Annotated in this window: 44 protein-coding genes and 1 tRNA gene (1 of these 45 running past the window's edge); 26 read left to right on the top strand and 19 right to left on the bottom strand. The window is 58.1% G+C overall.

Features of this window, described 5'->3' with window-relative positions; translation table 11 throughout:
- Positions 1 to 1,026 carry the 3' portion of a bifunctional phosphopantothenoylcysteine decarboxylase/phosphopantothenate--cysteine ligase CoaBC gene (coaBC, locus tag WMO44_RS07775; RefSeq protein ID WP_349152240.1) on the top strand. 171 nt of this gene lie to the left of the window's left edge, so the window shows 1,026 of its 1,197 coding nt (coding positions 172-1,197); the start codon falls outside the window, past its left edge; it ends in the stop codon at positions 1,024 to 1,026.
- Positions 1,027 to 1,207: 181 nt separating this feature from the next.
- Positions 1,208 to 2,593, top strand: a complete 1,386-nt coding sequence (gene murC / locus WMO44_RS07770; protein ID WP_349152239.1) for a UDP-N-acetylmuramate--L-alanine ligase — start codon at positions 1,208 to 1,210, stop codon at positions 2,591 to 2,593.
- Positions 2,594 to 2,664: 71 nt separating this feature from the next.
- Here the strand turns inward: murC and WMO44_RS07765 are convergent, their stop codons facing one another.
- From WMO44_RS07765 to WMO44_RS07750, 4 genes are all read right to left on the bottom strand, one after another.
- A complete protein-coding gene (locus tag WMO44_RS07765) occupies positions 2,665 to 2,928 on the bottom strand; it encodes a Txe/YoeB family addiction module toxin (RefSeq protein WP_097778442.1) in 264 nt (87 codons plus the stop codon).
- Positions 2,928 to 3,185: a type II toxin-antitoxin system RelB/DinJ family antitoxin gene (locus WMO44_RS07760; protein WP_112090901.1), complete on the bottom strand. Its 258-nt coding sequence runs from the start codon at positions 3,183 to 3,185 to the stop codon at positions 2,928 to 2,930. The genes WMO44_RS07765 and WMO44_RS07760 overlap by 1 nt, the downstream gene beginning before the upstream one ends.
- A 185-nt stretch (positions 3,186 to 3,370) precedes the next feature.
- Complete coding sequence (locus WMO44_RS07755; protein ID WP_349152238.1) at positions 3,371 to 5,281, bottom strand: hypothetical protein; 1,911 nt, start codon at positions 5,279 to 5,281, stop codon at positions 3,371 to 3,373.
- Positions 5,282 to 5,287: 6 nt separating this feature from the next.
- Positions 5,288 to 7,387, bottom strand: coding sequence for an efflux RND transporter permease subunit (locus WMO44_RS07750; protein ID WP_349152237.1), 2,100 nt, complete (start codon positions 7,385 to 7,387; stop codon positions 5,288 to 5,290).
- Positions 7,388 to 7,650: 263 nt separating this feature from the next.
- Here WMO44_RS07750 and WMO44_RS07745 point away from each other — a divergent pair, with 263 nt between their 5' ends.
- The 4 genes from WMO44_RS07745 to WMO44_RS07730 all read left to right on the top strand — a co-directional run bounded on the left by WMO44_RS07745 (position 7,651) and on the right by WMO44_RS07730 (position 10,418).
- A complete protein-coding gene (locus WMO44_RS07745) occupies positions 7,651 to 8,253 on the top strand; it encodes a TetR/AcrR family transcriptional regulator (RefSeq protein WP_117528137.1) in 603 nt (200 codons plus the stop codon).
- A 78-nt stretch (positions 8,254 to 8,331) separates the two neighbouring features.
- A tRNA-Val gene (locus WMO44_RS07740) sits at positions 8,332 to 8,407 on the top strand.
- A 90-nt stretch (positions 8,408 to 8,497) separates the two neighbouring features.
- On the top strand, positions 8,498 to 9,112 hold the full coding sequence (locus WMO44_RS07735) for a DUF1919 domain-containing protein (protein ID WP_207653502.1): 615 nt from the start codon (positions 8,498 to 8,500) through the stop codon (positions 9,110 to 9,112).
- 226 nt (positions 9,113 to 9,338) lie between these two features.
- Complete coding sequence (locus WMO44_RS07730; RefSeq protein WP_349152236.1) at positions 9,339 to 10,418, top strand: HipA protein; 1,080 nt, start codon at positions 9,339 to 9,341, stop codon at positions 10,416 to 10,418.
- 82 nt (positions 10,419 to 10,500) lie between these two features.
- Here the strand turns inward: WMO44_RS07730 and glpK are convergent, their stop codons facing one another.
- Positions 10,501 to 12,003, bottom strand: coding sequence for a glycerol kinase GlpK (gene glpK / locus WMO44_RS07725; RefSeq protein WP_118657909.1), 1,503 nt, complete (start codon positions 12,001 to 12,003; stop codon positions 10,501 to 10,503).
- Between the two features lie 332 nt (positions 12,004 to 12,335).
- Between glpK and WMO44_RS07720 the strand changes: the two genes are divergently transcribed.
- Together WMO44_RS07720 and WMO44_RS07715 are read left to right on the top strand one after the other, a co-directional pair.
- On the top strand, positions 12,336 to 13,070 hold the full coding sequence (locus WMO44_RS07720) for a LytR/AlgR family response regulator transcription factor (RefSeq protein WP_349152235.1): 735 nt from the start codon (positions 12,336 to 12,338) through the stop codon (positions 13,068 to 13,070).
- Entirely contained in the window at positions 13,067 to 14,347 is a 1,281-nt protein-coding gene (locus WMO44_RS07715) for a sensor histidine kinase (protein ID WP_349152234.1), read from the top strand. Before WMO44_RS07720 ends, WMO44_RS07715 begins: the two co-directional genes overlap by 4 nt.
- Positions 14,348 to 14,523: 176 nt before the next feature.
- On the opposite strand, the gene WMO44_RS07710 is transcribed toward WMO44_RS07715, so the two are convergent.
- Positions 14,524 to 15,840, bottom strand: a complete 1,317-nt coding sequence (locus WMO44_RS07710; RefSeq protein WP_349152233.1) for an NAD(P)-dependent oxidoreductase — start codon at positions 15,838 to 15,840, stop codon at positions 14,524 to 14,526.
- A 140-nt stretch (positions 15,841 to 15,980) separates the two neighbouring features.
- A complete protein-coding gene (locus tag WMO44_RS07705; RefSeq protein WP_349152232.1) occupies positions 15,981 to 17,183 on the bottom strand; it encodes a nucleotidyltransferase family protein in 1,203 nt (400 codons plus the stop codon).
- A gap of 244 nt (positions 17,184 to 17,427) precedes the next feature.
- Here WMO44_RS07705 and WMO44_RS07700 point away from each other — a divergent pair, with 244 nt between their 5' ends.
- Both WMO44_RS07700 and WMO44_RS07695 read left to right on the top strand, forming a co-directional pair.
- The gene (locus tag WMO44_RS07700; protein ID WP_349152231.1) at positions 17,428 to 18,624 is read left to right on the top strand and encodes an acetate/propionate family kinase; all 1,197 of its coding nucleotides are present in this window, start codon (positions 17,428 to 17,430) and stop codon (positions 18,622 to 18,624) included.
- Between the two features lie 513 nt (positions 18,625 to 19,137).
- Positions 19,138 to 19,425, top strand: coding sequence for a zinc-ribbon domain containing protein (locus tag WMO44_RS07695; RefSeq protein ID WP_005921120.1), 288 nt, complete (start codon positions 19,138 to 19,140; stop codon positions 19,423 to 19,425).
- Between the two features lie 75 nt (positions 19,426 to 19,500).
- On the opposite strand, the gene WMO44_RS07690 is transcribed toward WMO44_RS07695, so the two are convergent.
- The 11 genes from WMO44_RS07690 to WMO44_RS07640 form a co-directional block, all read right to left on the bottom strand.
- Positions 19,501 to 20,520 carry a glycosyltransferase family 2 protein gene (locus WMO44_RS07690; RefSeq protein WP_349152230.1) on the bottom strand — a complete coding sequence of 340 codons (1,020 nt, stop codon included), beginning with the start codon at positions 20,518 to 20,520 and terminating at the stop codon, positions 19,501 to 19,503.
- 18 nt (positions 20,521 to 20,538) lie between these two features.
- Entirely contained in the window at positions 20,539 to 21,918 is a 1,380-nt protein-coding gene (locus tag WMO44_RS07685; protein ID WP_349152229.1) for an O-antigen ligase family protein, read from the bottom strand.
- Between the two features lie 43 nt (positions 21,919 to 21,961).
- Positions 21,962 to 23,074 carry a glycosyltransferase family 1 protein gene (locus WMO44_RS07680; protein WP_349152228.1) on the bottom strand — a complete coding sequence of 371 codons (1,113 nt, stop codon included), beginning with the start codon at positions 23,072 to 23,074 and terminating at the stop codon, positions 21,962 to 21,964.
- Positions 23,075 to 23,105: 31 nt separating this feature from the next.
- Positions 23,106 to 24,200 (bottom strand): glycosyltransferase family 2 protein, encoded by a 1,095-nt coding sequence (locus WMO44_RS07675; protein ID WP_349152227.1) that lies wholly within the window; start codon positions 24,198 to 24,200, stop codon positions 23,106 to 23,108.
- 18 nt (positions 24,201 to 24,218) lie between these two features.
- A complete protein-coding gene (locus WMO44_RS07670; RefSeq protein ID WP_349152226.1) occupies positions 24,219 to 26,048 on the bottom strand; it encodes a diguanylate cyclase domain-containing protein in 1,830 nt (609 codons plus the stop codon).
- Positions 26,045 to 27,343, bottom strand: coding sequence for a hypothetical protein (locus WMO44_RS07665; protein WP_349152225.1), 1,299 nt, complete (start codon positions 27,341 to 27,343; stop codon positions 26,045 to 26,047). The genes WMO44_RS07670 and WMO44_RS07665 overlap by 4 nt, the downstream gene beginning before the upstream one ends.
- Positions 27,344 to 27,389: 46 nt before the next feature.
- Positions 27,390 to 28,217 (bottom strand): metallophosphoesterase, encoded by an 828-nt coding sequence (locus WMO44_RS07660; RefSeq protein WP_349152224.1) that lies wholly within the window; start codon positions 28,215 to 28,217, stop codon positions 27,390 to 27,392.
- A gap of 330 nt (positions 28,218 to 28,547) precedes the next feature.
- Positions 28,548 to 30,359: a translation elongation factor 4 gene (lepA, locus tag WMO44_RS07655; RefSeq protein ID WP_349152223.1), complete on the bottom strand. Its 1,812-nt coding sequence runs from the start codon at positions 30,357 to 30,359 to the stop codon at positions 28,548 to 28,550.
- A 19-nt stretch (positions 30,360 to 30,378) separates the two neighbouring features.
- A complete protein-coding gene (alr, locus tag WMO44_RS07650) occupies positions 30,379 to 31,581 on the bottom strand; it encodes an alanine racemase (protein WP_097783053.1) in 1,203 nt (400 codons plus the stop codon).
- Positions 31,562 to 32,362: a tRNA 2-thiocytidine biosynthesis TtcA family protein gene (locus WMO44_RS07645; RefSeq protein ID WP_005921098.1), complete on the bottom strand. Its 801-nt coding sequence runs from the start codon at positions 32,360 to 32,362 to the stop codon at positions 31,562 to 31,564. The genes alr and WMO44_RS07645 overlap by 20 nt, the downstream gene beginning before the upstream one ends.
- Positions 32,359 to 32,928: a hypothetical protein gene (locus WMO44_RS07640; RefSeq protein WP_349152222.1), complete on the bottom strand. Its 570-nt coding sequence runs from the start codon at positions 32,926 to 32,928 to the stop codon at positions 32,359 to 32,361. Before WMO44_RS07640 ends, WMO44_RS07645 begins: the two co-directional genes overlap by 4 nt.
- A 311-nt stretch (positions 32,929 to 33,239) precedes the next feature.
- Between WMO44_RS07640 and rplM the strand changes: the two genes are divergently transcribed.
- From rplM to WMO44_RS07605, 7 genes are all read left to right on the top strand, one after another.
- Positions 33,240 to 33,668, top strand: a complete 429-nt coding sequence (gene rplM / locus WMO44_RS07635; RefSeq protein ID WP_055185524.1) for a 50S ribosomal protein L13 — start codon at positions 33,240 to 33,242, stop codon at positions 33,666 to 33,668.
- Between the two features lie 17 nt (positions 33,669 to 33,685).
- Positions 33,686 to 34,084 (top strand): 30S ribosomal protein S9, encoded by a 399-nt coding sequence (gene rpsI / locus WMO44_RS07630; RefSeq protein WP_005929995.1) that lies wholly within the window; start codon positions 33,686 to 33,688, stop codon positions 34,082 to 34,084.
- Positions 34,085 to 34,732: 648 nt separating this feature from the next.
- On the top strand, positions 34,733 to 36,025 hold the full coding sequence (locus WMO44_RS07625; protein ID WP_349152221.1) for an adenylosuccinate synthase: 1,293 nt from the start codon (positions 34,733 to 34,735) through the stop codon (positions 36,023 to 36,025).
- 48 nt (positions 36,026 to 36,073) lie between these two features.
- The gene (locus tag WMO44_RS07620; RefSeq protein ID WP_249240750.1) at positions 36,074 to 36,976 is read left to right on the top strand and encodes a DegV family protein; all 903 of its coding nucleotides are present in this window, start codon (positions 36,074 to 36,076) and stop codon (positions 36,974 to 36,976) included.
- A gap of 348 nt (positions 36,977 to 37,324) precedes the next feature.
- A complete protein-coding gene (locus WMO44_RS07615; RefSeq protein ID WP_349152220.1) occupies positions 37,325 to 39,430 on the top strand; it encodes a diguanylate cyclase in 2,106 nt (701 codons plus the stop codon).
- Between the two features lie 17 nt (positions 39,431 to 39,447).
- Positions 39,448 to 40,275: a substrate-binding periplasmic protein gene (locus WMO44_RS07610; protein ID WP_349152219.1), complete on the top strand. Its 828-nt coding sequence runs from the start codon at positions 39,448 to 39,450 to the stop codon at positions 40,273 to 40,275.
- The gene (locus tag WMO44_RS07605; RefSeq protein ID WP_349152218.1) at positions 40,265 to 42,844 is read left to right on the top strand and encodes a hybrid sensor histidine kinase/response regulator; all 2,580 of its coding nucleotides are present in this window, start codon (positions 40,265 to 40,267) and stop codon (positions 42,842 to 42,844) included. The genes WMO44_RS07610 and WMO44_RS07605 overlap by 11 nt, the downstream gene beginning before the upstream one ends.
- Positions 42,845 to 43,557: 713 nt before the next feature.
- Here the strand turns inward: WMO44_RS07605 and eno are convergent.
- A complete protein-coding gene (gene eno, locus WMO44_RS07600) occupies positions 43,558 to 44,844 on the bottom strand; it encodes a phosphopyruvate hydratase (protein WP_349152217.1) in 1,287 nt (428 codons plus the stop codon).
- 364 nt (positions 44,845 to 45,208) lie between these two features.
- Between eno and WMO44_RS07595 the strand changes: the two genes are divergently transcribed.
- The 9 genes from WMO44_RS07595 (at position 45,209) to WMO44_RS07555 (ending at position 57,453) form a co-directional block, all read left to right on the top strand.
- Positions 45,209 to 46,630: an MATE family efflux transporter gene (locus WMO44_RS07595; RefSeq protein ID WP_349152216.1), complete on the top strand. Its 1,422-nt coding sequence runs from the start codon at positions 45,209 to 45,211 to the stop codon at positions 46,628 to 46,630.
- A 273-nt stretch (positions 46,631 to 46,903) separates the two neighbouring features.
- On the top strand, positions 46,904 to 48,127 hold the full coding sequence (locus WMO44_RS07590) for an ABC transporter substrate-binding protein (protein ID WP_349152215.1): 1,224 nt from the start codon (positions 46,904 to 46,906) through the stop codon (positions 48,125 to 48,127).
- Between the two features lie 154 nt (positions 48,128 to 48,281).
- Positions 48,282 to 49,160, top strand: coding sequence for a branched-chain amino acid ABC transporter permease (locus WMO44_RS07585; RefSeq protein ID WP_349152214.1), 879 nt, complete (start codon positions 48,282 to 48,284; stop codon positions 49,158 to 49,160).
- A gap of 12 nt (positions 49,161 to 49,172) precedes the next feature.
- A complete protein-coding gene (locus tag WMO44_RS07580) occupies positions 49,173 to 50,201 on the top strand; it encodes a branched-chain amino acid ABC transporter permease (protein ID WP_349152213.1) in 1,029 nt (342 codons plus the stop codon).
- Positions 50,194 to 51,033 (top strand): ABC transporter ATP-binding protein, encoded by an 840-nt coding sequence (locus WMO44_RS07575; RefSeq protein ID WP_118657882.1) that lies wholly within the window; start codon positions 50,194 to 50,196, stop codon positions 51,031 to 51,033. The genes WMO44_RS07580 and WMO44_RS07575 overlap by 8 nt, the downstream gene beginning before the upstream one ends.
- A 3-nt stretch (positions 51,034 to 51,036) precedes the next feature.
- On the top strand, positions 51,037 to 51,750 hold the full coding sequence (locus WMO44_RS07570; protein WP_055185514.1) for an ABC transporter ATP-binding protein: 714 nt from the start codon (positions 51,037 to 51,039) through the stop codon (positions 51,748 to 51,750).
- A 185-nt stretch (positions 51,751 to 51,935) separates the two neighbouring features.
- A complete protein-coding gene (asnA, locus tag WMO44_RS07565; protein WP_118657881.1) occupies positions 51,936 to 52,949 on the top strand; it encodes an aspartate--ammonia ligase in 1,014 nt (337 codons plus the stop codon).
- Positions 52,950 to 53,316: 367 nt separating this feature from the next.
- Positions 53,317 to 55,929 carry an ATP-dependent chaperone ClpB gene (gene clpB, locus WMO44_RS07560; protein WP_055185512.1) on the top strand — a complete coding sequence of 871 codons (2,613 nt, stop codon included), beginning with the start codon at positions 53,317 to 53,319 and terminating at the stop codon, positions 55,927 to 55,929.
- A 219-nt stretch (positions 55,930 to 56,148) separates the two neighbouring features.
- Positions 56,149 to 57,453 (top strand): HlyC/CorC family transporter, encoded by a 1,305-nt coding sequence (locus WMO44_RS07555; RefSeq protein ID WP_349152257.1) that lies wholly within the window; start codon positions 56,149 to 56,151, stop codon positions 57,451 to 57,453.
- Positions 57,454 to 57,671 lie beyond the last annotated feature (218 nt).

Below are 57,671 nucleotides of genomic sequence, written 5' to 3'. Positions count from 1 at the left end.
CACAAGTGCATGGTGGACACCTTTGACCGGGATTTCAAGTTTGAGGTCACCCACATCTCGCTGGCAAAAAAGGCGGATGTGATCCTTGTAGCCCCCGCCACCGCCAACGTCATTGCCAAAATGGCGCACGGCATTGCGGACGATATGCTTACCACCGTGGTGCTGGCCGCCAAATGCCCCAAGCTGGTAGCCCCCGCCATGAACACCGGGATGCTGGAAAACCCCATCACGCAGGATAACCTTGCCACGCTGGAGCGGTACGGCTTTACCGTCATCCCCTCCGAAAGCGGCGTGCTGGCCTGCAAGGATGTGGGCAGCGGACGCCTGCCCAAGGAAGAAGTGCTGCTGGAGCACATCCTGCACACCATCGCCCGCCCGAAGGATCTGGCAGGGCTGCGCATCGCGGTGACTGCCGGCCCTACGCAGGAGGCGCTGGACCCGGTGCGCTACCTGACCAACCACTCCACCGGCAAGATGGGCTACGCCCTTGCCCGCGCCGCCGCCATGCGGGGCGCCGAAGTGACCCTGATCCACGGGCAGACCGCGCTGCCGCCGGTCAAGTTCACCACCGATGTGCCGGTGACCACCGCCCGGCAGATGTACGAGGCGGTGACTGACCGCTTTGACACCACTGATGTGCTCATCATGGCCGCTGCCGTGGCAGACTACCGCCCCGCCACTGTGGCAGATGACAAGATCAAAAAGAAGGAAGGCGACCTTTCCATCCCCGTGGAGCGCACCGAGGATATCCTTGGCACCATCGGCCCCCGCAAGACCCACCAGTTCCTGTGCGGCTTTTCCATGGAGACCCGGGATCTTGTGGAAAACTCCTCCGCGAAGCTTGCCAAGAAAAATCTGGACATGGTGGTGGCAAACAACCTCAAGGTGGCCGGTGCAGGCTTTGGGGTGGACACCAACGTGGTCACCTTCATCACCCCGGACGGCACCCGGGAGCTGCCTTTGATGAGCAAGGCAGACGTGGCCGATGCCATTCTGGACGAGATCCTGCGGCGGCGGGCAAAGTAATACTGCTGGGATTTTGTTGTACACATATCACAAAATTCACAAAAAAATTATGGTTCTTTCCGAAAATTCGGCCTTACCTGTTTATTTTATGCTGCAAAAATTATATAATAAGAGTGTGTCCCCATATTTGGAAGGAATCGGTCTGCGCTGCAGCCGTTAATATTTGGAGGAGAGCCTTACTATGTTCATGTACTCGGATTATAGCCAGCATCTGCTGGACCATGTAAAGAAGATCCATTTTATCGGCTGCGGCGGCAGCGGAATGTACCCGCTGATCCAGATCTTGGCCGCCAAGGGCTACGAGCTGTCCGGCAGCGATGTGCTGGACGGCAGCATCATCCGCTACGAGCGGGAGATGGGCGTGAAGGTCAGCCTTGGCCACAATGCGGATAACGTTGTTGGTGCGGACATGGTGGTGTACTCTGCCGCCATCTCCAAGGATAACGTGGAGCTGAATGCAGCTGCCTCCTATGGCATCCCCACCGTGGAGCGCAGCGTGCTGCTGGGCTATGTGAGCCGCCTGTACAAGCAGAGCATCTGCGTGTCCGGCACCCACGGCAAGACCACCACCACCTCCATGATTACCACTGCGCTGGAACTGGCAGGGCGCGACCCCTCTGCCGTCATCGGCGGCAAGCTGCCCCTCATCAACGGCTACGGCAAGGCCGGCAAGGGCGATGATATCGTTATTGAGGCCTGCGAGTTTGCCGAGACCTTCCTGAAGCTGACCCCTTACCTGTCCGTGGTGCTGAACATCGACAACGACCATCTGGATTACTACGGCAGCATGGGCGAGCTGAAGTTCGCCTTCAAGCGCTTTGCCCTGATGACCCAGTTTATGATCTTTGCCAACGCCGATGATAAGAACACCATGGACGTGATGTACACGCTGGACCGCCGGGTGCGCACCTTTGCCATCGACAACCACGCCGACTACCGCGCTATCAACATCAACGAGTATAAGCCCGGCTTCTTCGAGTTCAACCTGAAGGAGTGGAATACGACCGACACCACCCGCATCCGCCTGTCTGTGCCCGGCCGCCACAATATTTATAATGCACTGGCCATGTGCGCCGTGTGCCGCTTTGTGGGCCTGAGCGCAGAGCAGTGCGCCGAGGCTGCCCTGAACTTCAAGGGCGCAGGCCGCCGCTTTGAGGTGTACGGCGAGTGCAACGGTGCGCTGGTCATCGACGACTACGCCCACCACCCCACCGAACTGCGCGCCACCCTGAACACCGCCAAGGAGATGGGCTACAAGCGCCTGATCGCCGTCCACCAGCCGTTTACATACAGCCGCACCAAGATGCTGTTCAACGACTTTGTGGATGTGCTCAAGATCCCGGACATCACGGTGCTGACCCCCATCATGGGCAGCCGCGAGCCCAACGACCCTACCATTACCAGCGCAAAGCTGGCAGCACAGATCCCCGGCTCCGTGCTGGTGAACAGCCTGCAGGAAGCCGCCGACTGGGTCAAGCAGAACGCCCAGCCCGGCGATCTGGTCATCACCCTCGGCTGCGGCGATATCTATAAAGCCAGCAAGATGATGGTGGAAAAGGATCAGTAATTTTATCTAAAAAAGGACACCGGACAGCCCGCAGGCTATCCGGTGTCCTTTTTTAGATACAGCAGCTGCTGTCAGGTGTCATCGTAATGTCCGCGGCAGGAAACGATAAACACAATGCCGTTTTCTTCGTAGTAAACGATGCGGTTCACATCGTCGATACGGCGGCTCCACCAGCCGCTGAGCGTACCGCGCAGCGGTTCCGGCTTGCCGATGCCGTCAAAGGCGTTGCGGGCGATATCCTTGATCAGCGCGTTGATGCGTTTCAGCGTCTTTTTGTCCTGCATCTGCCAATAAAGGTAATCTTCCCATGCGCGATCCTCCCACAGCAGCCGCATCAGGCTTCCTCAATGAGATCATGCGGGGCAAAATGCGCCTTGCCGCTGCGCACATCCCGCATGATGCCTTCCAGATAACGCTGATTGGCAGAGGAATAAAAGGGGTCTGCGGTCAGCTCGAACGGAATGCGCTTTTCCCGGGCGCAGGCCTTGAGAAAGATCGTGATAGCCGTGTTCATGCTCAGACCGATTTCGTCAAAGGTCTGTTCCGCTTCATGCTTCACGGCATCATCCACGCGTACACTGATCTGTGCCATATCCAGCACCTCCTTCTTTCTTTGATTTTATCACAAGAGAAAGCAAAATGCAATCAAAATGCTTTCTTTTTATTGTATGCTTTTCACCCTGAAATATTCCCGCAGACGCAGAAGCGCCCCGCAGTCATTCGGCTGCGGGGCGCTCCTGTGTATCTATATACGATTCTGGAAGGATGTTGGCATTATCAGAACTTGAACAGGTCCACGATGCGCTGCCACAGGCGGGTAAAGATGTTACCCTCCTTCACCGTCTCGGTCTCAGCCACAGCATTGTTGGCAGCGGCCACGGTCTCGGCGGTCTTGTAGATAAATTTCACACTGCTCTCGGCGTCCTCGGGTGCACCGGCAAAGCTGGTGTAGTTTTCCAGCCGGTCGGTCATCTCGTCCAGCACGGTTTTGAGGCCGTGCAGCTGATCCTGATCCAGTGCACCGGTCAGCTTGGAGATGCCCTCCTCGTTGAACTGGTTCAAACCGTCGTTCAGCTGGTGGGTGCCGTCATTCAGCTGGCTTGCGCCATCGTTCAGGGTGTTCACGCTATCGTACAGGGTCTTGGTACCGGCGGCAAGCTGTGCGCTGCCGTCCTTGGCAGAGTGGGCGCCGTCTGCGGCGGTCTGTACACCGGCAGTGTACTGGCCCACGCTGGAAACGAAGTACTGGATCTGGGCAAGGCTGTCCTTCAGGGCACGCACATCGGCGATATCCTGACTGTTCTCTACCTGATACTTCAGTTCAGCCTTGGCGGTGTCCTTGGCTTCCTGCGTGGTCAGCAGCTGCACCAGACCGCACAGCATGGAGGGGTCGTAGTTCTGCATCAGGTGCAGAGCGGCCTCCAGATCATGGTTCGTCTTGGTAGCGGAAAGGTACAGTGCCAGATTCAGCTGGCTGTCCTTGAAGCTGGGAGCCTGCTCCCAGACGGTGCGCACGATCTTGCGGCGGCCGGCAGCCAGCGTCTTGTCGTTCATGGTCAGAATGTTGTCGATGACCGCGGCGTAGTTGTCCCAGGTCATATCGGTGTCGATCAGGCCGCCCTCTTTCAGGGTCTTGTTGGCAGAAGCCAGCACGCCGTCCGCCACCTGCTGTGCGCCGCTGTTCAGGGCGCTGTTGTTGGAGCTCAGGGTGTCCAGACCGGTGGTCAGCTGCCCCAGACCCTCGTCCAGTGCGGCTGCACCATTGTTCAGGGTGTTGGCGCCGTCCAGCAGTGCCAGCACACCGCTGGCCAGCTGACTGGTGCCGTCCTCCAGCTGAGAAGCGCCGTCCAGCAGCTGGCTCATGGCATCGTTCAGCTGGTTGATGCCGTCGGTCAGGTCGTTGAGGCTGCTCAGGTCAAACACATTGTCAGTGCCCAGAGCCGCAGCGCTGGTGGCGCAGGCCATCATCACCTGCGGGCAGGTCAGCCCGGTGACATCTGCTTCCACCGTGATGGTGTCCTGCAGATAGTCCTCAATGGTGTCCAGCTCGTCCGGCAGCAGACCGGACAGGGAATCCTTCACGCCCGGCAGGGTGACAAAGGCAGCCACATTGCTCTTGGCGGCGCTTTCCACCAGACCGTGGGCAGCCACCACGTTGGTGGCATCCTGCCCAAAGATCACGCCCACGGCGGTGACCAGCGGGGTGACGATGGTGCGGTCGGTGCCGTTCACGTTCACGGTGCCGGTCTCGTTATTCTTCAGGGCGATGGTCATAGTCAGATGACCGCTCTTGCCGATCAGATCCTCCAGTGCGGCTTCCTGACCGTCCAGCGCGTAGGTAACGGTAGCCTGAATGGGCAGGGCGCGGTCGGTGTCACCTTTATAATACACATCGGTATCGTCGGTGTTCCACACCAGCTTTTCGCCGTCCTGTGTGAACTCGGCGCTGCTCTCGGTGTTCTGGATGTTGGTCAGGGTGCTCTGGTCGGTTACTTTGGACAGACCGGAGGCGCTGTAAACATGCTCGCTGACGGTGGTGCTCTGGATGGAGCCATCGGCGTTCATCACAGCGTACACGGTCTCAGACTTGGTAAAGCTGCTGCCGCCTGCGGCAAAAGCCGGGGCTGCACAGCTGGCGGCAAGGGCAACTGCCAGCGCCGCACTGGCGAAACGAAGCGATTTTTTCATAACGCATTACTCCTTTTCAGACTTCTTGGCGTTGGCAGATTCAGGGACCATCCATTTCAGGGTGGTGTGGCGGATGAGCCAGTCGCACAGCATCAGGGCGGCGGGCAGCATCACCAGAATGACCAGCATACTGATCAGAGCGCCGCGGGAGATCAGCAGGCAGATGCTCCGCAGCAGCTCCATCTTACTGATGGCAGCCACGCCGACCGTAGCGGCAAAGAAGGTCAGGCCGCTGGTCAGGATGGACTGGCTGCAGTGCTCCAGCGACTGCTGAGCAGCTTCCTTGGGGGTGCGGCCAAAGGCGCGCTCCTCGTGATAACGGGTGGTCATCAGGATGGAGTAGTCCACGGTAGCGCCCAGCTGGATGGTGCCGATAACGATGCTGGCGATGAAGGGCAGCTGCGTACCGGTAAAGTACGGGATGCCCATATTGATGGCAATTGCGGCTTCGATGCTGGCGACCAGCAGCACCGGGATGGAGATGCTCTTGAAGGAGATGGCGATGATGACCAGAACGGCCATGATCGACCAGACGTTGACGTTCTTGAAGTCCACGTCTGCCACCTCGATCAGGTCTTTGGTCATGGCACCTTCACCGGTGATGACGCCCTCGGGATCTACATTTTTGATCAGGCCGATCATCTCGTCCAGCTGACTGTTGATGGCATCCGTGCCGGTCTTGTAGGAGCTGTTGGCCAAAATCAGCTTGTAGCCGCCGGACTGTAGGATCTCCATCACGTTGTCGGGCAGCAGCTCGGTGTCAAAGCCGGGGCCGGTGATGGAATCCAGACTTACCACCTGCGTGATACCATCCACATCCTTCAGCTCATCGCACAGGTCGGACACCTGCGTAGCGGTCAGATCGTCATGCACCAGAATGAAGTGGCTGGTGGTCATGCCGAAGTCCTCGCCCAGCTTGTTGGTGCCCACGATGCCGGTCAGGTCCTGGGGCAGGGAGTCGAACAGGGTGTAGTACACGCTGGTCTTGTTCTGCGCAATGGCAAAGGGGATAAGGATGAGGATAAAGACGACCACGATGGGCACGGAATGCTTGGAAACAAAGTAGCTCAGCTTGGTCAGCCGGGGGATAACGGTGCGGTGCTTGTATTTTTCCACCCACTTATCAAAGGTAAGAATCAAAGAGGGCAGGATGACCACGGTGCAGATGACGCCCAGAGCCACGCCCTTTGCCATGACAAGGCCGATATCACGGCCCAGCGTCAGACGCATGGCGCACAGTGCAAGGAAGCCTGCAATGGTGGTCAGGCTGGAAGCGGAGATGGAGGTCATGGTCTTGCAGATGGCGCTGACCATGGCTTCTTCATTGGTGGAGCGCAGCTCCTTCTCTTCCTCATAGCGGTGCAGCAGGAAGATGGAGAAGTCCATCGTAACGCCCAGCTGCAGCACAGTGGCAAGCGCCTCGGTGATGTAGCTGATCTGCCCCAGAAAGATGTTGGTGCCGAAGTTGTACGCGATGGGGAACAGCAGACCCAGCATGAACAGCAGCGGGGTGAGGGTGCTTTCCAGCGAGAGGAACAGCACCAGCAGGCTGGCGCCCACGGCGATCAGGATGTACAGGGGCATTTCCTGATTGACCAGCGCCTTGGTGTCCTGCAGAATGACGCTCATGCCGCCGAAGAAGCAGTCCTTGCGCAGCAGCTTTTCGATCTGCGCAACGGCTTCCATGGTTTCGTCGCTGGCGCTGGGGGCGTCAAAGCGGACGATCAGCATGGTGGAATCGTTTTTGCCGAACATGAACTGCTGCACATCGGCAGGCAGCATGGCGGTGGGGATGCTGGGGTCGATCACATCGCTGAGCCAGAAGGTCTGGGTGACGCCGGGCACGGCTTCTATCTCCTTTTTCATAGCGATGAGTTCATTGGTTGGCAGGCCCTCTACCGTGATCATACCGGTGGAGGCCAGATGGAAATCGTCCTCAAGGGCTACCTCGCCGATCATGGAGTCCAGATCCTGCGGCAGGTAGGTGAGGATGTCATAATTGATGCGGGTGGCAATGGCGCCGATTGCGGAAGGGATCAACAGCAGCACGGCCACTGTTAAGATCAGCTTGCGCAGACGCACGATGCCTTGTGCGATCTTTTTCATGAGAACCCTCCAGAATAAAGTTGATTGGGAAAGCCCGCGAAACTGACCGCCGGTCATCTTCCGGGCAAACACTATTATATCCACCCCGGGCAGAGTGTCAAGCAGGAAAAGTGACCGAAAGTCAGTTTTTTTATCACCTGCAAAAAATTGTATAGCAAACCGGGCTTGCACAAACGGCAAAGGACTGCTAAACTAAGGTACGCAGACCGGACGCAGCACATACCTGCGTCTGAATTCAGAGAAAAGAGGAATCTACCCAGAGCATGAGCACCGTGGAAGGTAAGAAACAGGAAAAGCGCCGCGCCCTGCTGGATGCAGCCTATGAGCTGTTTCTGGAGCGGGGCACCGCCAAGACCAGCGTGGAGGATATCACCAGCCGGGCAAAGGTGGGCAAAGGCACGTTTTATCTGTATTTTCAGGATAAGGGCGCGGTGATGCAGGCGCTGCTGGGGCGGGTGAGCTACCAGCTGCTGAGCGATGCCTGCCTTGCGGTCGAGCAGCACCCCGAGCTGCCCGACTTTACCGCGCAGGTAGTGTTCGTCATCGACCATATCATCGAGGCTTTGCGGCAGGATGCGCTGGTGCTGCGGTTTCTGGAGCGCAACTTCGTCTGGCCCGGGCTGGACCAGATCGAAGCCAGCAGGGAAGCCGAGCCCCTGATGCGCAAGCTGCTGGCCATTGTGCTTTCCAGCCCGGAGATGGCCGGACGTAGTGAGCGGGAGGTCTACCAGCGCATCACCGCCCTTGGCAGTATGTGTATGTCGGTGTGCTATTCCAGCATTCTGGAGGGCAAGCCGGACAACATCGACGCCATGAAGCCGGTGCTGTACGATATCATCCGCCGGGCACTTTCGCCGGAAAAGTAAAAAAGAACGCATAAAAAAGCACAAAAGGTCTTGCTTTTTGTAAAAAGCTGTGGTAAACTATCCAAGTCGATATGACATGGACGGTTAGCTCAGCTGGTAGAGCATCTGCTTGACGTGCAGGAGGTCACAGGTTCGAGTCCTGTACCGTCCACCATACAGTTCGTACTCGAACCCGATTCTTTATGGAAAAGGGTTCGGGTATTTTTTTTTGCAATATTGGGACTCAATTGTTTTGGAGGATTCTGTGCTTGTCAAATTAAAGACTCTTTTTCGAACAGCTTATAATTTTTTCAATCGAATCCGACTGAAAAACACGGATGTTACTTTGATTGCCAGTAACTGCAATGGCTGTTGCATTCTGCATGATCTCGGTTTGAAATTTAATTCACCCTTTGTGAATCTATGGGTCGAGCCTTCTGACTTTATAAAACTCTGCGAAAATCTGAAAGATTATCTCCAATACGACCTTGTATTTATTACACCCGCCGAAAAAGAAATCACTTACCCTGTTGCATTGCTGAAGGACATTAAGTTATACTTTCAGCATTATTCTTCCGAAGAGGAAGCCTCTCTCGCTTGGAATCGTCGAAAAGGTCGAATAAATTTTGATAATCTTTATTTTCTTTTTACAGACCGTGATGGATGCACCAAGCAAAATCTGTTGGACTTTGATCAATTGAATTTGAAACACAAGGCTGTACTTTGCCATAAACCGTATCCCGATATTGAATCCGCCGTTTACATCAAAGGATTTGAAAGCGAATCGTGCGTCGGAATGTGTATGCGTTATCGAAGTCGCTTTTCTATCAGAAAATACTACGACGATTTTGACTATGTTGCATGGTTCAATCAAACTTAAACAGAAATCTCTCTCCAGCAAAGAGCTATGTATCACTAGGGAAGGCGACATCCTATCCTACTCGTTCCCAGCAGGGCTTGGGGCAGGGACGCCCCGGCAAGAGTTTCCGAGGTGAAGTTCCCACCATCTGCAAAAACCTTTCCGCGCCAAAAACTACCTTGGCAAGAAGGATATCCATGCTATAATAAGGATACAGCAATATTTTTTGACCGAAAGGAGCTTTAGGATGCACTATCTTCTGCTGAACAAGGATACCGTCTGGCTTGCATTTCATTGCGAGCAGAACGAATACATGGAAACCGCTGCACAGGAAGATCTTTGGTACACCGCGCAGCGGCCTTTCGGCTATACGAACCTGACGGATTTTCTGGAGCGCCGCAAAGCGCCCAAGCACCGGGCGCACATTGCAGCGCTGCTGAAGGAATACGGCTGCGATACGCTGGAGGGCTATTTGAATGTGACCCATGCGCTGTCACTGAACGATACCTTCTGGGTCAGGGCAGCAGATGCCGACCTGCAATGGCGGGACGTTTCTCTTTATCAGAACCCTTTCAACGAGATGATCTCGCAGGCTGCTTTTGACGGTTCTGTGTCCAGCACAAGCTTCTCGTCCACCTCCCCGGAGTTCAGTACAGACGGGCAGTACGCCAAATGCTGGGTGCGGGAGAAGGACACCATTCAGCTGTATAAGACCGGCAGCGTATTCGGCATGGAACCGGTGTCGGAGTATCTGGCTTCTCAGCTGGCAGTCCAGCTTTGCCCGGGAGCGGCAGTCTATGACCTCGGTTTCCACCACGGGGAGCTGATTTCCAAGTGCGCCCTTTTCACCAGCGAACGTTACGGCCTTGCCAAGGCCTCTGTCCTGACAAAAGACCGGACGATTGCCGGATTTCTGCGCTATTTTGAAAGCATCGGAAGCGGTGATGCCTTCCGGCGGATGTGCATTCTGGATGCGCTTATTCTGAACACCGACCGGCACAGCGGAAACTTTGGTGTCCTGTTCGAGAACGACACGCTGCAAGTCCAAAAAATGGCACCCGTTTTTGATAACAACCGCAGCTTGCTGTTTGATTTGGACAACGACCAGCTGAAAAATACGGAATGGTGCATCCGGCACTGTTCTCCGCGGCTTGGCACTGATTTTATTGCAACCGCACGCGGGCTTCTGACTGACAGCATCCGCGCCGATCTGGAAAAGCTGCGGGCATTCCGCTTCACCGACCACCCCGTGCTCTCCATCGACCCGGAACGGCTGGAGCGGCTGGACAGCATCCTGCAATTCCAGTTGGACAAAATACTGGCATAACGAACCCCCGGCGGACGATCACCATTGCGGTGACAGTCTGTCGGGGGTATTATAATGTTATTCTGTCAAACGTTTTTCTACCTTATACCTCGTGCTCGGCCCAGTCCTGGCTGCGGCCCACGGCCTTGTGCCAGCCCTTGACCAACTTTTCTCGCTGGGCAGCGTCCATTTTGGGCTCAAACAGCTGGTTGCAGCTCCACAGGTGGCTGATCTCCTCCCGGCTCTTCCACACGCCGGTGGCAAGGCCGGCCAGATACGCCGCACCAAGGGCGGTGGTCTCCCGGATGGCCGGGCGCAGCACCTCCTTGTTCAGGATGTCGGACTGGAACTGCATCAGGAAGTGGTCGCGGCTGGCACCGCCGTCCACCTTCAGGGTGCTGATGGTAATGTCGGTGTCCTTCTCCATGGCCCACATCAGGTCGGCGCTCTGGTAGGCGATGGATTCCTCTGCTGCGCGGATGATATGGTTCTGGGTGGTGCCGCGGGTGATGCCCAGAATAGCACCCCGGGCGTACATATCCCAATAAGGTGCGCCCAGACCGGTAAAGGCAGGCACGATGTACACGCCGCCGTTGTCCGGCACCTTCTGGGCGTAATACTCGGAATCGCAGCTGTCCTGGATCAGGTGCATCCCGTCCCGGATCCACTGGATGACTGCGCCGCCCACAAAGACAGAGCCTTCCAGCGCATACTCCACCTCGCCGTCAAGGCTGATGGCAATGGTGGTGACCAGACCGTTCTTGCTCTGGTAGATCTTGTTGCCGGTGTTCATCAACAGGAAGCAGCCGGTGCCGTAGGTGTTTTTCACGTCGCCGGGCTTAAAGCAGCCCTGCCCGAACAGCGCAGCCTGCTGGTCGCCCGCAATACCCGCCACCGGCACATCCACGCCCTGAATGTTGGTGTAGCCGTACACCTCGCTGGAGTCCTTCACGCTGGGCAGGATGCTGCGGGGGATGTCCAGCGCCTTGAGCAGGGTGTCGTCCCAGTCCAGTGTGCGGATGTTGTACAGCATGGTGCGGCTGGCGTTGGTGCGGTCGGTGACGTGCACCTTGCCGCCGGTCAGCTTCCAGACCAGCCATGTGTCCACCGTGCCGAACAAAAGCTCCCCCGCCTCGGCCTTTTCCCGCGCACCGGGGACGTTGTCCAAGATCCACTTGATCTTGGTGGCGGAGAAATAGGCGTCCGGCACAAGGCCGGTGTTTTCCCGGATGTAGTCCGCCATGCCGGGGGTCTTGAGCAGTTCGTCCACAAGGGGCGCGGTGCGGCGGCACTGCCAGACGATGGCGTTATACACCGGGCGGCCGGTGTTCTTATCCCACAGGATGGTGGTCTCGCGCTGGTTGGTGATGCCGATGCCCGCAATGTCTCTGGGGTCCACGCCGCTCTGGGCGATGACCTCGTTCATTACGCCGTACTGGCTGGACCAGATCTCCATAGGGTTGTGCTCCACCCAGCCCTGATGGGGGTAGATCTGCTCAAATTCCCGCTGGTGGACGCAGACGATGTTCTGCTCGTTGTCAAACAGGATCGCCCGGCTGCTGGTAGTGCCCTGATCTAATGAGAGGATGTATTTGGTCTGGCTCATGATCGTCTCTCCTTGCTCTCAAGCTTGAGCGCAAAACAAAAAAGAGCGCACCAAACAAAGCTATCTGCTCTGTCTGTCGCTCTCCTGCTCTGCGCAAACATATTCTGTGCTTATTGTACACGCTCCGCAGGTGAAATACAAGCTTCAGCGCGATTTTTGGACGTTCTGCACAAAGGAGCCGCCCCGCCGTTGAACACTCTGCCGAACGGGGATGCAATGCAGCTGCCGGGGATGTAAAAAGCTTGCAAATTTGCGAAAAAGACGTGACGAAACGGCGCGGATGTGGTATCGTTAAGGGGTAGACTTTTTTGTTCGGAAAGGATTTCTTTGCTATGACCCGGATCGCTTTCTGTGATGACGATGCTGCCCTGCTGCACCAGATGCAGGATTTTCTGGAGCAGTACCGCACCCTGCGGGGAGTGCAGCTGGAGCTGTTCCCTTATACAAAGCCTATGGAGCTTCTGGCAGATATCGAGGCCGGGGTGCGCTTTGACGTGCTGTTTCTGGATGTGCTTATGCCCGGCATCAACGGCATCAACGCCGCGCGGGAGATCCGCCGGTACGACACGGCGGTGCAGATCATCTTTGTGACCTCTTCTTCGGAATTTGCCGTACAGTCCTATGTGGTAGGTGCATACTACTACCAGCTCAAGCCCATCTGGAAGGACAGCTTTTTCCGCCTTACCGATGCCGTTTTGGCCGAGTGCCGCAAACGCACCCAGCACAGCCTGATCCTGCGCTGCAAAAGCGACGTGACCCGCATTACGCTGGACAGTCTGGAATACTGCGAGGTGCAGGGGCGCACGTTGGTGTTCCACCTACTGGACGGCACCGTCATCGAGAGCAGCGGCAGCATGGACGAGTTGGCGCGGCAGCTGGCAGATTACCCGGGCTTTCTGCGCCCACACCGCTCCTATCTGGTAAACATGGAGTACATCCAGAACATCACCGCCAAGAGCATCACCATGGAAAGCCTTGCCGAGGTGCCGCTGCCCCATGGGCGATTTACCGCCGTGCGGGATCAGTATCTGGAATACTCCTTTGCGGGAAAGAAGGTCGTCCTGTGACCGCCCCGGGCATTCTGCCGGAAGTGCTGGACGGCGCAGCAGTAGGCATTTTCGGCATCCTGCTCAGTGCGGCGTTCTGCCCCATCCGCTGGACGGGCAAAAAGCGCTGGGCGCTGGCGGGATGCACCGCCGGGCTGCTGGCGCTGCAGGGGATGTTCTACTTTGGTGCCAGCCCCACGGCTGCCAAGTATCTTTACCCGCTTATCACCCATCTGCCGCTGTATGTCGTGCTGGTGCTGCTCAGCGGGCAGAAGGTCTGGCCGCTGGTGGCAGTGCTCACGGCTTATTTGTGCTGTCAGGTGCGGCGCTGGGCGGCGTTGGCGGTAGCGCTGTTCTTCCCGCAGCATCCGCTGGTGCAGCCGGTGGCAGAACTGCTGTTCACCCTGCCGCTGCTGCTGTTGTTCATCCGGTTCCTTGCGCCCCCCATGCGGCAGCTTTCCCGCTACCCGGCCTCGGTGCAGTGCCAGTTTGGCATCGTACCGTTGGTGAGCTATCTTTTTGATTACATCACCCACGTCTACACCAGCCTTTTATCCGAGGCGAACCCGGCGGCGGTGGAGTTCATGTTCTTTGTGTGCTGCGCGGCCTTTCTATGCTCCATTTTGCGCGCCTCCCGGGTGGAGCGGCAGCGCATCCAGATGGAGCAGTTACAAACCAGCCTGAACTTACAGGTCACGCAGGCCATGCGCGAGATCGAGGTGCTGCGTCTTTCCCAGCAGCGCGCCAGTACCTACCGCCACGACCTGCGCCACCACATGCAGTTTCTGGCGGGCTGCATCGAGAACGGCCGCACCGAGCAGGTGCTGGGCTACATCCGCAGCGTGTGCAGCGAGATCGAAGCCGGCAAGGTGACCGCCTACTGCGAGAACGAAGCGGCGAACCTGATCTTTTCTGCCTTTGCCGACCGCGCCGCCAAGGCCGGGGTACAGTTCACGGTGCAGGCGGGCATCTCACAGGCGCTGCCGGTCTCGGAGAGCGACCTGTGCGTACTGCTTTCCAATGCGCTGGAAAACGCCTTGCACGCCGCCGTGCGCTGCCGCGAAGCAGGGCAAGGGGCTTTTATTGAGACCACCGGGCACGAAAAAGGGAAAAAGCTGTTTTTGCAGATCACCAACAGCTGTCTGCCGGACGTGCAGTTCCGGGAGGGCGTCCCGGTCACCGACCGCACCGGCCACGGGCTTGGAGTGCGCAGCATCTGCGCCATCTCGGAGCGGTACGGCGGCCTGACCAGCTTTGCCGCCAAGGATGGGCAGTTTACCCTGCGGGTAATGTTATAACGAAAAGGGTACCGGAAACGCCGCAGCGGTTCCGATACCCTTTTTTACAACATGAATTTTTCTCTGTGAAAATGGAATACCGGAGCGTCCGCAGACGCTCCGGTGTCCCGAAATTAAAAATATTCTTTCCGCTGAACATGGCTAAAGCAAAGCGGAGGCCATGCAAAATCGTCTTATTACAGCTGCTGTTTTGCCAGCACGTCAGAGGTAGGGGTCTGGAACACCGGGATGTCGGCATAGGGGTCGGCAGCGGTGTCGGCGGGCAGGCTCTTCATATACTCGTCCATGGCGACGGCCACCTTCTTGGCAACAGCCACAGCCTCTACCACGGTGCGTGCGCCCATGACGGCGTCGCCGCCGGCAAACACGCCCTCGCGGGTGGTACGGCCGTCCTCGCTGACACTCAACAGGCCCTTCTGGTTGGTCTCGATGCCGGTCGTGGTCTTGACGAGGTTGCTCTCAGAGCCCTGACTGACCGACACGATGACGCCGGTGTGGGGGTACAAAGTCTCGCTGCCCTCCACCTGCGTAAACTTGCCGTCCTCGCCCTTGACGGTGTCGCGGCAGATCAGGCCGTTTTCCCGGATCTCCACCGGTGCCTTGCAGAAACGGAAGCCCACGCCCTCCAGCTTGGCGTAGCTCACCTCGTACTCAGAGGCACTGATGCAGCTTTCGTCCCGGCGGGCGTAGCAGGTAACATGGCGGGCACCGTTGCGGATGGCGGTGCGGGCGCAGTCCATAGCGGAGTTGCCCACACCGATAACAGCCACATCATCGCCGAGACGGAAGGCCTTGGAGTTTGCCAGATAGTCGATGCCAAAGGCTACGTTGCCAAGGCTTTCGCCCTTGATGTGCATGGCGTTGGCCTTCCACAGACCGGCGCCGATGAACACGCTCTTGTAGCCGTCGCGGAACAAATCGTCGATGGTGATGGTCTTGCCGATGGTAGTATTAGGGCGCACCTTGATGCCCTTCAGCTCCAGATGACGGTACTGGAAATCGTCCAGCACACTGTCCGGCAGGCGATAGTTGGGGATGCCGTAGCGCATCACGCCGCCGATCTTATCCCGGGCGTCAAAGATGGTCACATCGTAGCCCCAGCGTGCCAGCAGCACGGCGATGGTCAGGCCTGCCGGGCCGGAGCCCACCACAGCGGCCTTCATGCCGTTTTTCGGGGCAGGGCCTGCGGTCATCTTGTTGGCGTAGGTGGTGGAGATATAGTCCTCGATGATGGAAAAGTGCACCGGGTCGTGGCTGGGCATCCGGTTGCGGATGCAGTGACCCTCGCACTGCTTTTCGTGGTTGCACACCAGACTGCACACGGTGGTCAGGGGGTTGTTTTCAAACAGCATCCGGCCCGCAGCGTCCATCTGGTTTGCCTTGAGCAGACGGATGACCTCCGGGATATTGGTGTGGATGGGGCAGCCCTCCTGACACATCGGCTTTTTGCAGCCGAGGCAGCGGTTGGCTTCGTCCAGAACATGAAGTGCCATGGGTTCCTCCTTGTGTTTCCCCTGCGGGGACAGTCGTTTTTACAGGATTGTTGTATCCAACATTGCATTGCTTTAATCATACACCCGAACCGCGCCGGATACAAGAGGGCACAATATAAAATTTTTGGCGTTATTTTTTGTCAATTCGTCAAAAAGATAATTTTTTGACGATATATCCCGCCCATCGGCTCCGGTTTTGCCCGGCACAGCGCACCAAGGTCGCTGGCCCTGCTCTGGGCGGCAGCCATTTGGGCGCAGGTCTCGTTTTCCCGCGCCAGCCGCGCCAGCGAGTGGGACAGCGGCAGCGCCGTTTCCCCGGGCAGGGGCAGCGCCTCCTTGCGCGCGCCCAGCAGGTGCAGATAGGGCGGCAGCGCCGGGGTCTGGGCGGTGTAGCCCAGCGCCGCATCCATCGCCAGCCGCCGCATCCGCGCCCGGGGGTAGCGCACGGTGGTCAGGGCGTCCAGCAAAGCGGGCAGGCTTGCGGTCTCCCGCACGGCGTTTTCCAGCCGGTGCTCCAACCCCTCGGATACCCCGCGCACTGCTGCAAAGGGAGCTTGCCCTGCGCAGGCTGCCCGCAGCAGCGCCAGCTCGCAGTGCCCCATGACCGCAAAATCCGTATACTTTCCGTCATATTCCACCTGTTTATACAGTCTCAGCGCCTTTTCCGGCACATAAGGTGCCAGTGCCGCCGCGCCGTCCTCCGCCCAGAGCGCCCGCAGGGCACTGGCGCTGGCAAAGGCTGCATGAGCACTTTCGGTCAGTGCCTGCCCGTGGTCTGCGCCCTGCCGGGGCAGGGCGATGGGTTGTATTTCTACATTTTGTTCTATAATAGCCTTACAATACTCTACGGCAAGATTATTGTTGGGCCTGTCCAGCAGGGCGGCAACGTCTGACCCCGGGCACAGCGCCTGCACCGCCGCCTGCCGGGCGGCGGCAAAGCTGTGCGCCCCGGCGGCAAGCTGCTGTCTGAGCGCGGTGCGGTAGTCCTCGCTGCACAGCACCCGGGCAGCTTTTTGCAGAAGGGCGGTGTCCGGGGTCTCTGCCCCAAAGACCAGCGCATCGCACCCGGCAGCAGCCAGAATGCGCACCCCCGCCCGGGCAAAAGCCTCGGCACCGGCGCAGGCGCAGGGCGCGGGCAGGGCAAACACAAGGTCTGCCCCGCAGGCCAGCGCCGCCTGCACCCGCACCGCCTCCGGCAGCAGCGGCAGCGCACCCCGCTGGGTAAGCCCGCAGCTCATGGCTACGGCCACCCGCTGCGCCCCCAGCGCCCGCGCCTGTGCCAGCTGCCATGCGTGGCCGTTGTGGAAGGGGTCGTACTCCGCAATGATGCCTGCAAACTTCATGGAACTGCTCCTTTTTGCCAAAAGATTGTTAAATTTATATCGCATATACAGAAAAACCCTGTCGTTTCCGGGATTTGTAGGCAGGATGTACAAAAACCTTGTACACAAGTTTTACCGCTTTGCCCGGGTTGCGCCTTGAAAAGCCGCCATCCCTATTATATAATAAACATAGGAATCTGTAAAATTCTGTCCGCAGGTTTTTTCAGGCTGCGGACGGTACAAAAATTTTCAGGAGGCAACACAGATGAAGATTCTGGTTATTAACTGCGGTTCTTCTTCCCTGAAGTATCAGCTGATCGATATGGACGGCGAGAAGGTGCTGTGCAAAGGCCTGTGCGAGCGCATCGGCATGGAGAGCAGCATGATCACTCACGAGGCCAACGGCACCAAGGCTACCACCCCGGCGATCTTCCCCACCCACACCGAGGCTTTTGCAGAGGTCGTGAAGAAGATGACCACTGGTGCAGGCAAGTGCATCAATGACGTGAGCGAGATCGACGCCATCGGTCACCGCGTCGTGCACGGCGGCGAGAAGTTCAAGAGCAGCTGCCTGATTACCGATGAGGTCATCAACACTCTGCGTGAGCTGAGCCCGCTGGCTCCTCTGCACAACCCCGCCGGTATTCTGGGTATCGAGGCCGCCCGCAAGGTGTTCGGCAACATTCCCATGGTGGCTGTGTTCGACACCGCTTTCCACAGCACCATGCCGCCGAAGGCTTATATGTACGCCATCCCCTACGAGTACTACGAGAAGTACGGCGTGCGCCGCTACGGCTTCCACGGCACCAGCCACAAGTACGTTGCCTACAAGGCAGCCGAGTATCTGGAGGAGCCCATTGAGCGCCTGAAGCTGATCACCTGCCATCTGGGCAACGGTTCTTCCATTGCCGCAGTCGATCAGGGCAAGGTGGTGGATACCTCCATGGGCATGACCCCGCTGGCCGGCCTGATGATGGGTACCCGCTGCGGCGACCTGGACCCCTCTGTGGTCAACTACCTGAAGTACACCCTGAACATCACCGGCCACGAGCTGGACGAGATCCTGAACAAGAAGTCCGGTCTGCTGGGCATCTCCGGTGTTTCCAGCGACAAGCGTGACGTGGAAGAGGCTGCCGCGGCCGGCAACAAGCGCGCACAGCTGGCTTCCGATATGCTGAACTATCAGATCAAAAAGACCATTGGCAGCTACATTGCAGCCATGGGCGGCGTGGATGCCATCGTCTTTACCGGCGGCATCGGCGAGCACGATGCCATTGCCCGTGCAAAGATTTGCCACCACATGGATTGGCTGGGCATCCGCATCGACACCGAGAAGAACAAGCACCCCGTGGGCGATGTGTGCGAGATCACCGCTTGGGGCGCAAAGGTGCGCACGCTGGTCATTGCTACCGACGAGGAGCTGATGATCGCCCGCGACACCAAGGAAGTCATCGAGAAGTAAGCTTTTCCCAAAGGGCTTTGCAGGGGCTGCTGCACAGAGTGTGCGGTAGCCCCTTTTTCACGAGAAAAGACCAAACCGGAAACGACTTCTTCACCGGAAAATTTCCCGTTTTCCCTTTACGGCCCCTTCTGTGAAAATGCGTTTGGAGCGGCCCGCAGGCCGCGACAAACGCGAACTATAATAAATTTTCCTCTATTTATGGCCAGAGCACAAGCGGAGGCCATTTTCAATCGTCTGCGTCCAAAAGCGGTGCGCCGCTTTTCTATCTTCCGGCGGTGATTTTACCCAAATATATGCTGTCGGTTTGTGCCATGTGTACAAATAAAAGGGCGAACGGTTGTTTTTTGGTTGACAAATCTCAAAAATAACGGTACAATAGGAAAGTCCTCAATCCGAGGGCGTTTATCTATTCAAGCCCCTGGTAAGCTTACTGATCAGCGCGATGGTCCCAAAACCAAAGGTATGGTTACAATCCTTCCGTGGGCAAGAACTAACTAAAGAGGAGATACTACTATGTTTGAAGACAAGACTCTGGTCTGCAAGGACTGCGGTAAGGAATTTGTTTGGACTGCCGGCGAGCAGGAGTTCTACGCTTCTCGCGGCTTCGAGAACCAGCCCCAGCGCTGCAAGCCCTGCCGTGACGCCCGCAAGAACGGCGGCGCACGCAGCAACAGCGGCGAGCGTCAGATGTTCGACGCTGTCTGCGCAGCTTGCGGCAAGGCCTGCAAGGTTCCCTTCCAGCCCCGTGAGGACCGTCCGGTCTACTGCTCCGACTGCTTCGCTCGCATGAAGCAGAACTAAGCGCTGATTTTCATTTAAATCGGTAACAAAGCCCCCCGCTGCCAGTCGGCAGCGGGGGGCTTTTTGCGTTTCTCTTCAGGGATGCTTGCGCTGATTTGCGCCCGAGAGCAGCAGCACTGCGCGGCACAGCCGCAGCTTGAGCAGCAGCAGCTTTACCCGGTCGTTCCGGCTTTGCATGACGTGCAGCGGGATGTTGCGTACTGCTGTGTGCACGCGGGGCTTTTGCAGGGTGCTGCGCAGCCATGCGGTCTGCTCTGCAAGGGAAAGCGGACTGCACCCAAGATTCTTGACACCCATCATCAGATCGCGGACGGTGCAGTAGTTCGCCTTTGCGCGGTGCATGGGGCTGTTCTGCAAGCCCCACGCAGCAACGGTGTCCCACACGGCGTCACTGAGATAAAAGTTATCCTCCAGCCGTTCCGGGTGGTAGCTGTTGGACAGACTACCCCGCCGGGCGATCGTGTAGTGGTACAGCGGCTTTTCCAGCACCACCAGACAGCCGGGGTCCCTGCGATAGAAGGCTACGAAAAACAGCCCGTCCTCCCCCAGCTGATGGCAGGGAAAGCGCAGATGGTGCTGCTCCAGAAACGCTCTGCGGAACAGCTTATTGATGATCAGATACGAGGACGCCATCTCGTCAAAATGCTCCTTGAAGGGCTCGCCCCGGTACACGCCGGAGAGGGCGCAGCCGCTGGTCTGTGTGTGCAGCAGCTGGTCCTTTTCATCATAGCTGTCCAGATACAACCCAAACTCCACGCAGTCCGCATCCGCGTCCCGGGCGGCGCTGTACAGCAGCTCTGCGGCGTCCGGCTCCACCCAGTCGTCCGGGTCCAGAAAGAAGATATATTCTCCCCGGGCGGCATCCAGACCCGCGTTGCGGGCAGCGGCTACGCCGCCGTTGGGCTGGTCGATAAAGCGAAAGCGCGCGTCCTCGGCAGCAGCCTGTGCGCATAGCGCGGCGCTACCGTCCTTGGAGCCATCGTTGATGAGGATGGCCTCGAAGTCGGTCAGGGTCTGCGCCCGCAGTGAGCGCAGCGCCCGGGGCAGCAGGCGTTCCATATTATAAATGGGTAGTATAAACGTAATACAGGGCATTGTTTTCACTCCTTGCTGTCACACTTCCTTCATCAGAATACGGATGCGGTCCCGCATCTCCTGCCGACTGTCCGGCATCCACACCTTGGGCTCCGGGGGCTTTTTGCGCTCCATGGCATAGGCAAGCGTCACCAGACGCAGCGCCATCGCGCTCCAGAAATAAAAGGCAGTATTATCGGTCAGGTAGGTCACCGTCATATAGCCCAGCTCACACATATATAAAAGCGCAGTCTGCTGGTCTGCATAGCGCTGCCAGAACAGCGGGGTCAGAACATACTGGATGCCGGACCAGAGCAGAAAACCGGGAAATCCTACCTCTACAAAGACCTTCAGGATGTCGTTGTGAAAAGGAATGGCCTGGTTGAGGAGTCCCGCATTGTACCACTGGGCAATGATGGTATCCACATATTCAAAGCCGTGGCCGAGATAGGTGATGGAAAATTCATAGTAGGGATTTGCCATGCTCCACAGGTAGTCCCGTCCCATCATATCGATGCCAAAGCGCAGTAGAAGCGCTGTAATGATACCATTGCGCACACAATAGAGGAACGCCAGAAAAAACAGGATGTAGCACCCGCCCACTGCCGGGTAAAACCAGTTGGGGACTTTGCGCTTGCGGAGAAGCAGAGCGATCAAGATGAACAGGACCACTGCCGGGATGGCGATGCGCTTCATGCCGACCAGAAAAAACCAGCAGCAGAGCAGCAGATACCGCCGACGCTTGCGTTTTTCCTGCGGGGTGGAATGGGGCGCAAAGACGGCGTAATACAAAACCATCTGTCCGAACACAAAGGTCAGGTCGTGGATCTCCAGCTGCAGCGCATAGCCATCCGCATCGCCGAAGGTGACCAGACAGGTGATGAGAGACTGGAGGCTGGCTGCAAGACCGTAGCCGGGAATGCTCAGCAGCATGATGGCCGTGTTGGCAATGCAGATGCTGATGGTAAACAGGTCGATGGCTTTTTCCCGGAACAGATAGACCAGCGCCACGGCAGTGAGGATGGCAATGCTTTGGAACATAAGCTTGGAGCAGCTGCGGATCATGGAGGGCACCGCAGCAAAGCTTTCGATCCAGATGACCATCGACCAGAAAAACAGTGCCGCCATCAGGGACATATACAGCAGGGTAGGCTTCCAGATCTCCCGGAGGCGTGTTTCGTCCGGGTAAAACAGAGTGTATAGCACCGCAAGCCCGATCACTCCCAGAGAGATGGCCTTGGGAAGGCCACCCAGCGTGGTGTTGATCGGCTTCCACTCTCCCAACCCTGCTCCGGCCAGAAAGAACACGCAGCTGATGGTCAGCAGTTTTTGCCACAGCGGGCTGTCCTTATAAAACAAAGAGGCCGGAGTTTTCCGGCTGTAATCCTTTTTGGTCAGGATCTGATCCAATGTGCGCATGAAAAAGGGTTCTCCTTTTGTAGCGGGTGTTCCCGCAGATGACTTACGCCTCTCCGCTCAGCTGCAAGTACTGCTGCTGCAAGCGGGCGGCGGCGATGTTGATATCGTAGCCCGCCTGCCGGATCAGCTCTGCGCCGGCAGAACGGTTGCAGGGCTGTTGGAGCATCCGCTGCAAGCCTGCCGCCCAGTCTGCATTGCTGGCAGAAAGCGGGATCTGGATGGCGCGGGGCGAAAGCAGCACCTCTTCCGGCACTGCGTCCGAAAATACGCACCCCAGCCCGGCGGCCTGCGCCTCGATGCCCACCACCGGCAGACCCTCGAAGCGGGAGGGCATGACGAAGAGATCCATCAACTGGTACCAGTCTGCCACATTGCTTTGCAGCCCGGCAAACAGGATATGGTCTGTGATGCCCAGTTCCTGTGCCTGTGCGCGAACAGCCGGTTCCAGCCTGCCGGTGCCGATGAGCACCAGCATCGCCCGGGGCTCCAGCTGCAAAAAGGCAGCAAAGATCTCCAGCAGACGTTCATGGTTCTTGCGGACGTCAAAGCGCCCTACATGGCCCAGCACCACCCGATCCTCCAGCCCGTAACGCGCCCGCATTTCCGCGCGGACGGCAGGGGTAAACCGGAAGGTCTCCGGCTCAATGGCGTTGGGAATGATCTGTCCCCGGCGCTCCCAGTCCGCCTTGCCGAAATAGTAGATGCCTGCGTCCCGGCCGCAGGCCCACAGGTGGGTGGCTGCGCCGGGCAGCAGCCGCTTGCAGAGCATCTTCAGCGGCCACTTATAGTCCCGGACGATCCAGATATTATGGGCGTGGGCAATGCGCACGGGCAGCCCCGCCTTCTCCGCGCCCTTCAGGGCGTACAGTCCCATGGCCTCGTTGTGGGCGTGCAGGATGCGGATGCGGGGGTCTGCGGCCACGGTCTGCTGCACAAAGCGCAGATATGCCGGGTAATGCAGCGGGTCAAGCCCCGGGCTTTGGTAGATATGCCCGCCCAGACGGCGGATCTCGTCGTCGTAGTCGCCGGGCTTTTTCTTGTTGACGATAAAATCAAACTGAACCTTGCTGCGGTCGATATGCCGGTAGTAGTTCATCAGCATGGTCTCGATCCCGCCGCGGTCCATATTGCTGACCGAATGCAGCACTCGTATCATAAATTTCTCCCTTTATCTGTGTTTGCAGCCCTTATGTCAGGTTTTCTGCGGCAGCAAGATACTGTCCATAGTTTTTCGCCGCCAGTGCCTGATGCAGTGCCAGCAGACGGCTGTCCTGCACGCAGATATCCTGTGGGGCGTAGTACGCAGCATACATCTGCTGCATCACCAGAAATGCCGCCTGCTGGACGGTTTCGTCCAAACGGGAGAGCCGGTACCATGCCAGCGCGATGTGCTGTAACAAAAGCTGCTGCACCTGCGCAGAGTGCACTTCTTTTTTCTGTGCCAGATCCGCCATCAGATACCGCATGATCCATACGGTATCCACTGCCTTTGCCTTTTTGCGGGAGCGCAGTGTGATGCCCAGCGGGTTCCGGGTATAGTTATAGACATACGCCGGAATCAGGTAATGGGCAGGCCGGAAAGGGCCGATGCAGAAGGCAAAGATCGTATCCTCGAACCAGTAGCCCTCCGGGAATTTCAGATGGGCGAAAATGCTGCTGCGGATCACCTTGCCCCATGCCATGCCATAGGGGGTCTGCCCGGTTTCGGCAGCAGATCCCTCCCGGTAGCCCGTCCGGCCAAAGACAAGGCCGTGCCCGGTAATGTTGACAAAGCCGCCCTGCACAATGTCGGCGTTCGTTTCCACCGCTTTGGACAGCAGCGCCTCTACGGCACCTTTGCGCAGCGTGTCGTCTGAGTCCACAAACAGGATGTACTTTCCCCGGATATGCTCCAGTGCGCGGTTTCGTGCCCCGGAAAGCCCGCGGTTAGATTGTGTAAGGATCTCTACCCGGGGGTCAGCGCGGTATCGCTCCAGCAGCTCCGGTGTTTTATCGGTAGAGCCATCGTTGACCAGTGACACAAAAAATGTATAGCCGGTCTTTTGTGAAAGGATCGAGTCCACACAGCGAACAATGGTGCGCGCAACATTGTAGCACGGTACAATAATGTGCAGGTCGTACTGCGGGGTTATACGGTTGTCGGCCTGTATAGTCCCTGTGGAGATCGGTGCAAGAGCTTTCAGGTAGTTCTCTGCGGCAGCTGCATCGGGAAACGCCAGCGCAGACGGAGCTGCGCCGGTGTGCCGTTTCCCATGGGTCAGCTTTTTCAGCAATTGTTTCATCTACGTTCTCCGGCTTTTTCAGGTTTCAGAAATTCCAAGGATAGCGCCGCCCTCCTCTGCGGTCAGGGCCATTTTTTTCTGTGCGCAGCGCACAAGGTCGCGCACATGGTAGAGCTCCTCCTCCGAGGAAGTGGCCCATGCAGCGGTGAACAGGATGGGGTACTCCGGGTTCAGCTTGTTGTACTCGTCCACCTGACTTTGCAGGATGCGGATCATGACTTCTGCCTTCCGGCTGCTGCATTCATCAAAGAAGGCAAGGAACTTGCCCGCGCCGTTGTAGCCCACCGTGCCGTCGGTGTCGCCCATCAGCTGCACCAGACCGGAAAAATCCTTCAGGATGCCGTCGCCCACGGTGTAGCCGAAGCGGCGGCTCATCTCGGTCAGATTGTCCAGCTGCAAGGCAAAGCAGGTGTAGTCCTCCGGCAGGATGCGGCCGGCCATGCCGGTGATGTACACATTGAGCTTTTCGCGGTTGGGCAGGCCGGTCTTTTTGTCCACATACAACAGATAATCCACCACATCCGAGAGACGTCCCAGCAGAACGGCACCGCAGCAGCCGATCACAAAGAACAGCACCAGCGCCAGCATCAGGTACAGCTTGACATTGATGGCGGCAGCCACCTGCACCGAGCTGATCATCTTTAGATAATCCGCGCTGATGTACAGGTTCAGCTCCTTGCTGCTGGTATTGATGATCTCGTAGTAGCTTTTCAGCTGCGCCTCGTAGTCGTTGATCATGCTTTCCATTGCAGTATGCTGTTCGTCTGTACCGCCAAAATCCACGTTGCGGAAGCTTTGCAGGATCTCCTCCTGAAACTGCCGGTCGATCTGGCTGGCAGCCACCTGCTGTTCCAGCGACACCAGCTTCAGCACCAGACCGTCATAGGTGGTCTGTGCCTTATCGCCCGCGCCCTCCAGCTCGATGTTGTTCAGGATGTATTCTGCGGACACCACCTCGCCCTGGTCGGTAAAGTAGTTTTTCAGCAGGTCGGCGTTCTTGTACACATACTGGTCGGTCAGGCTCCACAGGCTGTCCCGCTGTTCGGTGGTGATCTGCTCGTCCTGCTTTGCAGTCTCAATGCAGTTGGCCAGATATTCCTGCAGCACCGTGCCGTCCCGCACCTGCGGGCCGTTGAGCACATAGGCGTACAGCGCCGGGATGGTGTATTTTTTGAAATCGGAATAGATATCGCACAGATCTGCATAGGTGTAGCCGGTGCGGGAGGAGCGGAAGTCTGGGTAATGTTCCCGCTTGCTCAGCAGGTAGTTCTGCATCTCGGTGGTATCGTTTTCCAGAATGCGGATGCACTCGTAGTAGTCGTAGCCGTTGTCCAGCAGACCGGACGAAGGGTTGAGCGAGAGCTTCTGCTCCACATATTTTTCCGTATAATAGGTGCAGTAGCTCTGGATGATAGCATCCAGCATATTGCGGGCATAGCCCGCGCCTAGCGCTCCGTCTACCACGAGGCTCACCTTGTAGGTGTCTGGGAAGTAGGTCACCTCTTCGCCCTTATCCAGTAAGGCATCATTGATGGTCTGCTGATCCTCTGAAATCACCGGTGTCACCGAAATGTTGGAACGGATGGTGCTCAGCCGCCCGGAAGCGCCCAGCGCATCCATGGCTTGCGAAATGACCGTGGAGGAATAGATCTCGTTGACATCCAGCTCGCTGCCGTCCGGGGTGTAGCCGTCCGAGATGCCGTCGTTGGTATAGCGGATGATGACAGAGGCTGTGTACATCTGCCGCCCGTCTGCATACAGGTAGATGGCGGCTGCACCTGCCAGCGCGACCAGAAAGATCAGGATGCTGAAACGCTTCAGATAGCGCAGGATCTCAAACTTTTTCATTTGTGGTGCCTTACCTTTCTGCGTTTCCGTTCGTGGAGCAGCCATGCGCCGCCCAGCATCACGGCAACAGACTCCATCAGGGTCTTTTTCAGGCTCAGCCGCTGGATAAAGGAGGATGAACCGTAGGCAAATGTGATATAGTTCTGGGATTTATACTTGACGTAGGCTTTGTCCAGCACGAACAGCTGCTCCGAGATCTCGTTGATGGCAGCTTCCAGCTTGTTTACCATGGCCTGTGCCTCGGCCAAGCGCGGCTGCCCGGCGTCCAGCTCCCGGATCTTCTGGATCACATAGTTCGTGCTCACGATCTCGGACTGGTAATCGGTGGCATCGGACAGAGAAGCATCTGCCGCCCGCGCCAGCGCGTCCATGGCGGTCTTGGTGCGGGACATATAGTATTCGCTGTCCTCATCCACGGTGGGGATCATCATGATGGAGGTCATGGACTTTTCGTAGATGGAAATGCCCTTTTTATCGGCGTCATAATAAGCCTGCTGGGTGCGCATGGCAAGATCGTCGATCTTGTTCTTGTATTCCAGAATGCTGGTCAGCATGGACGGGTCGCGGGCAACGCCGCCCTCAATGACAAAGGCCATGGCATTGGGTAAATCGTAATCCACCAGATTGTTGATCTTTTTACCCAGCGTGGTAAAGTTGTTGGTAGCAGAGTCGGGGTTTGCCTCGTCCGTAAAGCTTTTGTTCTCCTGCAGACGAGCGTTCAGGTAGCGGTTCAGCCCCTCAGCGCGCACCTCCAACTCGTTCAGCCGCAGATAAGGCTCACACGCAGAGGTCACTTCCAGCTTTTCCTTCAGCAGGCTCTGGTTGTCGCAGTAGTTGCTCTGAAAGATCTCCCGGTAGGATTCGCACACGCTCTGCAAAAGATCCGTGGCCTTGCGGCTGCCAAGCTCCAGCTTGCGGGCGTTGATGGAAAGATAGTAGTTGGTGCTGATATATTCGCTGCCGTTGGCGCTGCCGGTGCCTTCCGGGCTGAGATAAAGGCACTGGGCCAGCTGGGAGGCAGTCAGGCTGTCCTGCAAGCCCACCCGCCGGATGGCGCGTTTCATCACCTCGTCCGAAACGATCTCATAGGCGTTGAAGCGGGTCTTGTTGGGGTTCATGCCCAGCGCGGCCTCAGAGTAATTGAAGGAGATGCTGGCGGTGGCGCTGTCCGCACTTTTGAAATAGTGAACCAGCCCGAACAGACAGCACAAGGTCAGCAGGCAGAGAAACAGGCGGTATTTATTTGTCCAGATATGGCGCAGCGCCTGTTTGATCTTTTCTTTGATGTCATCCATGGCATTCTACCCTTTTGCAGCGGCCTGCACGCGCGGTGCAGACTGCTTAGTCGATGTCAATGACCGAAAGCTCCGGCACATTGTTGATGCGGGGCGCCCAGCTGGAATCGCCCAGTCCCCGGCTTACAATGAGGGTGGCGTTGTTGGCAAGCCCATAGCTGCCCCCGGCATAGTCGGGGAAAAAGCCCTCCTCGGCACTGTAAAGCGGGCCGATCTTTGGCAGCCGCACGATGCCGCCGTGGGTGTGCCCGGCAAGACCCAGCTCAAAGGAATAATTTTCCAGATGCTCGGTAAAGTAGGTGGGCACATGCGCCAGACAGATGCGCAGGTCGTAGTCCGTCTGCTGCTCTGCGGCGTCCATAAAGGTACTGGCACCGTAGTTATAAAAGTCCTTCGGGCTGCCCTCCACGCCCAGAATGCTGATGATATTGTCGTGGACGGTATAGCGCGCCTCCTCATTGCGCAGGATGGTCACCCCGGCGGCGGTGAACTTTTCCACCAGAGCCTGATCGCCGTTCAGAAAATACAGCTCGTCCTCGTGGTTGCCCATCACGCCGCACACCGGCGCGATCTCGCTCAGCTGACTGCACAGGGAAAGCATATTATCATAGCTGGAACCTTCGCCGTAGGTCACAAGGTCGCCGCCCAGCAAAATCAGATCCGGGGCAAGGCTGCGGATATCCTGCACCAGATCGCAATTATCCTGCCCGTACTCCCGCAGATGTACATCGGTGAGAAAAACGACCCGGCAGCTCTGGGTCAGCTTGCGGGAATGGATCTGATAAAACTCTGCGGTATAGTGGGTACGGTTATAGCAGATATTCTGCCACAGTGCCCCGCCGATCAGAGCGAGCAAGGCAACAAGAACCAGCAAGGTCAGCAGTACCTGCTTCCAGAGAGATGCTGTCCTCTGTGCGCCGCCGCTGTGTGTGTGTCTGCTATTTTGCACTGCGCCTTTTCCGTGCTTTGCTTTGATAAAGGCCACATCCTTTCTGTGGGGGAACGTTGCATGGAGACGTGCACAGCACAAGGCCGCAGCTCATCTCTCTAAAAACGAATACAAGAATTGATATATAAAGAAATTATAACATATTTATAGTGAAAAGCAAAGAGTGCATCTCTGTCGTGAGCGGATTTCACATTTGGGAACTCCCATCAAAAAAGGGATGCCGCGCACGCAGCATCCCTTTTGTATATTTGCAGATCAATCGTCGTCGCTGTCCAGCTTGAGCACGGCGGTAAAGGCCTCGCTGGGCAGGGAAACGCTGCCCAGCTGACGCATCTTCTTTTTGCCTTCCTTCTGCTTTTCCAGCAGCTTCTTTTTACGGGAGATATCGCCGCCGTAGCACTTGGCCAGCACGTCCTTGCGCATGGCCTTGACCGTCTCGCGGGCAATGATCTTGCCGCCGATGGCTGCCTGTACCGGGATCTCGAACAGGTTGCGCGGGATGTTGTCCCGCAGCTTTTCGCAGATGCGGCGTCCCTTGGCGTAGGCGTTGTCCCGGAACACGATCATGGACAAAGCGTCCACGGGGTCGCCGTTGAGCAAAAAGTCCAGCTTGACCAGATCGCTCTCGCGGTACTCCTTGAACTCGTAGTCGTAGCTGGCGTAGCCCCGGCTGCGGCTCTTGATGGCGTCAAAGAAGTCGTACACGATCTCGCCCAGCGGCAGCGCGTAGTGCAGGTCCACCCGCACATCGTCCAGATACTTCATGTCGATCAGCACGCCGCGCTTGCTCTGGCACAGATCCATCAGGCCGCCCACATAGTCGTTGGGAGTGTACAGATGCACATCCACAAAGGGCTCTTCCTGTTTGACGATATTGCTGGGGTCCGGGTAGTTGGAAGGGTTGTCGATCATTTCCACTGTGCCGTCGGTCAGGGTCAGACGGTAGCGCACGCTGGGGGTGGTGGTGATGATATCCAGATCGAACTCCCGCTCCAAGCGCTCGGTGATGATCTCCATGTGCAGCAGACCCAAGAAGCCGCAGCGGAAGCCGAAGCCCAGTGCGGCACTGGTCTCCAGCTCAAAGGTCAGGGAGGCATCGTTCAGCTGCAATTTTTCCAGTGCGTCCTTCAGGTCGGGGTACTTGGCACCATCGGCAGGGTAGATGCCGCAGAACACCATGGGCTTGACCTGACGGTAGCCGGGCAGCGCTTCTGCGGTGGGGCGCTCTGCCAGCGTGACGGTATCGCCCACGCGGGTGTCCTGCACCGTCTTGATGCTGGCGGTCAGGTAGCCTACCTCACCGGCCTGCAGCTGGGCACAGGGGGTCAGGGAGGTGGCACCCATGTGACCTACCTCCACCAGCGTGAACTCTGCGCCGGTAGCCATCATGCGGATGGTGTCGCCGGGCTTTACCGTGCCCTCGAATACGCGGATGTAAACGATGACGCCCTTGTAGCTGTCATAGATGCTGTCGAAGATCAGCGCCTTTAAGGGTGCGTCAGGGTCGCCGGTGGGGGCGGGGATATCGCTGACCACACGCTCCAGCACCTGATCGACGTTCAGGCCGGTCTTGGCGGAGACGCGGGGCGCGTCCATGCAGGGCAGGCCGATCACGTCCTCCACCTCCTGCGCCACCTCGTCCGGGTGAGCGCTGGGCAGGTCGATCTTGTTCAGGATGGGCACCAGTTCCAGATCGTGCTCCAGTGCCATATAGGTATTTGCCAGCGTCTGCGCCTCCACGCCCTGTGTAGCGTCTACCACCAGGATCGCGCCCTCGCAGGCGGCCAGACTGCGGCTGACCTCGTAGGCAAAGTCCACATGACCCGGGGTGTCGATCAGGTTGAACTCGTAGGTCTTGCCGTCCTTTGCAGTATAGTTCATGGTCACGGCACGCGCCTTGATGGTAATGCCGCGCTCGCGCTCGATATCCATGTTGTCAAGGATCTGATCCTCCATGGTGCGCTCGTCCACGCTCTTGGTCAGTTCCAGAATGCGGTCGGACAGGGTGGATTTGCCGTGGTCGATATGTGCAATGATGCAGAAGTTGCGGATGTTGTCTCTTGCCATGTAGTTCCTCCGGGCAGCTTTATGCTTCTAAGATCCAGTCCTCCACGGCCACGATCTGTCCGTGGTCGCGGTAGACGCGGGGCACGCGGCGGGAAACGCCGCACAGCACTTCATAGGGAATGGTATCGGTCTTGCGGGCAATGGTCTCTGCGGTGTCGCTCACGGTGCCGCCCCACAGGATGGCTTCATCGTCCTCGCGCACTTCCGGTACATCGGTCACGTCCACCATCATCTGATCCATGCACACCCGCCCCAGTACCGGACAGGCCTTGCCGTGGATCTCCACCACGCCCTTGCCGCAGCTCAAAAGCCGGGGGTAGCCGTCGGCATAGCCGGTGCAAAGGGTGGCTACCTTAGTGGGCTTTTCGGCGGTAAAGCGGCGGCCATAGCTGGCGCACTGGCCGGGCTGCATCTCCTTGATCATGCTCACCACGGTCTTGAGGGTCATCACCGGCTTGAAGCGCCCAAAGCGTACCTCGTCGCTGGGGTCGTAGCCGTACAGGATGATGCCGGGGCGCGCCATGCAGCGCTCCCGGGGCAAGCCCTCCGGCCAGTCCGGGTGCAGCATGACCCCGGCAGAGTTATCGCAGTGTACAAGGGCAGGCTCCCGCCCGGCGGCCTTCAGTGCGTGGAAGGCTTTCACGAACAGTGCGTGCTGCTCGGCAGTATAGGCCACATTCTCCGGGGCGGTGTCATCGGCCACGGAAAAATGCTGGAACAGGCCGGTCATTTCCAGCCCGGGCAGCGCACAGGCTTCCAGCATCTCCCGGATGGCAGCGTCAAAATCGGTGCGCAGGGCAAAGCCGATGCGCCCCATGCCGGTGTCGGCCTTGAGGTGGATATGCACCCTGCCGCCTGCCGCCACGGCAGCTTCGCTCAGGGCACGTGCCTGCGCAAGGGAGTAGCAGGCCACAGTGATGTCGTTCTGGATCAGGGCGGCGGCGTAGGCGGGCTGTACATGCCCCAGAATGAGGATGGGCAAAGTCTGCCCCGCCTTGCGCAGCTGCACAGCTTCGGTCAGGCAGCTGACCGCCAGCCATGCGGCGCCCTCCTCGGCGAACACCCGGGCGCACTGTACCGCGCCGTGGCCGTAGCTGTCCGCCTTGACCACTGCGCACAGGGGCAGTGCCCCTGCCCGGGCCTTTACCTCCCGGAAATTATACCGAAGGGCCTCGAGGTCGATCTCGGCCCAGACGTGTTTTTCAAACGGTTGTTTCTGCATGATCTGTTTCCTTTTTTGGTACGATAAAGCTGCCCCGGCCCGTGTGGACGGGACGCCAGCCGTCAATGCCGCTCTCCTGCAAGGCATGGAGGGTCTTTTGGCGGAAGGCGTGGTCGGTGCGGCAGCGCTCCTGCACAAATTCTTTGGTCTGTTCCCGCACGGTAACGCCGTCGGCGGGACAGCGGCTCTTCACGATGGGCAAGCCCGCCTCCCGCACGGCGCACTGCACCTCGTACTCGGTTGCCAGCAGCATGGGACGGATGAGGGTGAGATCCCGCTGGGAGAGGTAGGTCACCGGCGAGAAGCAGCCGATGCGTCCCTCCCGCCAGAGGTTCATATAAAAGGTCTCCACGGCATCGTCCAGATGATGCCCCAGCGCCACCTTGTTGCAGCCCAGCTCCTGCGCGGCGGTGTGCAGCGCGCCCCGCCGCAGTTTGGCACACAGGGCGCAGGGGTTCTTTTCCTTGCGGTACTCGAACACCACAGGGCCGATCTCGGTGCGGCGCACCTCGTAGGGGATGCCGTGCTGCCGGAACAGCTCTGCCAGCGCCGAGTAGTCCATGGGCTGATGGTCAAACTGCGGGTCCAGTGTGACCGCCACCACCTCGTAGTCAAAGCCGATGTACTTGCGCAGCATGGAAAGGCCAATGGTCAGCGCCACGCTGTCCTTGCCGCCGGAAACGCCCACCATCACCCGGTCGCCGGGGGCAATCATTTCATAGTCCTGTACAGCTTTGCGCATTAAACCGCAAAGCCGCTGCATTGCACGAAGATCACTCATGATAGGCTCACGCTTTCTACCAGATTGACCACATCGCTGATGGAGGCAAGCTTTGTCAGCGCCGAGACATAGACCACATCGCCGCTGTCGTAGGTGATGGTAGCCAGCACGGCGTAGTAGGTGCGGATATCGCAGCGCACCGCCTCTACGGCTGCACCCTCCACGGTCAGGTTGACCTTGCGGGGTTTGATGACGCCGTAAGCTTGTTTAAGGTCAGCTTCCGAATCCTCAATGAAGTTTTCGTAGCTGTCGGCGGTGCCCCGCTGTAACAAAACGGCCTGATAATCCTCGCTGTCTGCCGTGTCGGCAGTAGCCAGCTCCAGCACGGTGCCAAGGGTGGAATCCTCGGTCATGCGGCACACGCTCCACACGCTGCTGTCGTAGTAGACAGAGATGCCGTTCGTGCCGGTATAGTGGGTGTCAGGCGTCGCGGGGGTCTGCCGGTTCACCAGCAGGGTGAGTACCATGTAGGCTGCGATGCCCAGACAGATGAAAATGGCCATCGCTGTCAGCAGCTTGGAGCTGCGGCGCTGCGCCGAAGAAGTGCGGTCGATCTCATTTGGCATGGAAGTATTCTCCTTGTGTTGGCAAGGCGGCGGTGCACCGCCCATATCCTTTATAGTATACCACAACTGCAGCGGGATTTGTAGCGGGCAAATGGCAAAAATATGGCGGCGCGGGCAAAAAACTTTTGCAAAAATCGAAATTCAGAAAACAAGAGGATTTGAGAGAAAACAAGCGATTTTGAGAGTTTCAAAAATTTCCACTGAAAAAATCCAAAAATCATGTTGACAGGCGCGTTTTTGTGTTGTATACTGACACTCGCGCCCCAAAAGGACGCCTGAAACGTACAAAAGCTTATCAGGAGGAAATAGATATGAGCACTACTCTCGTAAAGCCCGCTGAAGTCGAGCGTAAGTGGTACCTGCTCGACGCTACCGGCAAGAGCCTGGGCCACGTCGCTGCTGAGGCCGCTGTTCTGCTGCGCGGCAAGCAGAAGGTCGATTACACCCCCAACGTGGACTGCGGCGATTTCGTGGTTGTCATCAACTGCGACAAGGCTGTTCTGACCGGCAAGAAGGCCGAGCAGAAGTTCCACATCACCCACAGCAAGTACATCGGCGGCCTGAAGAAGGTCCAGTACAGCAAGCTGATGGCTGAGAACAGCGATCTGGCTATGACCTACGCTATCAAGGGCATGATCCCTTCCAACACCATCGGTGCTAAGGCTCTGACCCGCCTGCACTGCTACCAGGGTGCCGAGCACGCTCACGCTGCTCAGAAGCCCGAGAAGATCGAGTTCTAAGAAGGAGGCAATCGAATATGTACGAAACCAAACCTTATTTCTACGGCACTGGTCGTCGTAAGGATTCCGTTGCCCGCGTTCGCGTTTACACCGGCACCGGTAAGATCACCATCAACGATCGTGATATCGACAACTACTTCGGTCTGGAGACCCTGAAGCTGATCGTCCGTTCTCCGCTGGTCCTGCTGGGCCTGGAGGGCAAGTACGACGTCGTCGTCCGCGTTTCCGGCGGCGGTGTTTCCGGTCAGGCTGGCGCTATCCGTCACGGCCTGAGCCGCGCCCTGCTGCAGCAGAGCGACGAGAATCGTTCTGTGCTGAAGAAGGCTGGCTTCCTGACCCGCGATCCTCGTATGAAGGAGCGTAAGAAGTACGGTCTGAAGGCTGCACGTCGTGCACCCCAGTTCTCCAAGCGCTGATTTATCTCAGTATGCACTTTTACGGCTCTGCTTCGGCAGAGCCGTTTTTTGTTGCTCCATTCCCGGAGAACTGGGGAGCACGACTGCGCATCTCCGGCGGTTGCCCCGCAAGGGGCGAGCCGGAGGCGCTCAAAATCTTTGCTCAAGCATCGCGTGCAGGGCGCAGCCCTGCCAGCGATGCACCCCAGTTCAGCAAGCGCTGATTTATCTCAGTATGCACTTTTACGGCTCTGCTTCGGCAGAGCCGTTTTTTGTTGCTCCATTCCCGGAGAACTGGGGAGCACGACTGCGCATCTCCGGCGGTTGCCCCGCAAGGGGCGAGCCGGAGGCGCTCAAAATCTTTGCTCAAGCATCGCGTGCAGGGCGCAGCCCTGCCAGCGATGCACCCCAGTTCAGCAAGCGCTGATTATATTTCAGATGCAACTTTACGGCTCTGCTTCGGCAGAGCCGTTTTTGTTTTAAGGGGGGAATCCGCCGCAAAAAGGTGCGTTCCCCCTTTTTTTGCGCGGCAGACTGTGCTATACTATAATTGCATTGGTGCGTGCCGCAAGGGCAGCAAACCGGTGCGTTTTACCCAAGGTAGCGTATCCCGGGCAAGGTGCACGGAAAAGGCTGTCTTTTGAAAAAAGGATAAAGAGGTCATTTATTATGCTTACTGCAATTACGGGTATCAACTGGGGCGATGAGGGCAAGGGCCGCATGGTCGACCTGATCAGCCAGGAGTACGACATCGTTGCACGGTATCAGGGCGGCAACAACGCAGGCCATACCGTTAAAAACGAGCGCGGCAAGTTCGTGCTGAACCTGCTGCCCTCCGGCATCCTGCGCCCCAACGTCGTGTGCGTTATGGGCAACGGCATGGTCATCGACCCGCATCATCTGGACGGCGAGATCAATAAGCTGCGCGAGCAGGGCATTAAGATCACCCCGGAAAACCTGAAGATCTCCGACCGCGCAACCATCACCATGCCCTACCATGTGGAGCAGGATGGTCTGGAGGAGGCTCGCCTGTCCAAGACCGGCGCACAGTTCGGCTCCACCAAGCGCGGCATCGCTTACGCTTACGGCGACAAGTACATGAAAAAGACCCTGCGCATGGGCGACCTGCTGCATCTGGACGACGCTGTGAAGAAGCGTCTGGTCACCATGGTGGATTCCAAGAATCTGGTCATGGAGGGCAGCTACAACGCTTCCCCCATCAGCGTGGACGAGATGTGGGCATGGCTCGAAAAGTATGCCGCCATCTTCAAGGACTATATCTGCGATGTGGGTCAGTATCTGGCCGATGCCGATGCCGCCGGCAAGAAGGTGCTGTTTGAGGCACAGCTGGGCGCCCTGCGCGATATCGACTTTGGCATCTACCCCTACACCACCTCCTCCAACGTCATCGGTGCTTATGCACCCATCGGCGCCGGCATCCCCGGCCACAAGCTGCACAACTCCATTGGCGTCATGAAGGCCTACTCCTCCTGCGTGGGCGACGGCCCCTTTGCCGCCGAGCTGGCCATGACCGAGGAAGAGAAGCACGCCCTGCGTGAGGCTGGCCACGAGTACGGCGCAGCTACCGGACGTCCCCGCCGCGTGGGCCCCATCGACCTGGTGGCAAGCCGCTACGGCGTGTTCTGCCAGGGCTGCGACGAGGTCGCTCTGACCCTGCTGGACGTGCTGGACTACATGGAAAAGATCCCCATGGTCACCGCCTACAAGCTGACCGACGGCACCACTACCACCCGCTTCCCCATGGGTGAGGCGCTGGATACCGCACAGCCTGTGGTGGAGTATCTGCCCGGCTGGCACTGCGATATCACCGCAGCCCGCAAGTGGGAGGACCTGCCCCAGCAGGCCCGCGATTATGTGGAGTATCTGGAAAAGGCTGTGGGCTGCAAGATCACCTATATCTCGGTGGGCGCAGAGCGCGAGGCTTACATCCACCGCGGCTGAGCTGCCGCAAAAAGCAGCCCCCGAGTTTCAGAAAAGGAAGCGTCACAGATGTTTGATATCATTACCGACAGCGCCTGCGACCTGACGCTGGACACCGCCAAGCAGCTTGGCATCGAGGTCGTGCCCTTTTATGTATCGCTGGACGGCGAGCATTACCGCAAGGAAGGGCTGGAGATCCCCGTGCGGGACTTCTATCAGTTCATGGTAGATAATCCGGCGGCCTACCCCAAGACCAGTCTGGCCTCCATTGAGGACTTCGAAAAGGCTTTCCGCGCACACGCCGAGGCGGGTCGGGCGGTATTGTGTCTGGTGTTCACCGGCAAGATGAGCGGCTGCGTGGGCAGCGCCCGCAACGCCCGGGATCTGGTGCTGGAGGACTACCCCGATGCCCGCATCGAGGTCATCGACTCTGCCGCCGCCACCGTGACCGAATCCACCATGGTGGAAAATGCCGTAGCCATGCGGGACGCAGGCTGCACCTTGGACGAGACTGTGACTTGGCTGGAAGCCGAAAAATCCACCAACCAGATCTTCTTCACCGTGGGTGATCTGGATTACCTCATCAAGGGCGGGCGCATCGGCAAGGTGACCGGTCGCGCCGCCAATATGCTGGGACTGAAGCCCATGATCCTGTTCAAGGACGGCGAGATCTTCTCCGGCGGCGTAGCCCGCGGCCGACAGAAGAGCTTTGAAAAGGCGCTGGAACAGCTGATGAACTATCTGGATGCCCACGGCGGCACCCCGGACGACTACCGCATTACGGTGGGCTACGGCTACGATGCCGACGAGGGTAAGCGTCTGTGGATGCAGACCCGTGCCGCCCTGCGCGCCAAGTACCCCGGCGCACAGTGTGAGGTAGGGCTTTTGCAGATCGGCTGCACCATCGCGGTGCACACCGGCCCCTATGCCTTGGGCATGGGCGTTATGCGCCGCTGGAAAAAGCAGGGCTGATAGAAAACAGAAGAAAACGGATAAAAATGAGATAGACTTTCTCGGAAGGGAAGGTCTATCTCTTTTTTTGTTGCAGGCTGAAACTGTAACGAATCGGATACAGTAAGAACTGCTTTTTCAGGCAGGGGGGAGCCCGCTGCCCTTATAACTTTTTCTAATGTGCCTTACTTGCCGTTCTGTTGGCAAAATTGGCAAAAAATGCTTGCATCTATGCAGTTTTGATGATAAAATCATACTGTTATAGTACGCCCAAAAGCGGGGCGCACAGGAAGGTAAAGTTTGACATTGTGGCAATAGAGTGTACCATGTGCTGCCAAGGTGCGAGGAGAAAGAGACGGGGAAAACAAAATGGAAACAGGCGAGACAATAAAAGCAGAGCTTCTGCGGCTGGAACGCTATGCACAGAATGTGCCGGGCGATTTTCACTGCTGCGCAGAGGATCCTGAAAACGGCTATCCTTTTGTTTATATCAGCGACCGTTTTCTGGAGATACTGGGCTGGGAGCGGGAAGAATTTGCGGCAAAGTTCAATAACCGCTATACAGCGCTACTGCACCCGGATGATCTGGCGGCCGGGCTGCGCTACCGGAACGCGGAAAACAGTGGGGCCTACGCACAGGAGGGCGACAGCATCTTCCGGCTGTTGGGCAAAAACGGCTACCGCTGGGTCTCCAGCGCCGCCAATAGAATCGTATGGCACGGTGATGGCTACATCGTGGCCACCGTCACGGATATTACCCCCTATATGGAACTGCGGGAAAAGCTGGAACAGCAGAACCGTACCCAGCGGGAAGCGCTGGAAAGCGCCAACCATAACCTGCTGCGGATGATGCAGCAGATGGAGAAGCAAAAAGCGCAGTTTGCCCAGACCGCCGCCCGGAATATGGAAAAAGAAAAGCACTACCGGCAGCGACTGAACCGTGACGCCCTGACCGGCACCTACAACCGCCGCTATTACGAGGAAGTGGTGCGCAATAACATCGGCCCGTCGTGCATTGCTCTGATGGATATCGACGATTTCAAGATCTGCAACGATACCTACGGCCACCACGCCGGAGATCTGGCGCTGGAAACCGTTGCAAAGGCTGTCCGCGGCTGCATCCGGGAAACAGATCTGCTGATCCGCTACGGCGGCGATGAGTTTTTGCTGGTGCTGCCCGGCATCCCGGCGGATTACCTCAGGACAAAGCTGGAGCAGATCCGCGCCGCAGTGCAAAAGGCGGTGGTGCCGGGCTACCCTCACTTCCGGCTTTCGCTGAGCATCGGCGGCGCGATGCAGACCCTTGCCGACCCCATGGAGAACGTGGTGCGCCGGGCAGACCTTTTGATGTATCAGGCCAAGAACCACAAGGACGCGGTAGCGGTGGACACACAGGACAGCCGGTTGGCGGCTCAGGAGCAAGTCTTGGAGGAAAAGCCCGTCATCCTGCTGGTGGACGATTCCATGATGAACCGCATGATGCTGACCAGCATTCTGGGCGAGGACTACCGCATTCTGGAAGCCGAGAACGGCAAACGGTGTCTGGAGCTGCTGCAGACAGAAGCAGGGCAGATCTCGCTGGTGCTGCTGGATATCAACATGCCGGTCATGGATGGCTTTGAGGTGCTGCGCACCATGAATACCAACCATACCATCGAGGATGTGCCAGTGATCATGATCTCCAGCGACGACTCGGAGGAAGCCATCCGCAAAGCGTATGAGCTGGGCGCCAGTGACTATGTGAACCGCCCCTTTGATGCCAAGATCGTCTACCGCCGGGTGTCCAACACCATCAAGCTGTACGCCAAGCAGCGGCGGCTGGTGCAGATGGTGTCCGACCAGATCCGCGCACGGGAAAAGAACACCGATGTGCTGGTGGGCGTGCTGAGCCAGATCGTGGAGTTCCGCAACGGCGAGTCCGGCTCTCATGTACGGCACATCCGCATTATCACCGAGACGCTGCTGCACCGGCTGATGGAGCTGACCAGCCGCTATGAACTGACCCCCGAGCAGCAGGATAACATCCCGCTGGCGTCGGCGCTGCACGATATCGGCAAGATCGGCATTGACGAAGCCATCCTGAACAAGCCCGGCAAGCTGACCGCAGAAGAATTTGCGGTGATCAAGACCCACAGTATGCTGGGCGCAGAGATGCTGCACAAGACCGAAAACTTTGCCGAGCAGCCGCTTTTGCAAACCGCCTACGAGATCGCCCGCTGGCACCACGAGCGCTGGGACGGCAAGGGCTACCCGGACGGGCTGAAGGGCGACGATATCCCCATCAGCGCGCAGCTGGTCTCCATGGCAGATGTGTATGACGCGCTGACCAGCGAGCGGTGCTACAAAAAGGCCTTCCCGCACGAGACCGCCGTGCAGATGATCACAGACGGCGAGTGCGGAGCCTTCAACCCGCTGCTGATCCAGTGCCTGCTGGACGTGCAGGGGGAACTGAAACAGGAAATTTTACAATGGTAATGTGAGGACATCTACGCGTGACAAAACAGCGATCCAACCATAAAATACCCCGCCGTACCTTTTTAAAGGCATGCGCGGCGGCAGCGGCAGCCGGGCTGACCGCTTGCGGCAAAACGCAGGCGGCGGCAGCGCTGCCCGAGCTTACGGTGGGCAGCGATAACTACCCGCCGTTTGTCTACATGAATAATGACAGCACGCCCACCGGCATTGATGTGGACATTGCCACCGAGGCCTTTGCCCGCATGGGGTATGCGGTGCGGCTGGAGATCATTGACTGGGAGCAGAAAACCAAGCTGGTGGAAAGCGGTGCCATCGACTGCATCTGGGGCTGCTTTTCCATGGATGGGCGGGAGCAGCTGTACCGCTGGGTAGGCCCCTATATGGTCAGCCGTCAGGTGGTGGCGGTCAATGCGGACAGCAGCATTGAAACGCTTGCCGACCTTGCGGGCAAGACCATGATGGTGCAAAGCACCACCAAGCCGGAAGAGATCTTCCTCGCCGGCACCGACCCCCGCATCCCGCAGTTTGGTGAACTGCTGAGCACCGAGGATCGCAGCATACAGTACGCCATGCTGAACTGCGGCTATGTGGATGCCATTGCCGCCCACGAGACCGCCATTTTGCAGTATATGCAGGACTGCAATGCCAACTTCCGCATTCTGGAAGAGCCGCTGCTGGTCACCGGCATCGGCGTAGCCTTTGCGCTGAACGACACCCGCGGGCTGGACGAAAAGCTGGCCGAGACCCTTGCTGCCATGCGCGCCGACGGCACGCTGAAGCAGATCGTAGGCAAGTATCTGCCAGACCCGGAAAAGTATCTGGAGGTGGACGCCCTTGAACCGTAACAAGAAAACGTTCACGCCCGGTATGCGGGTGGCGGCGCTCTATCTGCTGATGGGCGTGCTGCTTTTGCTGGCAGTCACCCTCTTCTCCGGGCGGGAGTCCATACGCGCTACCGAGGAATACTTTGACCGCACCATCAACTTTGTAAAGGTGCAGTCCACCAGCTACGAAAAATACAATGACACCATCACCGCAAAGTCGCTGCGCCGGATGGCAGTGTCGGTGCGGCAGCTGGCGGAAAATGACGCCTTGGACCTCTACGACCCCGAAAGCCTCCGGGCAGAAACGGAGTCCCTCTGGCTTACCGGCATTGCCGTACTGGACGAAAATGGAGAATCACTGTGCGAATATACGAATGGTAATATTAGCTATGCGCAGTTTGCGGAATCTCTGCGGGAGCAAGCCGCGCTGAACGTGCTGCAAAACCCGCAAAAGACCTACCTCAAGCGCATTCTGTTACAGGATGGCACGGCGGTGGATGTTGCCACCCGCCGCGCCGCAGCAGGGGACGCCGTGCTGCTGGCTTACCGGGTGACCCCGCCGGAGTTTGTGGAGGGCGCAGCCCTGTCCATCCAAAGCGTGCTGGACGGCTACCCGAAGAACATCAGCGGCACCATCTTTATCGTGCAGGACAACAAGGTGATCGCTGCAAACGACCCGAGCCTCATCGGACTGTACACCACGAACAGCCCGCTGGTGCAGGGCATCCGCAAGGCCGGTGCGCCCGATACCTTGACCCACACCCGCGACTGGGCAAATTCCGGCTGTTATTTCGGGATGTACAGCAACGGACAGAATTTTGACCTGTATCTCTATATCGACGAAAAATCGGTGTTCCGCAATTCCAGCAGCGCACTGCTGACAGCACTGATCTTCTATCTGATCTGCGTGGCGGTGCTGCAAACGCTGCGCCGCCGCTCAATGGCGGCTGCGGAGCAGCAGCGGAAAGAGCAGGAGCAGAAGTACCACGCTCAGCTGGAGGAACAGAACCGCAAGCTGGAGCTTGCCGTCCGGCACGAGGCAGCGGCAAACCGCGCCAAGCGGGAGTTTTTGTTCAACATGAGCCACGACATCCGCACCCCGATGAATGCCATTATCGGTTTCACCTCGCTGGCGGCGACCCATATTGAGAATAAGGAGCAGGTGCTGGATTATCTGAAAAAGATCTCCACTTCCAGCCAGCACCTGCTCTCCCTCATCAACGATGTGTTGGATATGAGCCGCATTGAGAGCGGCAAAGTAAAGATCGAAGAAAAGGCGGTGCATCTGCCGGATCTCGTGCACGATGTGCGCTCCATCATCCAGCCCAACATCAGTTCCAAGCGTCTGGCGCTGTTCATCGACACCATGGACGTGGTGGACGAGGATATCATCACCGACCCGCTGCGGCTGAATCAGGTGCTGCTGAACATCCTTTCCAATGCTATCAAGTTCACCCCCACCGGCGGCATGGTGAGCATCCGCATCGCCCAGAAGCCCGGTGCGCCCAAGGGCTGCGGCAATTACGAGTTCCGCATCAAGGATAACGGCATCGGCATCAACAAGGAGTTTCAGAAGCACATCTTTGAGGAGTTCACCCGGGAAGAAAGCTCCACCGTCAGCGGCATTCAGGGTACGGGTCTGGGTCTCTCCATCACCAAGAATATCGTAGACCTGATGGGCGGCACCATCGCCCTTGAAAGCGAGCCGGGCAAGGGCAGCGAGTTTATCGTGAACCTCTGCTTCCCCCTCAGCGGGCAGAAGGCGGAGATCAAACAGCTGCCCCAGCTGGAAGGGCTGCGGGCACTGGTGGCGGACGACGACACCAACACCTGTCTGAGCGTCAGCACCATGCTTTCCAAGATCGGCATGCGCCCGGAGTGGACCATCTCCGGCAAGGAGGCGGTCATCCGCACCAAGTACGCCGTGGAGCAGGGCGATGCCTTCAGTGTGTATATCATCGACTGGCTCATCCCGGATATGAACGGCATCGAGATCGTGCGGCAGATCCGCAAGGTCATCGGGGACAGCTGCCCCATCATCATCCTGACCGCCTACGACTGGGCAGATATTGAGGAGGAGGCGCGCGCCGCCGGTGTGACCGCCTTCTGCGAAAAGCCGCTGTTCCTCTCGGAGCTGCGCAAGGTGCTGGCAGAGCCCTTCCGGGTGCAGTCGGCGCAGACGCCTGCCCAGCAGCCCAAGGTGGACTTCAGCGGTAAGCGCCTGCTGCTGGTGGAGGATAACGCCCTGAACCGGGAAATCGCCATAGAGATCTTAAAGGAAGCAGGCTTCCTTGTGGATACCGCCGAGGACGGCGTTGAAGCGGTGGAAAAGATGGAGCAGTCCGCGCCCGGGCGGTACGACCTGATCCTGATGGACATCCAGATGCCTCGGATGGACGGCTACGAAGCTACCCGGCGTATCCGCGCCCTGCCTGACCCCCGCAAGGCGGGCATCCCCATTTTTGCCATGACCGCCAACGCCTTTGAGGAGGACAGGCAAAACGCCCTGAATGCGGGCATGAACGGCCATATCGCAAAGCCGCTGGATATCCCGCACCTGCTGAAGGTGCTGAAAGAAGCGCTGAAATAAGAACCCGCTCACGCATCGCTACGCGATGCCAGCTCCCCCTCGGGGGAGCTTTTTTGTTTTTGCCGGTCAGCGCTTGAGAGCGTTTAGCCCGGCGGGGCATTCCAGACCGTCCTGCACAGCAAAAAAGCCGCTGCACAAAAAGTGCAGCGGCTTTGCGGGGTGTCACCTCACAGCCAGCGCTCAGAGATGATCCACCACATACCGGGCAGGTTGATCCGACCCAGCAGATGCTCCAATACGATCAGCATGGTATTCTCCTTTCAGACCGTCCGTTTCAGCCGAACAGCCCCTTCAGTAAAAACAGAAGCAGCTTAGTCAAGCTGCCGCCGCCCAAAAGGTTGAGCAGCGGCCCAAGGCCTTGAAACATGGAAGGTTTGCTCCTTTCGTTTCATTCCGTCCCGGCTGCTGCCGGGTGCCGGTCTGCCTTATATACGAACCAGCCCGCCGCAGGATTGCAAATGCCGTTGTGGTAAATACTGGAAAGAAAACCCTCTCAGGCTCACATTCGTTTGCCAGCTCCCCCTTTCGGGGGAGCTGGCAAAGCCGTCAGGCTTTGACTGAGAGGGTTCGGCTGCCGTATGCCTTTTATTACGACCCTTCCCCTGAAAAAGTTGCTCAGAAACGCCCGCAGGCGTTTCTGAGCAACAAATCCAAAATACTATTTCCGCTGAAAATGCCCATAGCAGCGCGGAGGGCATTCCCAATCGTCTTACTTAAAACGCTTCCATGCCGGGGTAGACGGCGCTTTCGCCCAGCTGCTCCTCAATGCGCAGCAGCTGATTGTACTTTGCCACACGCTCGGTGCGGCTGGGTGCACCGGTCTTGATCTGGCAGGTGTTCAGCGCCACAGCCAAGTCCGCAATGGTGGTGTCCTCGGTCTCGCCGGAGCGGTGGGAGCTGATGGCGTTGTAACCGGCCTTGTGTGCCATCTTGATGGCTTCCAAGGTCTCGGAGACAGAGCCGATCTGGTTCAGTTTGATCAGGATGGCGTTGCCCGCACCCAGCTGGATGCCCTTTGCCAGACGCTCGGTGTTGGTCACAAACAGATCATCGCCCACCAGCTGCACCTTGCCGCCCAGCTCGCGGGTCATCTGCTGCCAGCCCTCCCAGTCCTCTTCGTCCAGACCGTCCTCGATGGAGATGATGGGGTACTTTTCCACAAGGCTCTTCCAGTGTGCGATCAGCTCGGCAGAGGTAAACTCGGTGCCCGCCTTGGGCAGCTTGTAGAAGCCCTTGCCCTTGGGGCTCTTCCACTCGGAAGCGGCGGCATCCATTGCCAGCATAAAGTCCTTGCCCGGCAGATAGCCCGCCTTTTCGATGGCAGCCAGAATGGTCTCGATGGTCTCCTCGTCGCTGGAAAGGTTGGGTGCAAAGCCGCCCTCGTCGCCCACAGAGGTAGCCAGACCCTTGGACTTCAGGATGGCAGCCAGCGCATGGAACACCTCGGCGCACCAGCGCAGCGCTTCCTTAAAAGAGGGTGCGCCCACCGGCATGATCATGAACTCCTGCGTGTCCACGGTGTTGGCGGCGTGTGCGCCGCCGTTCAGGATGTTCATCATGGGCACGGGCAGGCGGTTGCCGTTTACGCCGCCCAGAAAACGGTACAGCGGCATTTCCAGCGAAGCAGCTGCTGCGCGGCAGGCTGCAATGGACATCGCCAGAATGGCGTTTGCGCCCAGATTGGACTTGTCCTTGGTGCCGTCGGCTTTGATCATGGCGGCGTCCACGGCGTAAATATCGGAAGCATCCATGCCCACCACTGCGTCCGCAATGACCGTGTTGATGTTTTCCACTGCCTTGGTCACGCCCTTGCCCAAGTAGCGGCTCTTGTCGTCGTCCCGCAGCTCCAGCGCCTCAAACTCGCCGGTGGATGCACCGGAAGGGGCGCAGCCGCGCGCCACAGTGCCGTCCGCCAGCGTGATCTCGGCTTCCACGGTGGGATTTCCGCGGGAGTCTAAGATCTCGCGGCCTACAACAGATTCAATTTCCAGATAATTCATCTTGAAACCCTCCTGAATATCATTTTCTCTCCCATACTGCCCGGGCGGGCAGATGGAGAACTGCTCTATTTAGATAGTTATATATAACTAACTGCCAATATCCTACCACGCTTTGCGCCCCGGTGCAAGAGCCGGGGCGGATGTTTGCAGACCTAAATTTTTAACAGGGGGCGCAAACCGCCGTGGAAAACCCGTTTACAGTCTGCCCCCTTGCGGCAGCGGGGATACGTTATGCTTACCATGCGTTTTTTATATGGCAGATATACCAAAAATTTTCTTTACTTTTTGGCAGTTCGGCTCTATACTGGTTGCGGCGTTTACGCTGTTTTCCCAGTTATAGTCGTTATAGAGGAGGATTTTTGCAATGAATAAGGATCTGACGGTGGGCAAGCCGTCACAGGTATTGTGGCAATTCTGTCTGCCCATGTTCGGCAGCATCATTTTCCAGCAGCTGTACAACATCGCCGACAGTCTGGTGGCGGGCAAGTTCATCGGTGAAAATGCACTGGCTGCGGTGGGCAACAGCTACGAGATCACTCTGATCTTCATCGCCTTTGCCTTTGGCTGCAATATCGGCTGTTCGGTCATCGTGTCCCGCTACTTTGGCGCAAAGGAATACCGCGAGATGAAGACCTCGGTCTACACCTCCCTCATCGGCTCTGCCGTGCTGTGCGCCGTGCTGATGGGCATTGGTCTGCTGGGCTGCGACGCCCTGCTGGAGCTCATCAACACCCCGGAGGAGATCCTTGCGGACTCTGCGCTGTATCTGGACATCTACGTTCTGGGTCTGCCCTTCATGTTCTTCTACAACATTGCCACCGGCATCTTCTCTGCCCTTGGCGACAGCAAGACCCCCTTCTACTTCCTTGCAGTCTCTTCTTTGTCCAACATCGGCGTGGACATCCTGTTCGTCGCCGGTTTCAAGATGGGCATTGCCGGTGTGGCATGGGCTACCTTCCTGTGTCAGGGTGTCAGCTGCGTGCTGGCCATGGTGGTGGTGTTCCGCCGCATCCGCGCTTTCCGCACCGAGGGTCATGTGCAGCTGTTCTCGTGGAATATGCTGGGCAAGGTGGCCGTGGTGGCTGTGCCCAGCATCCTGCAGCAGAGCTTTGTCTCGGTGGGCAACATCATCCTGCAGAGCATCATCAACACCTTTGGTGCCAGCGTCATTGCAGGCTACTCTGCCGCCGTCAAGCTGAACAACATGGTCATCACCTCCTTTACCACCTTGGGCAACGGCATCTCCAACTACACCTCCCAGAACATGGGTGCCGGCAAGATGGACCGCGTCAAGGAGGGCTTTGGCGCGGGCCGCAATCTGGTGTGGCTGCTGTGCGTGCCGCTGGTGGTGCTGTACTTCTTCTTTGGCCGCTTTTTGCTGCTGCTGTTCATGAACGATCCGCAGGGCCCCGCCATTGACACCGGCATGCTGTTCTTGCGCATCCTCTCTCCCTTCTACTTTGTGGTGTCGGTCAAGCTGGTGGCAGATGGCATCCTGCGCGGCTGCGGCCTGATGGTGCGGTTCATGATCGCCACCTTCACCGACCTGATTTTGCGCGTGGGCATTGCCGCCGTGCTCAGCGCCACCGCGCTGGGCTCCACAGGCATCTGGATGGCATGGCCTGTGGGCTGGTGCATCGGTACGGCGCTTTCCATGGTGTTCTACGTCACCGCCATCCGCAAGGCGCTGGCAGAGCCGCTGGCTGTTGCCGAGGCCGAGGGACAGGCCGCCGAAGTCCGCGCCGAGGCCGAATTTGCCGCCGACGCCGAGATGGAGACACTGTAACCTTTTTGCAACCCGTGAATCCATTTCATCTCACAGATAAACAAAATGAACAATTTGAAATAGTGCACAAAATCGCGCTTTAATTTTTGTATAAAGTATCAACAAAGCCGAGAAAATGCGCCCAAAAGTATGGACGGTTTGTGAATTGCGGATTTGAACCCAGATAGCTATAATAACAGATAAGAACAGGAGCAAGGCCACTTTAGAGGGGAAGGGCCTTGCTTCCGTTTTTATCAATTTACTTTATAGAACACTCCGAAGGAGGAGATTTTTATGAAAAAGATGATCACTCGTCGTCAGTTCATGGCTGCTGCCGGTGTTGTTGCCGCAGCAAGCGCTCTGACTGCCTGCGGCGGTTCTTCCGCAAGCACGGCCGCTTCTTCTGCTGCCGGTTCTACCGCCGGTTCCGCTGCTGCTTCCGGCAGCACCATCAAGGTGGGTGTTCTGGGTCCCATGACCGGCGATGTTTCCGTTTACGGTCTGGCTGTTATCAACGGCGCAAGCCTGTACATGAAGCAAGTCAATGCCGATGGCGGTGTCAACGGCAAGCAGCTGGAGATCATCACCATGGACGAGCAGGGCGATGCTACGCAGGCTGTTACCTGCTTTACCAAGATGTGCGATCAGGGCATCACCGCTTTGGTGGGCGATGTTACCACCACCCCGACGCTGGCTGTCGCCGCTGAGAGCGCCGATTACAATATGCCCATGGTCACCGCTTCCGCTACTGCCGAGGCTGTCACCTACGATGCCGAGACCGACACCGTGAATGCCAACGTGTTCCGTGCAACCTTCACCGACCCGTTCCAGGGCATCAAGATGGCTGACTACGCTTACAAGAAGCTGGGCTACACCAAGGCAGCCGTTATCTTCCTGAAGGGCGCTGACTACAACGAGGGTCTGGCCGAGAATTTCGTGACCGAGTTCGAGAGCCTGGGTGGCACCGTCGTCGATCAGGAGAGCTACTCCGAGGGCGATGTGGACTTCAAGACTCAGCTGACCACCATTCTGGGCAAGGGTCCCGAGGTGGTGTTCTGCCCCAACTACTATCAGGACGTGGGTCAGATCCTTGCGCAGGCCGAGAGCATTGGCCTGAACGTTCCCTTCCTGGGCGGCGACGGCTGGGATGGTCTGGAGGGCTATGCTACCGCCGACCAGCTGAAGGATGCTTACTTCTGCGCAAACTACGCAAAGGGCTCCAACCCCGACTTTGAGAACGCCTACAAGGCTGAGTACGGCGAGGAGTACCCCAACGGCTTTGCACCTCTGGGCTACGATGCAGCCATGACCGTTGTGTACGGCATCAAGGCAGCTGAGGAGCAGGGCCTCGAGGCTGGCTCTGACGAGTACAAGCAGGCCGTCATCGACGCCATTGCCGGCGGCACCATCGAGGGCATCACCGGCACCTTTACCTTCGACGAGCACCACAACCCCGTCAAGCAGACCGCTATCCTGTGCTTCGACGGCGCAACCCCCGTGCTGAAGGAAATGTTCTGATCTGCGCCGTTCCATCCACCGGTGATGGAGCCGCCCGCACAGAGCAAACCCCATGATTTTCTGGAGAACGCCGGAACAGCTTTTTTCTGGTCAGGCGTTCTCCGTTTTTTATATCAAAAAGTGTAAACGCCGCAAAGAAAGGAAGTATCCAACCATGACAGTGTTCTTTAGCCAGCTGATCAACGGCTTGTCCCTTGGCAGCATCTATGCACTGATCGCACTGGGCTACAGCATGGTATACGGCATTATCCTGCTGCTGAACTTTGCCCACGGCGATGTCATCATGGTGGGCGCATACATGTCGTGGTTCGTCATGAACCAGCTGGGTCTTGGCCCGGTCACCGCTGTGTGCGCCACCATCATCACCTGTACGCTGCTGGGCGTGGTGATCGAAAAGATCGCCTACACCCCCCTGCGCAGCGCACCCCGTATCTCGCTGCTGATCACCGCCATTGGTGTCTCCTTCTTTCTGGAGTACACGGCAGAGCTGATCCTCGGCTCGGGTGCAAAGGTGATCCCCGCCTACTACACCAACCAGACCTTCCATCTGGGCAAGGTGCCGCTGGGTCTTACCTCCATCATCACGCTGGTGGTCACCGTGCTGTCCATGCTGGTGCTCACCTTTCTGGTGCAAAAGACGAAGCTTGGCAAGGCCATGCGCGCCGTCTCGGAGGATATGGATGCTGCCCGCCTGATGGGCATCAACGTCAACAGCACCATCTCCTTTACCTTTGCCGTGGGCTCGGCGCTGGCGGGCATCGGCAGCGTGCTGTACTGCTGCTCCTACCCGCAGGCTACCCCCACCATGGGCTCCATGCTGGGTCTGAAAGCCTTCGTTGCCGCCGTGCTGGGCGGCATCGGTTCCATTCCGGGTGCCATGATCGGCGGCATTGCCATCGGCCTGTGCGAGTGCTTTATTTCCGCCATCGGCCTTTCCGCTTGGAAAGACGCTGTTACGTTTGCAATTCTGATCATCGTGCTGCTGGTCAAGCCCACGGGCTTCCTTGGCCGCAAGGTGCAGGAAAAGGTGTAAGGGGGCATAACGATGAAAACCAACCGTAAAACCATCAAAATGCCCGTGCGCTACCTGATGAACGCCGTGCTGGTGGCGCTGCTGTTCGTGGGGCTTTCCTTCCTCACCCAGAATGTGCTGTCCACCTACCAGAACAAGGTGCTGCTGACTGTGGGCATCAACATCATTCTGGCTGTCTCGCTGAACGTTGCCACCGGTTATCTGGGGCAGCTGCCGCTGGGTCACGCCGGTTTTATGGCCGTAGGTGCCTATACCTGCGCGCTGTTTACGAAGTATTCCAACCTGCCCAAGGGCGTTGCCTTTGTTATCGGTCTGGTGCTGGCATGGATCATGGCCGGGCTGTTCGGGGTGCTCATCGGCATCCCCGCCCTCCGCCTGACCGGCGACTATCTGGCCATCCTGACGCTGGGTTTTGGCGAGATCATCCGCATCACCTTGAACAACATTGATGATGTGCTGGGCTTCAAGCTGTTCTACGGCGCAAAGGGCCTGAAGAACATCCCCAAGTACTCCAACTACTGGAATGTGTTCCTGTGCGTGGTCATCACCTGCTTCCTCATCCACGCCATGATGAAGAGCCGCCACGGCCGTGCCGTGTTGGCTATCCGCGACAACGAGATCGCCGCCGAAAGCTGCGGCATCCAGACTACCTATTATAAGGTGATGGCCTTTGCCTTCTCCGCCGCCTTTGCAGGCTTGGCCGGCGGCCTGTACGCCTGCTATCTGGGCGTGCTGGATCCCTCCACCTTCGGCTTTATGAAGTCCATCGAAATTCTGGTCATGGTGGTGCTGGGCGGCATGGGCTCCATGCTGGGCTCCATCCTGTCCGCTACTGTGCTGACCATCCTGCCCGAGGCCACCCGCAGCTTTGAGAGCTACCGCATGGTGGTCTACTCGCTGGTGCTGGTGCTGATGATGATCTTCCGCCCGGGCGGACTGCTGGGCAGCTACGATTTCTCCCTGAGCCGCATCGTGGAAAAGGCCATGAACGGCGAACTGTTCCGCAAACATACCGAAAAGGAGGCCGCTGACCATGAGTGAGTTCAAGACCAGACTGCACAGTGTTCCCTCCGGCGGTTTTCTGACCGACCGCGACAAGGACAAAAAGCCCATTCTGGACGTGCGTGAGCTGGGTATCGACTTCGGCGGTCTGACCGCCGTGGATGGCTTCAACCTGATGATCGGCCGCAACGAGATCACCGGTCTGATCGGCCCCAACGGCGCAGGCAAGACCACCGTGTTCAACCTGCTCACCAACGTCTACCAGCCCACCCGCGGCTCCATCCTGATCGATGGGATGCCCACCGCCGGGAAAAAGACCTATCAGGTCAACCGCATGGGCGTGGCGCGCACCTTCCAGAACATCCGCTTGTTCAAGGAGCTGAGCGTCATCGACAACATCAAGGTGGGTCTGCACGAGTCCATGAAGTATAATCTGGCTTCCTCCCTGCTGCGGATGCCGAACTACTGGAAAGAGGAAAAAAAGTGCACCGAGCGTGCGCTGGAACTGCTGGACATCTTCCACATGGCAGACCTTGCCAACGCGCAGGCCGGCAGCCTGCCCTACGGCGCACAGCGGCGGCTAGAGATCATGCGCGCACTGGCTACCGGCCCGAAGCTTCTGCTGCTAGACGAGCCTGCCGCCGGTATGAACCCCTCCGAGACAGCGGAGCTGACCGAGACCATCCGCCGCATCCGCGACGAGTTCAACATTGCCGTGCTGCTCATCGAGCACGACATGAGCCTTGTCATGGGCATCTGCGAGGGCATTGCGGTGCTGAACTTTGGCCGCATCATCGCCAAGGGCACCCCGGACGAGATCCGCGATAACCCGCAGGTCATCGAGGCCTATCTGGGCAAAAAGGAGGGCTGAGCCATGGCTGATACATTACTGAAGGTGGACGGCATCAACGTCTACTACGGCAACATCCACGCCGTAAAGGATATCTCCTTTACCGTCAACGCGGGCGAGATCGTCACCCTGATCGGTGCCAACGGCGCGGGCAAATCCACCACCCTGAAAACCATTTCCGGCCTTTTGAAGCCCCGCACCGGCGATGTGCTGTACAAAGGCAAGAGCATCAAGGGCGTGCGCGCCCACAAGATCGTGGAAAGCGGCCTTGCACAGGTACCGGAGGGACGCCATGTGTTTTTGCACATGACGGTGGACGAGAACCTTGACATGGGTGCCTACACTCAGCCCGCTTCCACCATTGCCGCCAACAAGGAAAAGGTGTTCACCCTGTTCCCCCGCCTGAAGGAGCGCCGCAAGCAGCTGGCGGGCACCATGTCCGGCGGTGAGCAGCAGATGCTGGCTATGGGGCGTGCGCTCATGAGCAACGCCTCCATGCTGATGCTGGACGAGCCTTCTATGGGTCTTTCGCCGCTGCTGGTGCAGGAGATCTTTGACATCATCCGCGACATCCACAAGGAAGGCATGACCATCCTGCTGGTGGAGCAGAACGCGCAGATGGCGCTTTCGGTGGCTGACCGCGCCTATGTGCTGGAGACCGGCCGCATAGTCATGGACGGCACCGGTGCCGAGCTGCTGACCAACGAGCGCGTCCGCAGCGCCTATCTGGGCGGGTAAACGGAAAAATAGTTTGATTTGCAGTTCCGAAACGCCCATGGGCGTTTCGGAACTGCTTTTTCCTGCTATCACTTTACTTTCGTAAAAAATTGTGCCATAATGGGTGCAGTATTCCGGCTTTGCAAAAGCCACGCCCCGGCTAGGGAAAGCGGGGCGCAAACCACACAGAATGAGGGGTAAACGTTATGAGCAAGATCATCATCCCGGCAAACTACAAACCTGCGCTGAACCTGTACGACACCCAGCGCGCCATCGGCACGGTGAAGCGGCTGTTTGCCGATACCCTGTGCGCCACGCTCAACCTGTACCGCGTGTCCGCACCGCTGTTTCTGGAGGCTTCCACCGGCCTGAACGATGACCTGAACGGCGTGGAGCGCAAGGTGACCTTTGACATCAAGGACAGCGGCACCGAGGCACAGGTGGTGCAGTCGCTGGCAAAGTGGAAGCGGCAGGCGCTGAAGGACTACGATTTCCGCGTGGGCAAGGGCCTGTACTGCGACATGAACGCTATCCGCCGGGACGAGGAGCTGGATAACCTCCACTCGGTCTATGTGGACCAGTGGGACTGGGAAAAGATCATCACGGTGGAGGACCGCAACGAGACCTACCTGAAAAACGTGGTGCGCTGCATCGTGTCTGCGGTGTGCGCCACCGAGATGAACCTGCACGCCATGTTCCCCCAGCTGCAGGATCTGCCCCTGCACACCCCCAACGTGACCTTTGTCACCTCACAGGAGCTGGAGGATAAGTACCCCGATCTGACCCCGAAGGAGCGGGAGAATGCCTTTGTCAAGGAGAATGGCACCACCTTCCTGATGAAGATCGGTGCACCCCTGCGCAGTGGCAAGCCCCATGATGGCCGCGCCCCGGACTACGACGACTGGGATCTGAACGGCGACCTGCTGTTCTGGAACGACCCGCTGCAGTGCAGCTACGAGCTGAGCAGCATGGGCATCCGCGTCAGCCCGGAAAGCATGGACAGGCAGCTGACCATGGCGGGCTGCGACGACCGCCGTACCCTGCCTTTCCACAAGGCAGTGCTGGCTGGCGAGCTGCCCTATACCATCGGCGGCGGCATCGGCCAGAGCCGCCTGTGCATGCTGCTGCTGGGCAGCGTCCACATCGGTGAGGTTCAGGCCAGCGTGTGGGACAAGGCCACCCGCGAAGCCTGCGCCAAGGCTGGCATCCCGCTGCTGTAAGCGGAACGTTTTTCAGCGGAAAAATACTTTTGATTTGAAATTCAGCCAAGCCCGCGGGCTTGGCTGAATTTTTTTTCATGGGAGGTTCAGATACACCCTAAAATAAAAAGCATGGTTTTGCGTCTATTCTGCAAACTTTTTGTGAACCCTATTGACAAAGTAGGTGGATAGGAGTATATTTTTAGCAGTCGAGCAGATAGAGTGCTAAAAACAAAACGGACTGCTCCGCAGGAGGTGTGCAAAACCATGAAGAAGAACATCTATACAAGTCAATCACGGCTCTGCCGCCGCCGGGCGCGGAGTTGTTAGCAAAGAACTTATCCGTCCGCTAAAATAAACCTTCCGGTATGAATGGAGGCTTGACTTTATGAATACCAATCAATATACCCAAAAGACCCTTGAGGCTTTGCAGGCAGCCCAGCAGCTGGCTGTGGAGTACCAGCACAACGCGCTGGAGCCCGCCCACCTGCTGCACGCACTGGCTGCGCAGGAAAACGGCCTGATCCCTCAGCTGCTGCAAAAGCTGAACGTTGACCCCGGCAGCTTTGCCGCCGCCGTGGCGGAAAAGCTGTCCGCGCTGCCCCGGGTGTCCGGCTCCGGCCGTGACCCCGATAAGGTCTATATCTCGCAGGCCACCGATAAGGTGCTCAGCGCCGCCGCCCGCGAAGCCAAGGCCATGAAGGACGACTTCATCAGCGTGGAGCACCTGTTCCTTGGCCTGCTGGACGAGCAGGACCAGACCACCAGTGAGCTGTTCCGCGCCTTCAACCTGAAAAAGGACGCCTTTTTGCAGCAGCTTACCGCCGTGCGCGGCAACCAGCGGGTGACCACCGATAACCCGGAGGACACCTACAACGCATTGCAGAAGTACGGTCAGGATCTGGTGGAGCTTGCCCGCAAGCAGAAGCTGGACCCCGTCATTGGCCGCGATCAGGAGATCCGCAATGTGATCCGTATCCTGTCCCGTAAGACCAAAAACAACCCCTGCCTGATCGGCGAGCCCGGCGTTGGTAAAACTGCCATTGCCGAGGGTCTGGCGCAGCGCATCGTGCGCGGCGATGTGCCCGAAAACCTGAAGAACCGCACCGTGTTCAGCCTGGACATGGGCGCTCTGGTGGCCGGTGCAAAGTACCGCGGCGAGTTCGAGGAACGTCTGAAGAGCGTGCTGAACGAGGTGAAGAAGAGCGAGGGCAAGATCATCCTCTTCATCGATGAGCTGCACACCATCGTGGGTGCCGGCAAGACCGACGGCGCCATGGACGCAGGCAACCTGCTCAAGCCCATGCTGGCCCGGGGCGAGCTGCACTGCATCGGCGCGACCACGCTGGACGAGTACCGCCAGTATATCGAAAAAGACCCCGCACTGGAGCGCCGGTTCCAGCCGGTGCAGGTGGATGAGCCTACCGTGGAGGATACCATCTCCATTCTGCGCGGCTTGAAGGAGCGGTATGAGGTGTTCCACGGCGTAAAGATCAACGACAACGCCCTGATCGCCGCTGCTACCCTTTCCGACCGCTATATCACCGACCGCTTCCTGCCGGATAAGGCCATCGACCTTGTGGATGAAGCCTGTGCCATGATCAAGACCGAGATGGACAGTATGCCCAGCGAGATGGACGATCTGGCACACCGCATCACCCAGCTGCAGATCGAGCAGGTGAGCCTGAAAAAGGAGACTGATGCCCTGAGCCAGAGCCGTTTGAAGGATCTGGAAAAGGAGCTTGCCGAATTGCAGGATAAGTTCCGCAGCATGAAGGCAAAGTGGGAAAACGAGAAGAACGCCATTGGCAAGGTGCAGACCCTGCGTGAGCAGATCGAGCAGACCAATGCCGCCATCGAGAAAGCCCAGCGCGAGTACGACCTGAACAAGGCCGCCGAGCTGAAGTACGGCAAGCTGCCCCAGCTGCAAAAGCAGCTGGCCGAAGAGGAAAAGGTGGCTGCTGCCAAGAAGGAGGACAGCCTGCTGCGTGACCGCGTGACCGACGAGGAGATCGCCCGCATCGTGGCACGCTGGACCGGCATCCCGGTAGAGAAGCTGGTGGAGGGTGAGCGCGAGAAGCTGCTGCATCTGGACGATGTGCTGCACCAGCGGGTCATCGGTCAGGACGAGGCTGTGACCAAGGTAAGCGAAGCCATTCTGCGCAGCCGCGCCGGCATTGCAAACCCCAACCGCCCCATCGGCAGCTTCCTGTTCCTTGGCCCTACCGGCGTGGGCAAGACCGAGCTGGCTAAGGCACTGGCACAGGCACTGTTTGACGACGAGCGCAACATGGTGCGTATCGATATGACCGAATATATGGAGAAGTTCAGCGTCAGCCGCCTGATCGGCGCGCCTCCGGGATACGTCGGTTATGAAGAGGGTGGCCAGCTGACCGAGGCTGTGCGCCGCAAACCTTACAGCGTGGTGTTGTTCGATGAGGTGGAAAAAGCCCACCCCGATGTGTTCAACATCCTGCTGCAGGTGCTGGACGATGGCCGCATCACGGATAGTCAGGGCCGTACCGTGGACTTCAAGAACACGGTCATCATCCTGACCTCCAATCTGGGCAGTGACATCATCCTGAACGATCTGGAGCAGCGCCGTGCGCAGGGCTCCAACGAGCTGAGCGAGGATGCAAAGCACCAGATCGACCTGCTGCTCAAGAGCAAGTTCCGTCCTGAATTCCTGAACCGTCTGGATGAGATCGTCTACTACAAGAGCCTGACCAAGGACGAAATGCGCAAGATCGTGGATCTGCAGCTGCAGGATCTGCGTAACCGCATGGAGGAGGGCAAGCACCTCAAGCTGGAGGTCACCACCGCCGCCAAGGACTTCATCATCGATTCTGCCTACGACAGTGTTTATGGTGCACGTCCCATCAAGCGCTTCATCCAGAGCCGCGTGGAGACCCTGATCGCCAAGGCCATCATCAAGGGCAATTATGCCGAGGGCAATACCCTGACGGTGGATTATGACGGCAGTGCATTAGTTCTGCGTTAAAATTTACCGGTTTTGTACGCGGATAACAGGCCAAAAGCTTGCACCCATGTGCAGAATATGCTATTATAAAAAGTAACATTGATGTGCTTTTCATCGCGGAAACAGCAACGATGGAAAGCACATTTTTGTATGTAAGAAAGTTTATAGACAAAACCCGCTCAGGCGCGTTGCCGGAACGGGGCAAATCAAAACAGAAAGTTGAGTGTGATTTTCCTTTTTATGGACGATGGCAGTATGACGCTCTGGGTAGCGCTGGTAGTATTGGTGGCACTCTCTGCCTTTTTCTCCGCCTCCGAGACCGCATTTTCTTCCCTGAATCAGATCCGCCTGAAAAGCCGCGCCGAGGACGGCGATACCTCTGCCGCCCGGGTGCTGGCAATGGCTGAAAAATACGATAAGCTGCTTTCCACCATCCTCATCGGCAACAATATCGTAAACATTGCCGCAGCTTCGATCGGCACCATCATTTTCACCAAGATGCTGGGTGCAGAGCGAGGCGCTACGGTGTCCACCATGGTGCTGACCGTGGTGGTGCTGATTTTTGGCGAGGTGACCCCCAAGAGCCTTGCCAAGGAGATGCCGGAAACGGTTGCCACCGCAGTTGCACCGGTGCTCAGCCTGCTGATGCTGGTGTTTACCCCGCTGACATGGCTGTTCAGCCAGTGGAAGCGCTTTCTGGGGCACTTTGTCCACAGCACCGAGGAGGACACCATTACCGAGGGTGAGCTGATGACCATGGTCAGCGAAGCCGAGAACGACGGCGAACTGACCGACCGGGAAAGCGAGCTGATCCGCAGCGCCATCGAGTTTGATGACGTGGAGGTGGAAGAGATCCTGACCCCCCGCGTGGATGTGATCGCGGTGGAGGACGATCTGCCGCTGGAAGAGGTGGCGCAGACCTTTGCGGAGTCCGGCTACTCCCGTCTGCCGGTGTACCACGACACCATTGATAACATCATTGGTGTGGTACATGAAAAGGACTTCTACATGGCACGCCTGAAAAAGGAAGTGAAGCTGGAGGATCTGGTCAAGCCCACCCTCTACACCACCGGCTCCACCCAGATCTCCCAGCTGCTGCGCACCCTGCGTGAGCAGCACCATCACATGGCTGTGGTGGTGGACGAGTACGGCGGCACCGAGGGCATCATCACGCTGGAGGACATTCTGGAGGAGCTGGTAGGCGAGATCTGGGATGAACACGACGAGGTGACCGAGGACTTCCGCAAGCAGTCGGACGGCAGCTGGATCGTACTGGGCAGCGCCGGCGTGGACGACCTGTACGAGCGGCTGGGTCTGCCGGAGGACGAGGACATCGACTCCAACACAGTGAACGGTCTGGTGCAGGAAAAGACCTGCCGTCTGCCTAAGGTGGGCGACCGCTTTACGCTGGGCAGCTACGACGGCGTAGTCACCCGCACCGCCAAGCGCCGCGTGACCGAGGTGCGTCTGACCCCCGCAGAAAAGCCTGACACCAAAAAGGACGAAGAGGAAAAAGGCCACTTTGGCAGAATGACCTCTAAATAAAACACTGACCGGCTGCTGCACAAAACGTGCGGCAGCCGGTTTTTCGTTACGACCTCTCCCGTGAAAATGCGTTTGGAGCGCTCTGCAGGGGAATTTTCTGATTGTATTCAGCGCGCAAAGACGCTCCGCTGGGCCAGAGGTAGGGAGGGGTGTTCCGACTCCCCCCTCCCTACCTCTGGACTCCACCCACCCCGCAACGGGCCAAGGGCTACACGCCC

The organism is Faecalibacterium tardum (assembly GCF_040096515.1).
Classification (GTDB): Bacteria; Bacillota; Clostridia; order Oscillospirales; family Ruminococcaceae; genus Faecalibacterium; species Faecalibacterium tardum.
The sequence above is the reverse complement of the archived record's forward strand: the minus strand, read 5'-3'. Positions and strand labels throughout refer to the sequence as shown.

What these genes read in the sequence shown, in the direction of transcription:
- WMO44_RS07705 (WP_349152232.1), bottom strand. Translation starts at nt 17,183, where the DNA reads ATGAAGTTTGCAGGCATCATTGCGGAGTACGACCCCTTCCACAACGGC.
- WMO44_RS07755 (WP_349152238.1), bottom strand. Translation starts at nt 5,281, where the DNA reads ATGAAAAAATCGCTTCGTTTCGCCAGTGCGGCGCTGGCAGTTGCCCTT.
- WMO44_RS07615 (WP_349152220.1), top strand. Translation starts at nt 37,325, where the DNA reads ATGGAAACAGGCGAGACAATAAAAGCAGAGCTTCTGCGGCTGGAACGC.
- rpsI (WP_005929995.1), top strand. Translation starts at nt 33,686, where the DNA reads ATGTACGAAACCAAACCTTATTTCTACGGCACTGGTCGTCGTAAGGAT.
- WMO44_RS07665 (WP_349152225.1), bottom strand. Translation starts at nt 27,343, where the DNA reads ATGGATGACATCAAAGAAAAGATCAAACAGGCGCTGCGCCATATCTGG.
- eno (WP_349152217.1), bottom strand. Translation starts at nt 44,844, where the DNA reads ATGAATTATCTGGAAATTGAATCTGTTGTAGGCCGCGAGATCTTAGAC.
- WMO44_RS07575 (WP_118657882.1), top strand. Translation starts at nt 50,194, where the DNA reads ATGAGTGAGTTCAAGACCAGACTGCACAGTGTTCCCTCCGGCGGTTTT.
- asnA (WP_118657881.1), top strand. Translation starts at nt 51,936, where the DNA reads ATGAGCAAGATCATCATCCCGGCAAACTACAAACCTGCGCTGAACCTG.
- WMO44_RS07695 (WP_005921120.1), top strand. Translation starts at nt 19,138, where the DNA reads ATGTTTGAAGACAAGACTCTGGTCTGCAAGGACTGCGGTAAGGAATTT.
- WMO44_RS07570 (WP_055185514.1), top strand. Translation starts at nt 51,037, where the DNA reads ATGGCTGATACATTACTGAAGGTGGACGGCATCAACGTCTACTACGGC.
- WMO44_RS07645 (WP_005921098.1), bottom strand. Translation starts at nt 32,362, where the DNA reads ATGAGTGATCTTCGTGCAATGCAGCGGCTTTGCGGTTTAATGCGCAAA.
- WMO44_RS07680 (WP_349152228.1), bottom strand. Translation starts at nt 23,074, where the DNA reads ATGATACGAGTGCTGCATTCGGTCAGCAATATGGACCGCGGCGGGATC.
- WMO44_RS07590 (WP_349152215.1), top strand. Translation starts at nt 46,904, where the DNA reads ATGAAAAAGATGATCACTCGTCGTCAGTTCATGGCTGCTGCCGGTGTT.
- WMO44_RS07720 (WP_349152235.1), top strand. Translation starts at nt 12,336, where the DNA reads ATGACCCGGATCGCTTTCTGTGATGACGATGCTGCCCTGCTGCACCAG.
- WMO44_RS07765 (WP_097778442.1), bottom strand. Translation starts at nt 2,928, where the DNA reads ATGCGGCTGCTGTGGGAGGATCGCGCATGGGAAGATTACCTTTATTGG.
- WMO44_RS07580 (WP_349152213.1), top strand. Translation starts at nt 49,173, where the DNA reads ATGAAAACCAACCGTAAAACCATCAAAATGCCCGTGCGCTACCTGATG.
- WMO44_RS07585 (WP_349152214.1), top strand. Translation starts at nt 48,282, where the DNA reads ATGACAGTGTTCTTTAGCCAGCTGATCAACGGCTTGTCCCTTGGCAGC.
- glpK (WP_118657909.1), bottom strand. Translation starts at nt 12,003, where the DNA reads ATGAGCCAGACCAAATACATCCTCTCATTAGATCAGGGCACTACCAGC.
- WMO44_RS07730 (WP_349152236.1), top strand. Translation starts at nt 9,339, where the DNA reads ATGCACTATCTTCTGCTGAACAAGGATACCGTCTGGCTTGCATTTCAT.
- alr (WP_097783053.1), bottom strand. Translation starts at nt 31,581, where the DNA reads ATGCAGAAACAACCGTTTGAAAAACACGTCTGGGCCGAGATCGACCTC.
- WMO44_RS07745 (WP_117528137.1), top strand. Translation starts at nt 7,651, where the DNA reads ATGAGCACCGTGGAAGGTAAGAAACAGGAAAAGCGCCGCGCCCTGCTG.
- WMO44_RS07700 (WP_349152231.1), top strand. Translation starts at nt 17,428, where the DNA reads ATGAAGATTCTGGTTATTAACTGCGGTTCTTCTTCCCTGAAGTATCAG.
- WMO44_RS07555 (WP_349152257.1), top strand. Translation starts at nt 56,149, where the DNA reads ATGGACGATGGCAGTATGACGCTCTGGGTAGCGCTGGTAGTATTGGTG.
- WMO44_RS07750 (WP_349152237.1), bottom strand. Translation starts at nt 7,387, where the DNA reads ATGAAAAAGATCGCACAAGGCATCGTGCGTCTGCGCAAGCTGATCTTA.
- WMO44_RS07620 (WP_249240750.1), top strand. Translation starts at nt 36,074, where the DNA reads ATGTTTGATATCATTACCGACAGCGCCTGCGACCTGACGCTGGACACC.
- WMO44_RS07640 (WP_349152222.1), bottom strand. Translation starts at nt 32,928, where the DNA reads ATGCCAAATGAGATCGACCGCACTTCTTCGGCGCAGCGCCGCAGCTCC.
- WMO44_RS07675 (WP_349152227.1), bottom strand. Translation starts at nt 24,200, where the DNA reads ATGAAACAATTGCTGAAAAAGCTGACCCATGGGAAACGGCACACCGGC.
- clpB (WP_055185512.1), top strand. Translation starts at nt 53,317, where the DNA reads ATGAATACCAATCAATATACCCAAAAGACCCTTGAGGCTTTGCAGGCA.
- lepA (WP_349152223.1), bottom strand. Translation starts at nt 30,359, where the DNA reads ATGGCAAGAGACAACATCCGCAACTTCTGCATCATTGCACATATCGAC.
- rplM (WP_055185524.1), top strand. Translation starts at nt 33,240, where the DNA reads ATGAGCACTACTCTCGTAAAGCCCGCTGAAGTCGAGCGTAAGTGGTAC.
- WMO44_RS07625 (WP_349152221.1), top strand. Translation starts at nt 34,733, where the DNA reads ATGCTTACTGCAATTACGGGTATCAACTGGGGCGATGAGGGCAAGGGC.
- WMO44_RS07670 (WP_349152226.1), bottom strand. Translation starts at nt 26,048, where the DNA reads ATGAAAAAGTTTGAGATCCTGCGCTATCTGAAGCGTTTCAGCATCCTG.
- WMO44_RS07760 (WP_112090901.1), bottom strand. Translation starts at nt 3,185, where the DNA reads ATGGCACAGATCAGTGTACGCGTGGATGATGCCGTGAAGCATGAAGCG.
- WMO44_RS07685 (WP_349152229.1), bottom strand. Translation starts at nt 21,918, where the DNA reads ATGCGCACATTGGATCAGATCCTGACCAAAAAGGATTACAGCCGGAAA.
- WMO44_RS07595 (WP_349152216.1), top strand. Translation starts at nt 45,209, where the DNA reads ATGAATAAGGATCTGACGGTGGGCAAGCCGTCACAGGTATTGTGGCAA.
- WMO44_RS07690 (WP_349152230.1), bottom strand. Translation starts at nt 20,520, where the DNA reads ATGCCCTGTATTACGTTTATACTACCCATTTATAATATGGAACGCCTG.
- murC (WP_349152239.1), top strand. Translation starts at nt 1,208, where the DNA reads ATGTTCATGTACTCGGATTATAGCCAGCATCTGCTGGACCATGTAAAG.
- WMO44_RS07710 (WP_349152233.1), bottom strand. Translation starts at nt 15,840, where the DNA reads ATGGCACTTCATGTTCTGGACGAAGCCAACCGCTGCCTCGGCTGCAAA.